The sequence below is a fragment of the Massilia sp. genome, assembly GCF_032106685.1.
GTDB lineage: Bacteria > Pseudomonadota > Gammaproteobacteria > Burkholderiales > Burkholderiaceae_D > Telluria.
On the sequence record NZ_DAMCPG010000009.1, the window covers coordinates 1 to 57,671 of the forward strand.

General features: G+C 64.1%; 49 protein-coding genes and 1 pseudogene (1 of these 50 running past the window's edge). 39 read left to right on the forward strand and 11 right to left on the reverse strand.

The features are described 5' to 3' along the window. The 13 genes and pseudogenes from RT688_RS07495 to RT688_RS07555 all read left to right on the forward strand — a co-directional run. A pseudogene (locus RT688_RS07495) lies at window positions 1–288 on the forward strand (ABC transporter permease); the annotation flags it as partial. Further along, window positions 285–950 carry an ABC transporter ATP-binding protein gene (locus tag RT688_RS07500; RefSeq protein WP_313704222.1) on the forward strand — a complete coding sequence of 222 codons (666 nt, stop codon included), beginning with the start codon at window positions 285–287 and terminating at the stop codon, window positions 948–950. The pseudogene RT688_RS07495 and the gene RT688_RS07500, both read left to right, overlap by 4 nt. Continuing rightward, window positions 947–2,116 carry a chain-length determining protein gene (locus tag RT688_RS07505; protein ID WP_313704223.1) on the forward strand — a complete coding sequence of 390 codons (1,170 nt, stop codon included), beginning with the start codon at window positions 947–949 and terminating at the stop codon, window positions 2,114–2,116. The genes RT688_RS07500 and RT688_RS07505 overlap by 4 nt, the downstream gene beginning before the upstream one ends. A 3-nt stretch (window positions 2,117–2,119) precedes the next feature. Beyond that, on the forward strand, window positions 2,120–3,841 hold the full coding sequence (locus RT688_RS07510; RefSeq protein WP_313704224.1) for a polysaccharide biosynthesis/export family protein: 1,722 nt from the start codon (window positions 2,120–2,122) through the stop codon (window positions 3,839–3,841). 317 nt (window positions 3,842–4,158) lie between these two features. Beyond that, window positions 4,159–5,295, forward strand: a complete 1,137-nt coding sequence (wecB, locus tag RT688_RS07515; RefSeq protein WP_409521892.1) for a non-hydrolyzing UDP-N-acetylglucosamine 2-epimerase — start codon at window positions 4,159–4,161, stop codon at window positions 5,293–5,295. Beyond that, window positions 5,285–6,565 (forward strand): UDP-N-acetyl-D-mannosamine dehydrogenase, encoded by a 1,281-nt coding sequence (wecC, locus tag RT688_RS07520; protein ID WP_313704226.1) that lies wholly within the window; start codon window positions 5,285–5,287, stop codon window positions 6,563–6,565. Before wecB ends, wecC begins: the two co-directional genes overlap by 11 nt. Before the next feature lie 97 nt (window positions 6,566–6,662). Then, entirely contained in the window at window positions 6,663–12,653 is a 5,991-nt protein-coding gene (locus tag RT688_RS07525; RefSeq protein WP_313704227.1) for an FkbM family methyltransferase, read from the forward strand. Beyond that, window positions 12,650–13,597: a hypothetical protein gene (locus RT688_RS07530; RefSeq protein WP_313704228.1), complete on the forward strand. Its 948-nt coding sequence runs from the start codon at window positions 12,650–12,652 to the stop codon at window positions 13,595–13,597. Before RT688_RS07525 ends, RT688_RS07530 begins: the two co-directional genes overlap by 4 nt. 12 nt (window positions 13,598–13,609) lie before the next feature. Continuing rightward, the gene (locus RT688_RS07535; protein ID WP_313704229.1) at window positions 13,610–14,656 is read left to right on the forward strand and encodes a DUF6270 domain-containing protein; all 1,047 of its coding nucleotides are present in this window, start codon (window positions 13,610–13,612) and stop codon (window positions 14,654–14,656) included. Beyond that, window positions 14,646–16,493 (forward strand): hypothetical protein, encoded by a 1,848-nt coding sequence (locus RT688_RS07540; RefSeq protein ID WP_313704230.1) that lies wholly within the window; start codon window positions 14,646–14,648, stop codon window positions 16,491–16,493. The genes RT688_RS07535 and RT688_RS07540 overlap by 11 nt, the downstream gene beginning before the upstream one ends. A gap of 4 nt (window positions 16,494–16,497) precedes the next feature. Continuing rightward, complete coding sequence (locus RT688_RS07545; RefSeq protein WP_313704231.1) at window positions 16,498–17,532, forward strand: glycosyltransferase; 1,035 nt, start codon at window positions 16,498–16,500, stop codon at window positions 17,530–17,532. Further along, on the forward strand, window positions 17,529–19,631 hold the full coding sequence (locus RT688_RS07550) for a capsular polysaccharide biosynthesis protein (RefSeq protein WP_313704232.1): 2,103 nt from the start codon (window positions 17,529–17,531) through the stop codon (window positions 19,629–19,631). Before RT688_RS07545 ends, RT688_RS07550 begins: the two co-directional genes overlap by 4 nt. A 196-nt stretch (window positions 19,632–19,827) precedes the next feature. Continuing rightward, window positions 19,828–21,180: a capsular biosynthesis protein gene (locus RT688_RS07555; protein ID WP_313704233.1), complete on the forward strand. Its 1,353-nt coding sequence runs from the start codon at window positions 19,828–19,830 to the stop codon at window positions 21,178–21,180. A 32-nt stretch (window positions 21,181–21,212) separates the two neighbouring features. Here RT688_RS07555 and RT688_RS07560 read toward each other — a convergent pair whose 3' ends face one another. Further along, entirely contained in the window at window positions 21,213–21,782 is a 570-nt protein-coding gene (locus RT688_RS07560; RefSeq protein WP_313704234.1) for a hypothetical protein, read from the reverse strand. 385 nt (window positions 21,783–22,167) lie between these two features. Here RT688_RS07560 and flhB point away from each other — a divergent pair, with 385 nt between their 5' ends. From flhB to RT688_RS07620, 12 genes are all read left to right on the forward strand, one after another. Then, entirely contained in the window at window positions 22,168–23,337 is a 1,170-nt protein-coding gene (gene flhB / locus RT688_RS07565) for a flagellar biosynthesis protein FlhB (RefSeq protein WP_313704235.1), read from the forward strand. 44 nt (window positions 23,338–23,381) lie between these two features. Beyond that, window positions 23,382–25,490, forward strand: coding sequence for a flagellar biosynthesis protein FlhA (gene flhA, locus RT688_RS07570; RefSeq protein WP_313704236.1), 2,109 nt, complete (start codon window positions 23,382–23,384; stop codon window positions 25,488–25,490). Between the two features lie 180 nt (window positions 25,491–25,670). After that, window positions 25,671–26,717: a dTDP-glucose 4,6-dehydratase gene (rfbB, locus tag RT688_RS07575; protein ID WP_313704238.1), complete on the forward strand. Its 1,047-nt coding sequence runs from the start codon at window positions 25,671–25,673 to the stop codon at window positions 26,715–26,717. Window positions 26,718–26,728: 11 nt separating this feature from the next. Further along, on the forward strand, window positions 26,729–27,628 hold the full coding sequence (rfbD, locus tag RT688_RS07580) for a dTDP-4-dehydrorhamnose reductase (RefSeq protein ID WP_313704239.1): 900 nt from the start codon (window positions 26,729–26,731) through the stop codon (window positions 27,626–27,628). After that, the gene (gene rfbA / locus RT688_RS07585) at window positions 27,619–28,494 is read left to right on the forward strand and encodes a glucose-1-phosphate thymidylyltransferase RfbA (protein WP_313704240.1); all 876 of its coding nucleotides are present in this window, start codon (window positions 27,619–27,621) and stop codon (window positions 28,492–28,494) included. The genes rfbD and rfbA overlap by 10 nt, the downstream gene beginning before the upstream one ends. A 6-nt stretch (window positions 28,495–28,500) precedes the next feature. Then, entirely contained in the window at window positions 28,501–29,052 is a 552-nt protein-coding gene (rfbC, locus tag RT688_RS07590) for a dTDP-4-dehydrorhamnose 3,5-epimerase (protein WP_313704241.1), read from the forward strand. A 203-nt stretch (window positions 29,053–29,255) separates the two neighbouring features. Continuing rightward, a complete protein-coding gene (flhF, locus tag RT688_RS07595) occupies window positions 29,256–30,671 on the forward strand; it encodes a flagellar biosynthesis protein FlhF (protein ID WP_313704242.1) in 1,416 nt (471 codons plus the stop codon). After that, on the forward strand, window positions 30,664–31,539 hold the full coding sequence (locus RT688_RS07600) for an antiactivator of flagellar biosynthesis FleN protein (RefSeq protein ID WP_313704243.1): 876 nt from the start codon (window positions 30,664–30,666) through the stop codon (window positions 31,537–31,539). The genes flhF and RT688_RS07600 overlap by 8 nt, the downstream gene beginning before the upstream one ends. A 15-nt stretch (window positions 31,540–31,554) precedes the next feature. Continuing rightward, on the forward strand, window positions 31,555–32,283 hold the full coding sequence (locus tag RT688_RS07605; RefSeq protein ID WP_313704244.1) for an RNA polymerase sigma factor FliA: 729 nt from the start codon (window positions 31,555–31,557) through the stop codon (window positions 32,281–32,283). Next, on the forward strand, window positions 32,265–33,008 hold the full coding sequence (locus RT688_RS07610) for a flagellar motor protein (protein ID WP_313704245.1): 744 nt from the start codon (window positions 32,265–32,267) through the stop codon (window positions 33,006–33,008). Before RT688_RS07605 ends, RT688_RS07610 begins: the two co-directional genes overlap by 19 nt. A 1-nt stretch (window position 33,009) precedes the next feature. Next, the gene (gene motD / locus RT688_RS07615; protein WP_313704246.1) at window positions 33,010–33,744 is read left to right on the forward strand and encodes a flagellar motor protein MotD; all 735 of its coding nucleotides are present in this window, start codon (window positions 33,010–33,012) and stop codon (window positions 33,742–33,744) included. A gap of 223 nt (window positions 33,745–33,967) precedes the next feature. Next, complete coding sequence (locus RT688_RS07620; protein WP_313704247.1) at window positions 33,968–34,462, forward strand: hypothetical protein; 495 nt, start codon at window positions 33,968–33,970, stop codon at window positions 34,460–34,462. A gap of 9 nt (window positions 34,463–34,471) precedes the next feature. Here RT688_RS07620 and RT688_RS07625 read toward each other — a convergent pair whose 3' ends face one another. Together RT688_RS07625 and RT688_RS07630 are read right to left on the reverse strand one after the other, a co-directional pair. Beyond that, a complete protein-coding gene (locus RT688_RS07625; RefSeq protein WP_313704248.1) occupies window positions 34,472–35,578 on the reverse strand; it encodes a M35 family metallo-endopeptidase in 1,107 nt (368 codons plus the stop codon). A gap of 231 nt (window positions 35,579–35,809) precedes the next feature. Beyond that, window positions 35,810–36,868: a M35 family metallo-endopeptidase gene (locus RT688_RS07630; RefSeq protein WP_313704249.1), complete on the reverse strand. Its 1,059-nt coding sequence runs from the start codon at window positions 36,866–36,868 to the stop codon at window positions 35,810–35,812. Window positions 36,869–37,188: 320 nt separating this feature from the next. On the opposite strand from RT688_RS07630, the gene RT688_RS07635 reads away from it, so the two are divergent. Continuing rightward, window positions 37,189–38,508: a YhjD/YihY/BrkB family envelope integrity protein gene (locus tag RT688_RS07635; RefSeq protein ID WP_313704250.1), complete on the forward strand. Its 1,320-nt coding sequence runs from the start codon at window positions 37,189–37,191 to the stop codon at window positions 38,506–38,508. Between the two features lie 243 nt (window positions 38,509–38,751). Here RT688_RS07635 and RT688_RS07640 read toward each other — a convergent pair whose 3' ends face one another. The 6 genes from RT688_RS07640 to flgA all read right to left on the reverse strand — a co-directional run bounded on the left by RT688_RS07640 (window position 38,752) and on the right by flgA (window position 43,896). After that, entirely contained in the window at window positions 38,752–40,128 is a 1,377-nt protein-coding gene (locus tag RT688_RS07640) for a Dyp-type peroxidase (RefSeq protein WP_312548590.1), read from the reverse strand. 1 nt (window position 40,129) lies between these two features. Beyond that, window positions 40,130–40,828 carry a hypothetical protein gene (locus RT688_RS07645; protein ID WP_313704251.1) on the reverse strand — a complete coding sequence of 233 codons (699 nt, stop codon included), beginning with the start codon at window positions 40,826–40,828 and terminating at the stop codon, window positions 40,130–40,132. Between the two features lie 12 nt (window positions 40,829–40,840). Beyond that, window positions 40,841–41,932 (reverse strand): catalase family protein, encoded by a 1,092-nt coding sequence (locus tag RT688_RS07650; RefSeq protein WP_313704252.1) that lies wholly within the window; start codon window positions 41,930–41,932, stop codon window positions 40,841–40,843. Between the two features lie 352 nt (window positions 41,933–42,284). Further along, the gene (locus RT688_RS07655; protein ID WP_313704253.1) at window positions 42,285–42,752 is read right to left on the reverse strand and encodes a flagellar protein FlgN; all 468 of its coding nucleotides are present in this window, start codon (window positions 42,750–42,752) and stop codon (window positions 42,285–42,287) included. 6 nt (window positions 42,753–42,758) lie between these two features. Continuing rightward, the gene (gene flgM, locus RT688_RS07660) at window positions 42,759–43,067 is read right to left on the reverse strand and encodes a flagellar biosynthesis anti-sigma factor FlgM (protein ID WP_312548595.1); all 309 of its coding nucleotides are present in this window, start codon (window positions 43,065–43,067) and stop codon (window positions 42,759–42,761) included. 103 nt (window positions 43,068–43,170) lie between these two features. Further along, window positions 43,171–43,896 carry a flagellar basal body P-ring formation chaperone FlgA gene (flgA, locus tag RT688_RS07665; protein WP_313704254.1) on the reverse strand — a complete coding sequence of 242 codons (726 nt, stop codon included), beginning with the start codon at window positions 43,894–43,896 and terminating at the stop codon, window positions 43,171–43,173. 129 nt (window positions 43,897–44,025) lie between these two features. Here flgA and flgB point away from each other — a divergent pair, with 129 nt between their 5' ends. From flgB to flgL, 11 genes are all read left to right on the forward strand, one after another. Further along, the gene (gene flgB / locus RT688_RS07670; RefSeq protein WP_312548598.1) at window positions 44,026–44,445 is read left to right on the forward strand and encodes a flagellar basal body rod protein FlgB; all 420 of its coding nucleotides are present in this window, start codon (window positions 44,026–44,028) and stop codon (window positions 44,443–44,445) included. Window positions 44,446–44,465: 20 nt separating this feature from the next. Then, window positions 44,466–44,867 carry a flagellar basal body rod protein FlgC gene (gene flgC, locus RT688_RS07675; RefSeq protein ID WP_312548599.1) on the forward strand — a complete coding sequence of 134 codons (402 nt, stop codon included), beginning with the start codon at window positions 44,466–44,468 and terminating at the stop codon, window positions 44,865–44,867. 18 nt (window positions 44,868–44,885) lie between these two features. Beyond that, window positions 44,886–45,578 carry a flagellar hook assembly protein FlgD gene (locus RT688_RS07680; RefSeq protein ID WP_313704255.1) on the forward strand — a complete coding sequence of 231 codons (693 nt, stop codon included), beginning with the start codon at window positions 44,886–44,888 and terminating at the stop codon, window positions 45,576–45,578. Window positions 45,579–45,615: 37 nt separating this feature from the next. Continuing rightward, entirely contained in the window at window positions 45,616–47,151 is a 1,536-nt protein-coding gene (locus RT688_RS07685) for a flagellar hook protein FlgE (RefSeq protein WP_313704256.1), read from the forward strand. A gap of 165 nt (window positions 47,152–47,316) precedes the next feature. Next, window positions 47,317–48,057 (forward strand): flagellar basal-body rod protein FlgF, encoded by a 741-nt coding sequence (flgF, locus tag RT688_RS07690; RefSeq protein ID WP_313704257.1) that lies wholly within the window; start codon window positions 47,317–47,319, stop codon window positions 48,055–48,057. A gap of 73 nt (window positions 48,058–48,130) precedes the next feature. After that, window positions 48,131–48,913: a flagellar basal-body rod protein FlgG gene (gene flgG / locus RT688_RS07695; protein ID WP_313704258.1), complete on the forward strand. Its 783-nt coding sequence runs from the start codon at window positions 48,131–48,133 to the stop codon at window positions 48,911–48,913. 30 nt (window positions 48,914–48,943) lie between these two features. After that, window positions 48,944–49,591, forward strand: coding sequence for a flagellar basal body L-ring protein FlgH (locus RT688_RS07700; protein WP_313704259.1), 648 nt, complete (start codon window positions 48,944–48,946; stop codon window positions 49,589–49,591). Window positions 49,592–49,607: 16 nt separating this feature from the next. Further along, complete coding sequence (locus RT688_RS07705) at window positions 49,608–50,720, forward strand: flagellar basal body P-ring protein FlgI (RefSeq protein ID WP_313704260.1); 1,113 nt, start codon at window positions 49,608–49,610, stop codon at window positions 50,718–50,720. 10 nt (window positions 50,721–50,730) lie between these two features. After that, window positions 50,731–51,669: a flagellar assembly peptidoglycan hydrolase FlgJ gene (gene flgJ / locus RT688_RS07710; protein WP_313704261.1), complete on the forward strand. Its 939-nt coding sequence runs from the start codon at window positions 50,731–50,733 to the stop codon at window positions 51,667–51,669. 63 nt (window positions 51,670–51,732) lie between these two features. Next, on the forward strand, window positions 51,733–53,688 hold the full coding sequence (gene flgK / locus RT688_RS07715) for a flagellar hook-associated protein FlgK (protein WP_313704262.1): 1,956 nt from the start codon (window positions 51,733–51,735) through the stop codon (window positions 53,686–53,688). Window positions 53,689–53,714: 26 nt separating this feature from the next. Continuing rightward, window positions 53,715–54,938 (forward strand): flagellar hook-associated protein FlgL, encoded by a 1,224-nt coding sequence (flgL, locus tag RT688_RS07720; RefSeq protein WP_313704263.1) that lies wholly within the window; start codon window positions 53,715–53,717, stop codon window positions 54,936–54,938. A 131-nt stretch (window positions 54,939–55,069) separates the two neighbouring features. On the opposite strand, the gene RT688_RS07725 is transcribed toward flgL, so the two are convergent. Next, complete coding sequence (locus RT688_RS07725; RefSeq protein ID WP_313704264.1) at window positions 55,070–55,537, reverse strand: GNAT family N-acetyltransferase; 468 nt, start codon at window positions 55,535–55,537, stop codon at window positions 55,070–55,072. Window positions 55,538–55,543: 6 nt separating this feature from the next. Here RT688_RS07725 and RT688_RS07730 point away from each other — a divergent pair, with 6 nt between their 5' ends. After that, entirely contained in the window at window positions 55,544–55,699 is a 156-nt protein-coding gene (locus tag RT688_RS07730) for a hypothetical protein (protein WP_313704265.1), read from the forward strand. Between the two features lie 12 nt (window positions 55,700–55,711). Here RT688_RS07730 and RT688_RS07735 read toward each other — a convergent pair whose 3' ends face one another. Next, window positions 55,712–56,485 (reverse strand): helix-turn-helix transcriptional regulator, encoded by a 774-nt coding sequence (locus RT688_RS07735; protein ID WP_313704266.1) that lies wholly within the window; start codon window positions 56,483–56,485, stop codon window positions 55,712–55,714. Window positions 56,486–56,628: 143 nt separating this feature from the next. On the opposite strand from RT688_RS07735, the gene RT688_RS07740 reads away from it, so the two are divergent. Then, on the forward strand, window positions 56,629–57,671 hold the 5' portion of the coding sequence (locus RT688_RS07740; protein WP_313704267.1) for an MFS transporter. The gene runs 187 nt beyond the window's last position; 1,043 of the gene's 1,230 nt are visible here — the first part of the coding sequence; its start codon is at window positions 56,629–56,631; its stop codon lies beyond the right edge, outside the window.

Here is a 57,671-nt window from a genome sequence, read left to right on the forward strand (position 1 = left end):
GTCGAGTTGATTCCGGAATTTGCCAAGATCATCAACATCGTGATGCTGCCCGCTCATTTCCTGTCGGGCGTCATGGTGCAGATCGGAGCGATTCCCGAGCCTTATCGCAGCTATCTGGCGCTCAACCCGCTGGTCCATGGCCTGGAAACCGCGCGCGTCTCGTTTGCGCCGTATTACCACACGCTTACCGGTCTGAGCCTGGCCTATCTTTATCTATGGGCGCTGCTGCTGATCTTCCTGGGCCTGGCATTGCAGTTGCGCTTTGCCGAAAGGGTGGTGCGCCAATGATCGTCGTCGAGGATGTCCACAAGCGTTACCGCACCGAGCACGGCCCGGGCAAATGGGTGTTGAGCGGCGTGTCGTTCACGATTCCGAAGAACGTCAACGTCGGCCTGGTCGGACGCAACGGCGCCGGCAAGTCGACCCTGTTGCGGCTGATCGGCGGCATCGACACGCCGAACCGTGGACGCATCGAGCGCCAGTGCCGCGTATCCTGGCCGATGGGTTTCGGCGGCGGCCTGCAGGGTTCGCTCACCGGGCGCCAGAACGCCAAGTTCGTCTGCCGCATCCTCGGACACGAGCACGACATGGCCGAGCGCATCGCCTTCATGCAGGATTTCGCTGAAATCGGCGCCTCGTTCGACGAACCGGTCAAGACCTATTCGTCGGGCATGAAGTCGCGCCTGCAGTTCGCGATGTCGCTGGCTTTCGATTTCGACGTGTACATCTCCGACGAAGTGACCTCGACGGGTGACGCAGCCTTCCGCAGCAAGGCCAACAAGGCGTTCAGGGATCTGACGGACCGCGCCGGCCTGATCATGGTGTCGCACAGCGACAGTACGCTGCGCGAGTTCTGCAGTGCCGGCATCTGGCTGCACGAGGGACAGGCTCACTGGTTCGACGATATCGAAGATGCGTTGAAACACTATATGGAAAGTATTGCTGTATGAATGACCGTACCAACGAAGAGGCGCTGACTGTTGCGGCACCTGCGCGGCACAGCCGCGCCAGACTGCCTGCGCGCCTGATGGGACGCTTGCGCCGCGTTGGCGTGCTCGGCATCGCCGGCGCTGCATGTGCAGTGTCGGTTCTCTACTGGAGTGTGATTGCCTCCGACCGCTACGTATCGCAGGCCAATGTGATTGTCCAACGCACGGACCTGGCCAGCGGCCAGCCGACGGACCTCGGCTCGCTGCTGGGCGGGACGGGCGGCAGCCGTAACGACGAACTCCTACTGCGCAACTACCTGCTGTCGATGGACATGCTCAGGAAGCTCGACAAGCAGCTCAACCTGCGTGCGCACTACAGCGACCGCGCGCGCGACCCGCTCTCGCGCATGTGGTCGAAAGACGCGCCGGACGAGTCGTTCCTGCAGTATTACCTGTCGCGCGTGAGCGTGGAACTCGACGAATACTCGGGCGTTCTGGTGATTAAGGCGCAGGGCTTCGACGCCCGCACCGCGCAGGCCATCACGGCGCTGCTGGTGCGCGAAGGCGAGCACGCGATGAACGAGATGGCCCACCAGCTGGCGCGCGAACAGGTCGCTTTCGTCGAGAAGCAGGTCGCGCAGAACGCCGAACGCTTCCAGCAGACGCGCCAGGCAGTCGTCCGCTTCCAGAACGCGCATGGTCTGGTGTCGCCGCAAAGCCGCGCCGAGCAGCTCAACGGCGTGGTCGAGCGCCTGAACGCCCAGCGCACCGAACTGCAGACCAGGCGCACCGCGCTGCTCGGCTACCTCGAGCCGCGCGCAGCCGGCGTGGTCGAGATCGACCTGCAGATCGAGGCCATCGACAAGCAGCTGGCCCAGGAACAGGCGCGCCTGACCTCGGCCAACGGCAAGGCCCTCAACAGCACGGTCGAGGAATACCAGCGTCTCGAAATGGAAGCCGGCTTTGCCAACGACGTCTACAAGACCGCCCTGGTAGCGCTGGAAAAGGGCAGGGTGGAAGCAACCCGCAACCTGAAGAAGGTGTCGGTGGTGCAGAGCCCGACCCTGCCGCAGCATGCGCTCGAACCGCGTCGCGGCTACAACATCATCGTCTCGGTGCTCGTCACCCTGCTGGTAGCCGGTGTCGTCCACCTGCTCGCGGCAATCATCCGTGACCACAAGGATTAAGCAATGCTTCGTTTTGTTTCTCGTATTTCCGCCGGCGCGCTGTTGGCCGTCAGCCTGGCCGCCAGCGCCGCCCAGACCGCTGCGGTGACCGGTTCCTCGCCATCCGTGCTCGACGCCATCGGGACCACCACGGCGACCGCGGCCCAGCTGCAGGCCGCCGCCCAGGCCCAGCAGGCCGCGGCCATGCCGGCCGAGGTGCCCATGCAGGCGCCGCAGCGCTACGACTACAGCGCCAACCGCGCCACCGACGTGTTCGGCGCCTCGCTGTTCTCGGGCAGCTTCGCCGCCGGCGGCGCGACCCAGTTCAACCCCGACTACATGGTCGCGGTGGGCGACCGCATCCAGATCCGCCTGTGGGGCGGCTACACCTTCGACGGCATCCTGACCGTCGACCCGCAGGGCAACCTGTTCGTCCCGCAGCTCGGCCCGGTCAAGCTGCTCGGCGTACGCAACCGCGACCTCCAGCGCACGCTGGAGACGGCGATGCGCCAGGTGTTCCGCGCCAACGTCAACGGCTACGCCAGCCTGGCCGCGGCCCAGCCGGTGCGCATCTACGTCGGCGGCTTCGTCAACCGTCCGGGCATGTACAACGGCACCAGCATGGACAGCCTGCTCAACTACCTGGACCAGGCCGGCGGCATCGACGTCGACCGCGGCAGCTTCCTGGACGTGCAGGTCAAGCGCGGCCAGCAGGTGCGCGCCACCGTCAACCTGTACGACTTCCTGTTGCAGGGCAGCATCCCGCAGATCCAGCTGAGCGACGGCGACGTGATCTTCATCGCGCCGCGCCAGAACACGGTGCGCGTGACGGGCCTGGCGGCCAATGCCAAGCGCTTCGAGTTCGCCGGCGCCGACCTGTCGATCGCCGCGCTGGCGCAGCTCGCCAAGCCGGCCGCCAGCGCCACCCACGTGCGCGTGGTGCGCAATACCGGCACCGTGCGCAACACCGACTACTACCCCTTGAGCGCGGCGCGCGAGGTGCGCGTGGGGAACGGCGACGACGTCGAGTTCACGGCCGACAAGAAGCCCGGCACCATCACCGTCCGTGTCGAGGGCGAGCACCAGGGCCAGCAGGAGTTCGTGCTGCCCTACGGCTCGCGCATCGGCGCGCTGCTGGGCCAGGTGCGCATGACGCCGCTGTCGGACGCCGCCAGCATCCAGCTCTACCGCGTCAGCGTGCGCGAGCGCCAGCGCGCCATGCTGCAAACCTCGATGCGCAGCCTCGAGTCGGCGGTGCTGACCGCGCGCAGCGGCACCAGCGATGAAGCGGTGCTGCGCAAGCAGGAGTCGGACCTGATCCTGCAATGGGTCGAGCGCGCCAAGAAGGTCGAGCCGAGCGGCCAGGTGCAGATCGCCTCGAGCGCCACGCGCGACGAACTGCTGCTGGAAAACGGCGACGTGCTGCGCATCCCGACCCGCGACGGCCTGGTGCTGGTGAGCGGCGAGGTGCTGTTCCCGAACGCGGTGGCCTTCGACAACGGGCTGAAGGTCGGCGACTACATCGCCCGCGCCGGCGGCTATACCCAGAACGCGGACAACTCGCGCGTGGTGATCGCGCACCGCGACGGCAGCTTCGAGGAAGGCAACCCGGGCACGCGCCTGCGCGCCGGCGACGAAGTGCTGGTGCTGCCGAAGGTCGACGTTAAGTCGCGCCAGATCTTCAAGGACATGACGCAGATTATTTACCAGATCGCCATCGCGGCGAAGGTGGTGCTGGGCCTGTAAGGCGGGCGGCAGCCGGCGCCACGGGTGCGCTTTTCGCCGCGCGGCGCCTGGCGTCGCGCGACAGCAGGCTGCCGGGCAGCCGCGGCACGGCCCGGGTCGTGGCCGCGCAGCATGCCGCCGGCTCACGGCTCTTGTCCGATACAACGTCAGAACACCGTCCCCTCCGATGCCGCCCGGCGGTATCGCATCGACCAGTGAATTGCCGGGCTGGCCGCAGGGATAGAGATGAAACGCAGCAGTACGCGGTTCAGCAGCTCCGGCACCAGTCGCTTCCACGCCAACGTGGCAGCGACGATCGACAATGAAGAAGAATGAAGATGAAAATATTGACTGTTTTTGGTACACGCCCCGAAGCCATCAAGATGGCTCCGCTGGTCAAGCTGCTCGCACGGCAGCCCGATTTCGAGTCCCGCGTCTGCGTCACGGCGCAGCATCGGCAGATGCTCGACCAGGTCCTCGAATTGTTCGAGATTCGTCCGGATTACGACCTCGACATCATGAAGCCGGGCCAGACGCTCGCGGGCATCACGACTGAAATCCTAACTCGACTTGACCCGGTATTGGCCGAGTTTCAACCAGACCTGGTGCTCGTGCATGGCGATACCTCGACTACGTTCTGCGCTTCGATGGCTGCTTTTTATCGCCGAATCCGCATCGGCCATGTGGAAGCGGGCCTGCGCACCGGCAACCTGCAGTCGCCCTGGCCGGAAGAGGCCAACCGCAAACTCACCGGCGCACTGGCCAACCTGCACTTCGCGCCAACCGAGCAATCGAAGCGGAACCTGCTCGACGAGGGGACCCGGGAAAGCATCGTCCATGTGACCGGTAACACGGTCATCGATGCGCTGTTGTGGGTACAAAGCAAACTCGAGCAGGATACTGTCCTGTCCGGCTCGCTGCAGCAGCGTTTTTCCTTCCTGCGTGCCGGTCACCGCATGGTGCTCATCACCGGCCACCGGCGCGAAAACTTCGGCGACGGCTTCGAGCGGATCTGCGCCGCCATCCGCACCCTCGCCATGCAGTATCCGGATGTCGATTTCGTCTATCCGGTGCACCTCAATCCGAATGTCGCCGAGCCGGTGCGTCGCATCCTTAACGGGTTCGACAACGTGCACCTGATCGACCCACAGGATTACCTGCCCTTCGTGTACTTGATGACGCGTGCCTACATCATCCTGACCGATTCGGGCGGTATCCAGGAAGAAGCGCCGTCGCTGGGCAAGCCCGTGTTGGTGATGCGCGACACCACCGAACGCCCCGAAGCTGTCGCAGCCGGCACGGTACGCCTCGTCGGTACGAATGCAAACAAGATCGTCGACGGTGTAGCGACCTTGCTAGAGAGCGAAGAGATATACAAGAGCATGAGCATTGCCCATAACCCATACGGAGACGGCACCGCCTGCGCACGTATTGTGAAAGCTATCCACAATGAAGGAACCTCGAATGCAGCATAAGTTCACCACTGTCTCGGTCATTGGCCTCGGGTACATTGGCTTGCCGACCGCGGCCATGTTCGCATCGCGCAAGATCAACGTCATCGGTGTCGATGTCAACCAGCGCGCCGTCGAGATCATCAACGACGGCAAGATCCATATCGTCGAGCCGGAACTCGACATGCTGGTGCATGCCGCGGTGACCGAAGGCTATTTGCGCGCCACGACGACGCCGGAGCCGGCCGAGGCCTTCCTGATCGCGGTGCCGACGCCGTTCCAGGGCGACCATGCCCCCGATCTCTCCTATGTTCGTGCGGCGGCCGAGTCCGTTGCCAAGGTGCTCAAGCGTGGCGACATCGTGATCCTGGAATCCACGTCGCCGGTCGGCACGACCGAAATGATGACGCAATGGCTGGCGGCCGCGCGACCGGAACTGCGCTTCCCTTCGCCCGACAGCGACGGCGCCGATATCGATGTGCATGTGGCCTACTGCCCGGAACGCGTGCTGCCTGGCCGTGTCGTCATCGAACTGGTCGATAACGACCGTATCATCGGCGGCATCACCGAGCAGTGCGCCAAGCGCGCTGCCGACATCTACCGCGTGTTCGTGCAGGGTGAATTGCTGTTCACCAATGCGCGTACCGCGGAGATGGCCAAGCTGACCGAAAATGCATTCCGCGACGTGAATATCGCCTTCGCGAACGAACTGTCTCTCATCAGCGACAAGCTCGGCATCGACGTGCGCGAGCTGATCGGCTTGGCGAACCACCATCCGCGCGTTAACATCCTGCAGCCCGGCTGCGGCGTCGGCGGTCATTGCATCGCGGTCGATCCGTGGTTCATCGTCGACAAGACGCCCGACGAGGCCCGCCTGATCCGTACCGCGCGCGAGGTCAACGACGGCAAGCCTGCCTGGGTGGTCGGGAAGATCGCCGCCGCGGTCGATGCCTGCCGCGCACACGACGGCAAGACCGGCAGCGTCAAGGTCGCCGTGCTTGGCCTGGCATTCAAGCCCGACATCGACGACCTGCGCGAGAGCCCGGCGCTGCACATCGCCGCCGACGTCGCGCGCATGAGCGGCGTGCAGTTGATGGTGGTCGAGCCGAATGTCGAGGCGCTGCCGGGCGTGTTGTCCGAACAGGCGCTGGTCACGCTCGAGCAGGCCCTGGCCGAGGCCGACGTGGTTGCGGTCCTCGTGAAGCATCGCCAGTTCGTTCAGGCAAGCGCGCAACTGGCCGCGCATCCCCGGATGGTCGATGCCGTCGGTGTCGGCGCCAGCCGTCATGCCTGAGGCATGACGGGACGAGATCGTCTGCGACATTTATCAACCTGAATAGCGGCCGTCGAGGCCGCTAACGAATCCGCGGCCAGCCGCAAGAACTATGAATATGCACGAAACCAGCGCCGTCGACGGCGCAGCGAACAAGATTGTCGAGGTCTCGGGAGGCGGCAAGACCTACCGCATGGTGCTGCCTCATGCCGATCGCGACTATATCCAGCGCAAGGTCGCCACCGAGCAGGTCCCGTACGAGCTGGACATGTTGCTTGACATGAAAGAGCGGCTGGGCGAGGGCGATATCGTGCTCGATGCCGGCGCCAACGTCGGCAACCATACGCTGTTCCTGGCTGCGGTCGCGAACTGCCAGGTCGTGGCATTCGAACCGAACACGGAGCTGGCTTCGGCCGTGCGCGAAAGCGCGCAACTGAATGGGCTGGAAAGTCGTGTCGATATTCGTACCGTCGGCTTGGGACGCCAGCACGGATTCGGCCATTTTGCCAGCAGCATTCCCGACAACCTGGGCGCGCAGAGCATCGTTGCCGACGGCGGACCGCTGGAAATCCAAGCCATCGACAGCCTCGCGCTTCCTGGCCCGGTGAAGGCCATCAAGATCGACGTCGAAGGCATGGAGATCGACGTCCTTGCCGGCGCCGCGGCGCTGGTGGAGCGCGACCGCCCCATTCTCTACGTGGAATGCAGCACCGATACCCACTTCCGCCAGATCCACAACTGGATGACGGCGCGAAATTACGGCTACTGGGATACGTTCAACGCCACGCCGACGCATCTGTTCTTGCCGAACGAACAGACGACGGTCGACCAGCGCCTGTCGCGCCTGCAACTGAAGGCAAACCGGGACATTTATCTGACGTCGCAGCAGTTGCTGCAGGCACGCCAGCAGCTCGATGCGGCCAACCTGAAATACCGCGGGTCGACGGAACAGGTCGCCAACCTGAAAGTCCAGCTGGCAAAAGAAGAAAGAGCGCGCCACGATGCCGAGGCCGCACGCGCCGAAGTGCTGCAACAGCTCGAGGCGACGCGCGAACGCCTCGAGAACGAGCGCGACACGCTGCAGAACGACATCAAGCGCCTTGGCGCCGCCGGCGATACGCATCTGCAGGCAAGGCACGAGGCAGAGATGCAGCTGGCCCGCCTCGAGACCTCGCTGCAAACCGTGAATCGCGCGCATGCCGACATGGCGAAGGAGCGCCAGCTCCTGCAGGATGAGGTGCAGCGCCTTGGAAAATCCGGCGAAGACGCAGCCACATCGTTGCGTGCGCTGACCCAGGCGAATACCCAGCTGATTGCCGAGCGACAGCGTCTTGACGGCGAAATCCAGCGTCTGAGCAAGTTCGGTGAAGACGTGGCCGCAACATTGCAGGTAGTAAATAACACGAACGCAAAGCTGCTCGCCGATCGCCAGGACGTCGAAGCTGAAGTCCAGCGCCTGAACAAAGTGAGCGCGGAAGCGAATGCGTCCTTGCAGGCGGTGAGCGAGACCAATGCCCGGCTGCTCGCGGAGCGCCAGGAGATCAACGGCGAGATCCAGCGGCTGAAGAAATTCGGCGAGGAATTGACTGCATCGTTGCAGACGGTGACCGATACCAACGCCCAGTTGCTGACCGAGCGCCAGGAGATCGACAACGAAGTAAAGCGTCTGAACAAATTTGCCGAAGAGATGGCGGCATCCCTGAAGGCAGTCGCCGATACCAATGCCCAACTGCTCGCCGAACGCAGGAACCTGGAAAGCGAAGTACAGCGCTTGAGCAAGCTCGGTGACGAACTGACTGCGTCGTTGCAGACGGTGTCCGACAGCAACGCGCAGTTGCTCGCCGAGCGCCGGGATGTCGAAGACGAAGTGAAGCGCCTGAACAAGTTTGCAGAAGAGATGGCGGCATCGCTGAAAGCGGTTGCCGACACCAATGCCGGGTTGCTCGCGGAACGCAAGAACCTGGAAGACCACGTGGCGCGCTTGAGCAAGCTCGGCGAGGAAGACGCCGCGCGCCTGCGGGAGACTGAACAACGTCTTTCCACCATCGAGGCGGAACTGGGCGCCACCGCCGAGGCACTCGCCGCCAGCGACCGTCAGCGCATCGAAGCGCGCTCCCAGGTCAGTGCGCTGGAGCAGCGCGTGCTGCAGGAGGAGCACGCCGCCAGCGCCGCCCAGCGCTTGTGGGCCGACGCGATGGATGACGTCAATCGCCTGCAGCGCGAGCTCGACGCACTGCGCGAGACCCATGCCGCGGCAACCGCGAAGATGGGGGCGCTCGACGACCTGGCGCGCCAGTCGACGCAGACGCGCGAGCGCGTCGAGAAGGAATTGGCGGCAGCGCGGGCGGAGCTGGAAGAAACCCGCCGCAGCCTGACCAATGCCAACATGAAGTACCGTGAAAGCTCGGCTGCCGCGCGCGACCGGCAACACGACATCAACCGCCTGAAGATCGAGCTCGGCGCCAGCCGCCGGGCGGAAGGGGAGGCTGTCCGTACCGCCGCCGCTGCGCGCAAGCAGGCATTGCAGGCGGAGCAGCAGGTGCAGAAGACCCGCGCAACCTTGTCGTTCCGGCTCGGTTACATCCTGATCCACAGCTTCAAGTCCTTCCGCGGCGTGATGGGCCTGCCGGGCGAGCTGCTCGCGTGGCGCAAGGAAGTGGTACAGCGCCGCAAGCAAAAGGGCGAGCGCGAGCAAAAGCTGCGGACGGTCGCCCAGGCCGGCGCCCGTGGCGAGCCGCTGCGCCCGGCCGCGCCCGTCGTCGCGGCGCCGGCGGCCAGCGCGACGCCGGTCATCGCGCGGATGCCAGGCACCGCGCCGGTACAGCCGGCCCCGGCCGCCACCGCGCCCGCGGCGGCGCCTGCCCCTGTGGTCCAGCCTGCCATCGCGGCGATGGAACAGCCGCAAACCCTGCCGATGGACCTGCGCCGCCTGAAAGTCGCGGCCATCATGGACGAGTTCACGTTCGGCTCCTATCGCGCCGAATGCAACCTGCAGCAACTCACGCCGGCCGATTGGCAGGCCGAGCTGGAACAGTTCGCCCCGGAACTGCTCTTCATCGAGTCGGCCTGGCGCGGCAAGGACGAGCTGTGGGGCAGCAAGGTCGGGCACAACAGCCAGGAACTGCAAGGCATCGTCGCCTGGTGCCGCGCCCGCAAGGTGCCGACGGTGTTCTGGAACAAGGAGGACCCGGTGCACTTCGAGACCTTCCTGAGCACCGCGTCGATGTTCGATTTCGTGTTCACCACCGACATCGACTGCATCCACCGCTACAAGGCGGCGCTCGGCCACGACCGCGTGTACCTATTGCCGTTCGCCTGCCAGCCGGCCAACAACCATCCGATCGAAACCTACGAGCGCAAGGACGCGTTCTGCTTCGCGGGCGCCTACTATGCCCGCTATCCCGAGCGTACGCGCGACCTGGGCAATTTCGTCAGCCAGTTGCCGAGCTTCCGCCCGCTGGAGATCTATGACCGCAATTTCGGCAAGGACGATCCGAACTATCAGTTCCCGCCGGAATACCAGCCTTACATCGTCGGCACGCTCCCCTTCGACCAGATCGACAAGGCCTACAAGGGTTACCGCTATGCGATCAACCTGAACTCGATCAAGCAGTCGCAATCGATGTTCGCGCGCCGCGTGTTCGAGCTGCTGGCATCGAACACGATCACGGTCAGTAACTATTCACGTGGCGTGCGGCTGATGTTCGGCGACCTCGTCGTCACCACCGACAGCGGCGAAGAGATGGTCCGCCACCTGCGCGAGGTGGCAGACGACCAGGTGCGTGGTTCGAAGCTGCGCCTGGCCGCCTTGCGCAAGGTCTTGCAGGAGCATACCTATCAGCAGCGCTTGGCATATGTCTTCTCGAAGGTTAGTGGCCAAACGCCGACCGATTCGCTGCCTGCGATTGCGATGCTTGCCGCTGCCGCCAATCGGGACGAGCTCGACGTGGTGCTGGGGCACTTCCGGCGTCAACGGTATGCCCGCCGAACCTTGCACGTGGTGCTGGACCGTGGTTTCGTTCCGGATGCGACCGCGATTAAGGACGACGGGGTTTATCTGCATCCAAGCGAAAAAGTGTCGAGCATTGGCGTACTTGTCGAAAGGGCGGATTTCTTGGCAGGCATCAGCGCACGCGATTATTATGGTCCGAATTATCTGACCGATATAGCGCTAGGTACCCTGTATAGCGAAGCCGACGTGATCGGTAAAGGTGCATATTACCTGCTGCGCAACGGTCAAATTATTCTTGAAAATGGTGACCGTGCTTATCACCCGGCTGCCCGTCTCGCTGCCCGATGCGCTGCGATCCGTGTTTCGAAGCTGGCCTCGAATAACGCAGCAGAATGGCTTGCGGCCCTGCCTTATACCGAGCTGGAGAGCAGCAATGGTCTGGCGATCGACGAGTTTAACTATTGTCGCGAAGCCAATGCAGAGAACGCCGGGTTGGGCAATCTGGTGCAGGAAGCCGTGGACGATCTACAAAACCTGAACACCGGTATTGGGATCGAAGAATTGCTCACCCGTGCCGAAGCTATTCCTCCTGCTGCCGAGCAAGGCACTAGCGCCAGAATGCTCAGTGGCGCCGAAATGGCGACGCTGTTCGGAAAGCGGCCAAGTGCAGCTCTTAACATGCAGCCGGAGGGGCACTCCTGGCGTGTCGAATCTTCGCTGCCAGATGGCAAGCACGAATACCTCTACGCGACCAAGGATGTTTCAATTGACGAGCTTGGCTGGAATGAGCGGTTAGCGCGCTTCTATTTCGAAACTACTCCAGGCTTGAATTTACAGTTGGTGCTCTACTTTATTGATGCGCAAAAACAGAAGATTTCTCACGTCATCAAGAACGTCAATCGCAATCAGGAAGTAGAGTTGCCTCTTGGTACTGCAGCTGTTCGCTTTGCGCTGCGGGTGTATGCGGGCGGACAGGCCGACATCCAAGGACTGGTTTTGGATCATCGTGATCTACAACCTGCAGAGTTACTGGGGCAGGCCGACCGGCTGGTACTGACGAATCATTATCCTTCCTATGAAGACCTGTATCGCAATGGATTTGTTCACAGCCGGGTAATCGCCTACCGTGAGCGTGGGATCCGCTGTGACGTCTTCCGGCTGCGTCCTTCGGAGCCAGTGTCGTATCACGAATTCGAGAACGTCGACGTCACGACTGGTTCTGCCGAAGTACTGAACCAGATGCTTGCCAGCGGGCGTTACAAATCCGTGCTGGTGCATTTCCTCGACCCGGGGATGTGGGAAGTCTTGCAGCATCATATTGACCGCATTGACGTTACGGTCTGGGTCCATGGCGCAGAAATTCAGCCATGGCACCGCCGCGATTTTAGTTACTCCACCGAGGATGAACGCACGGTCGCAAAGATGAAGAGCGAAGCCCGAATGCTGTTCTGGCGTACTCTGTTGCGTAAAATTCCGGCGCGATTAAAGCTCGTGTTTGTCTCACGATATTTCGCGGAAGAGGTGATGGAAGATGTTGGCTTCCGTATTCCGGAGGCTCATTACACGATCATTCATAATCCGATTGATACCGACGTTTTCTGCTACGTTCCGAAGCCTCAAGAGCAGCGGCTGAAAGTACTGTCGATTCGTCCTTATGCATCGGCAAAGTATGCAAACGACCTGAGCGTTCGTGCAATCGAACTGCTGGCATCGAAGCCTTGGTTCTCCGATATGGAATTCCGGATGATCGGCGATGGACCACTTTTCGAACAGACGCTGGCACCATTGCGTCAGTACAGAAACGTCGTCATCGAGCAGCGCTTCTTGAAGCAGTCGGACATCGCAGCACTGCATAAAGAATACGGAATTTTCCTGTCGCCGACCCGAATGGATGCGCAAGGCGTCTCACGAGATGAAGCAATGGCTTCTGGCCTTGTGCCAGTGACTAACGCTGTGACAGCGATCCCGGAATTCGTTGACGACGAATGCGGCATCTTGGCGCCTGGCGACGATCCAGTAGCGATGGCTCAGGGTATCGCCGCGCTGGTCGAGAATCCTCAGCGTTTCAGCGCAATGTCGGCGGCTGCAGCGGCGCGTGTCGCACGACAAAGCGCCAAGAACGCGATCGTCGATGCCGAGATCAGAGCATTTGGATGAAGCAATATCGTGTCATGACCATGCTTGCGCTGGCTGCGATTTCTTTAAGCAGTATCGTAGCGGCCGCGCCAGCACTGCCTCAGGTTTTGTCGTTCTCTGCCGGCTATCAGCTTGGTGGAGAGCGGGCTCGAAACATCGTCGAACTAGGCGTTGTATACCGCTGTGACTCGCGTATATGCTTGGATACCCAACGCTTCGATAGTGCTCGGTTACTACCTCGCACCTTCACCTCGTATCGCCATCGTATGCGTGCTCCCTACGGGCGCCCGGGGTGCCAGGATGGACTGGTCGGGACGGTTGAGCCAGATCGCCGCGACCATGAGTTCGCTCGTCTTGTCGAGGAGGAAAACAGTTTTGTCGTCGCCACATCCACATTACGCTATCGCTGGGTTGTCGATCCTGCAGTTGACGGCGCGTATACCTTGACTTCGGTTGAGACGAAAAATGAGCAGGCACCGTTGCAGCAAGTTGTAGGGTTCGCTTTTCAGTCGACTCAATTCTTGAACGGCGATCTTAACCGCCTGCAGCTTGACGCGTTATATCGAGGTGAAATTCAGCACAAGACTGCGGATATGGGAGCAATGCAGCCTTGGAAACATGCTTCTTCCAGTATCGATTTTCGCGTTTACGAAGCTGCGGCCGGTGGCAAGTTGCTGTATCGCTCACTGCCTGGCGCTGATGCGGTCGTGAAGAAATACGCCAAGCCGATGTGGGTCCACAGTACTGTCGTTCTAGCTCGTTCCAACGAAACCATCGCGCCATTGGTGCAGGAATACGGACACGATTTCGACATGGATGGGTGCTTTGACGAACAGGGACACAATAAATTCATGCTGCCGGTCTCTGGCCCTGCCGGTCAGGTTGCCGCATTGGTCTATGTCGAATACACGTCCGACCTCAGGCGGGGCTTTCCCATGCTGTCGGTAGGGCGCTACTACAGGTGAGGTGGAGTGTCCATGCATAAGAGTTTGACCCCGCCGCGTCTCCTTGTAGTTGGGAGCTGTGTTTCGCGCGATATCCTGAATTTCCTTAAAAAAGACCAATTCACGCTTGCAGACTACTACGCACGCAGTTCGTTGGCAGCCTTGACTACGCTGCCAGCGGAGTTGGCAGCGTCACAGCTGGAGCGCATTGCCTCGCCGTTTCAGCGCAAGACGGTAGAGCGTGAGACGACAAAGGATTTGTATCGAAATAGTATCGGGCGCATCGAGGCGGACGCTGTATTGATCGATCTGATCGACGAGCGCTTCGATACCTACGAGGCGGCGCCTGGGGCCTTGATTACGGCCTCTGTCGAATTGCACGAAAGCGGTTTTTTCACAGACAAGGATCGTGACGGCGATCAGTGGGTGCGCTCGGGTAGCCAACGTCATCGCGAGCTGTGGCAACGTGGAGTCGAACGTCTGTTCGCCAAGCTGAAGGCATACGGCTTGGATCAGCGTGTGATCGTCAATAAAGTATTCTGGGCCGATCAATTTGAAGACGGCACTCCGCTACCAAACGATAATGTAAAAAAACGCCGGCTGGCTAATGAGCACCTAGCATGGATGTACAGCGAATTAGAGCGTTATGTGCCCGCCAAGCGTTGGCTTGTCGCGGATGCACAGAATCTTCGTGCTAGCAGTCAGCACCGTTGGGGAGTGGCCCCTTTCCATTATGGTGACGCTTATTACCAGCAGATGACGAGGCAGCTTGTTCCAATGCTTGAGGACATCCGACAAGATGGCGCATTGAGCGTGTTCCAGGAAAATGCCGTTCTAAAGATACGCATCGCGACGCCTCCGTCCTCTCGATTCCTGTTTGCATTCGGCGTTTCGAAGAACGGCCGGGTACTCCATACGCAACCATATTCGGCACGTCCCTGGGCGCATTTCGACGCCGCTGAGGCAGTGGCTGGCGCCACCATCTGGGTGCATATCCTGGACTTGGGATGTCGCTTAGGGGTTGATGGCGAGCCTGTTCGCACGACACGCGTGCTCACTTGTACTATCGATGACAACTGATCAGTTTCTCATGCAAATTCAGCAGATCGCCATTACCAAACGTCCCCTCTGGTTCGATGTTCCGGGGCAGCGGCTAGATCGGTTCGAACTCAACGCTTCGACACGATTCTGGCCGCTCGACATCCGAGGCGCAGCGCTATTGTTGTTGGACTTTGCTGAGCCTGTGGACGCCGCAGAGCTGGCCGCGCATCGGATTACCAGGTCAGGGGTCGGGTGCTACGTTTATCTGGAACCGAAAGTGTCAGGAGGCGACTTAAATCTGGCGATAACATTGCCGCCTGCCAGGTTGCGGCGCGTTGGACTGCGGCTATGGAGCAGTTCAACCCCGATTCAGCTCTCCAGGCTATCGATCAATGCGGAAGGCGGCGTGCTGGAGTCGGCGTATCAGGACGCACCACAGGAAGCTGGGACCGCCCGGCTCGCCAAAGGCAATGCCATCCTGGGTTTAAACCTGCTCAACGCCCGGCACGATTGCAGTGCCCTGTGCCAGGCAATTTGCCAACATTGGTTCGAGACGATGGATGACGTCCAGCGGCGGGGAGGCAAGGATGACTTTGGACGAACGAATTTCCCCATCTCTCTCGGCGGCCAGAACGTGCCCGCGACAATCTACCATGCGCAGCCCGCCATGCTGCGCATACCGGATTCACCCGCGACCTACCTGGCGCAGATCGGCGACAAGTCGCGCAACATGATCCGCAAGGCGCAGCGCGCCGGATACGTCCATCGCGACGTCGATCCGAACGACTACCTCGACGACATTCTTGCAATCCGGACCTCCGATCCGCTACGCCAGGGCAAGGAGATTCCCGACTATTTCAAGGTGCGTCCCACGAGTGCCTACGATCAGCCGTTCAACAGCAGCTGCGCCTACCACGGCGACGCGTTCTTTGGCGTTTTCAAGGAAGACCGGCTGGTGGCGTACGCCACGATTTTCTTCTATGGCGAACTGGGGCAGGTGAACCACATCCTCGGCCACAAGGACCACCTGAACGAAGGCGTCATGAACCTGCTGGTGTCGTCGATGGTCGCCAGCATCATCGCGAACCGTCCCTGGGTGCGGGCCATCAATTACCTGTATCGCGAGCATGACGTGCAGACCGGCATAGGCCTGTTCAAGAAGAGCATGGGCTTCCATCCGGAGAACGTGGTCGTGACACAGAGCGAATTCGACCTGCACGGGTATTTCGCCGCGCTGTCGGCGCCCGCGCCCGCGGCCGACACCGCGCCGCCCGCGCGCGCCGCAAAGAAATCCGCGAAAGGGGACGTGAACAAGGGCCTGAAGGCAGCGGCCGGCATGCAGCCGATCGTGCACCACGAGCCGGCTGCCAACGCGGCGGCGGCGCGCGAGCTGGCCATGCAAAAGATGATGCAGATCGCGCCCGATATCGCCCCGGTGCGCTACGCGGCTGGCGGCGCGGCGGTCCAGGCCGCCGACTTCGCGCCGGGGACGACCCACGCGGTCGTGTTCGAACAGATCCGCTTCGACGAATACCAGGATTTCCTGTCGACGAAGTTGAAGGCCATGCGTACAGTGGTGCCGCCAGGCAGCTTCGTGCTGTTCGATTTCAAGCGCGCCCCCGACACGAACTATGTGCCGCGCCGTACCGGCCTGGCGCGCTTCGTGCCGCCGTTGCTGCGTCCGCGCGCACCGGCGGCCAACGAACGCTTGATCCGCTATTTCCAGCAGCGTTTCAAATCCACCGAGGTGACGCTGGACGACCTGCGCTCGGGCTTCAAGGGCAGCGACTATGCCGTGGCCGGCCTGATCGACTATCACGCGGCGCCGTCTCCCCGCAGTTTCGACAGCCTCCTCATCCTGCACAAGATTCGATAACACGATGCTGAACTTACTTTCGCAAATCAAGCGCGCGCGCAGTCCACGCGACGGGCGGCTGCGCATTGCACTGGTAGCCGATGCGTTGACGCAGTCGAGTCTCGAAGCGGAATGCGACGTCCTGACGCTTACCCCGAACAATTACCGGCTGCTGCTCAGGCGCGGGCGCCCGGATTTTCTGCTGGTCGAGTCGGCATGGCAGGGGTTTGGCGAAAAATGGAAATACCGTATTGCCGCTTATCCGGATCATCCGGAACGGAACAACCGCGCATTGGCCGCCCTGGTGGCGCATGCGCGCGACCTCGGTATTCCGACTGTGTTCTGGAACAAGGAAGATGGCGTGCATTTCGAGCGCTTCATTGCCAGCGCTGTCCTGTTCGACCACATTTTCACGGTGGACGAGAATTGCATTCCGCGTTACCGGGCCGCGGCGCCCGCAGCGAGCGTCGATACCTTGCTGTTCGCGGTTCAGCCGGCGACGCACAGCTTCAGTGGATTCGACTTCAAGCATAACCAGAGCAATTTTGTCGGCAGTTACAGCCGCCATATCCACAACCGCCGGCGCGAGTGGCAGGACATGTTCTTCCTGGCCACGCTGACCCACGGGATGGGACTGACGGTGATCGACCGTAATTCGAGCCGGAAGGGCGGCCACTATCGCTACCCCGAACTGCACGGCCTGCGGGTGTTGCCGGCGGTGTCGCATGCGCAGACGGCGCAGATCTACAAGGACTACACGGTCTCGATCAACGTCAATACCGTCGAGGATTCCGCGACGATGTTCTCGCGCCGGCTGGTCGAGATCCTTGCCTGCGGCGGTATCGCCGTGACCAATCCCAGCCCGGCCGTCGAGCGCTACTTCAAGGATTACTGTCACGTGGTGCATGACGCGGAGGAAGCGGACCACCTGTTCCGGCGCCTGAAGAACGGCCCCGGCAGCGACGACCTGGAACGCGCCCGTGCCGGCGCCGAGTACGTGCTGCGCGAGCACACCTGGACCCATCGTCTCGGCGAAATCGCCGCGGTAGTCGGCCTGTGAAGCCTGGCATCGTTCGCGTACCGGTCTGGAACACCGGCATCTGGCGCCAGCCGCTGCTCTCGCGCCTGCTCGAGCGCCCGGTGCGCGCCGCCTTGCTGCCCCTGGCCGGCGCCACGCCCGGCGCCTGGGCAGGCTGGGGCGCCAAGCCCAGCGCCCGGCGCGCGCAGTGGTATGCCGCGCGCAGCGGCGCGTCGTGTTTGCGTCTCGAGGACGGCTTCCTGCGCTCCTACGGCACCGGGAAGCACAGTCCCGGCCTGTCCCTCGTCGTCGACGAGCAGGGCATTTACTACGACAGCACGCGCCCCTCGGCGCTGGAGTCGCTGCTCGCTTCGGACACCGACCTCTTGCAGGGAATCGCGGACGAGGTCGCGCGCGCCAGGTCGCTCGTGCTCGCGCACCGGCTGAGCAAGTACAACCATGCGCCCGAGCTCGATCCGTGCCTGCTGCGCGCGCAGGACCGCCAGCGCGTGCTGGTGATCGACCAGACCGCGGGCGACCTGAGCGTGGACCTGGGCGGCGCCGACGCCGCGACCTTCACGCGCATGCTGGCGGCGGCGCGTGCCGAGAACCCGGGGGCGACCGTGTACGTCAAGACGCATCCGGAAGTCAGCGCCGGCCACAAGGGGGGATACCTAACCCGGGTGGCCGACGATGAGCGTACCGTGGTGCTGCGCCAGCCGATCAATCCGCTGAGCCTGATCGAACGGATGGACCGCGTCTACGTCGTCACCTCGACCATGGGTTTCGAGGCCCTGTTGGCGGGCAAGCCGGTGAGCGTGTTCGGCATGCCCTGGTACGCCGGCTGGGGCGCGACCGACGATCGGCAAACCTGCAGCCGCAGGCTGCCGCTGGCCGGGCGGCGGCGTTCGGTGGACGAGCTGTTCGCCGCCGCTTATTTCCACTACACGCGCTACCTCGATCCGGTGACGCACCGGGGCGGCAGCATCTTCGACGTGATCGACTGGCTGGTGCGCCAGCGGGAGATGGCGGCCCGGCGGCCGGGGCGGGTGATCGGCGTCGGCTTCCGGCGCTGGAAAGCCGCCAATGTCAAGCCCTTGCTTGCGCTCGACAGCACCCGCACGCAGTTCGTGGCGACGGCCGCGGAGGCTGCCGGCCTGGCGCCGCAGCCGCGCGACAGCCTGGTCTTCTGGGGGCGCGACGCACCCGCCGGGCTGGCGCAGCTGGCGCAACGCAGCGGCGCCCGGCTGGTGCGCATGGAGGACGGGTTTGCCCGCTCCGTCGGCCTCGGTTCCGACCTGATCCGGCCGCTGTCGCTGGTGCTGGACGAGCGCGGCATCTATTTCGATCCGACCCAGGTCTCGGACCTGGAGCAGATCCTGGCCACGGCCGCCTTCGGCGAGGAAGAGCTGCGGCGGGCGGCGCAGGTCAGGACGTTCATCGTGCATCATGGCGTTACCAAGTACAACCTGGAGCCGCGCGAGCGCGCGCCCTGGACGAGTGCGGGACGGGAGGTCGTGCTGGTTCCCGGGCAGGTCGAAGACGACGCCTCGATCCGCTACGGCTGCGTGGACGTCAAGACCAACCTGGGCCTGCTCGAGGCCGCGCGGCGCGCCCATCCGGACGCGTTCATCGTCTACAAGCCGCACCCGGACGTCATGTCCGGCAATCGCGCCGGGAGCGTCGCGCTGGCGCAGGCCAGCCATTTCGCCGACCTGATCGAAACGCGCCTGTCGGTCGTCAGCTGCATCGACGCCTGCGATGTCGTGCACACCATGACCTCGCTCACCGGTTTCGATGCCTTATTGCGCGGCAAGCGTGTCGTCGTGTATGGCCAGCCCTTTTACGCAGGGTGGGGCCTGACCGAGGACGTGTTGACCGATGGCGTGGCGTTCGGCCGGCGGCAGCGGCGCCTAAGCCTCGACGAGCTGGTCGCGGGGACCTTGCTGCGCTACCCGCTCTACTGGGACTGGCAATTGAAGGGCTATGCCAGCTGCGAAGCGGTACTGCGCCAGCTGGTCGAGACACGTACGGCGCTCGAGCATTCCGGCGAACTCGAGAAGTTGCGTCTTGGGTGGCTGCGGCGGCAACGGCGCAAGCTGGCGATCCTTGCCCAGGCCATGCTGGCACAGCAGCGGTAAGGCGGCCGCCAGCCGTGCTGGCGCGGCATTCCGCAGGTTTGGCGCTCGCGCATCTACTGTTTCCCAGGGTAATCGCGATTTTTCTCAGGAAAACTGTCGCATTCAAGAAACATTGTTACAAATGTAGAGATTTCGGGAAAGTTTCTTGCCTATAATCAGGCCAAAAATTTCCTACAGTAACTTTCCCCGCTCTACGATGAACGCTCGCCTTGACGCTAGCCAACTGGCGCGATATCGGCAAGGTGATTTCACTTTGCCTGCTTTTTACCAACTGCTGCAGTGCCGCCGCGTGCTGATGTTGCAAGGGCCGATGGGGAATTTTTTCAATCGGGTAGCCGGCTGGCTCGATGAGCACGACATCGCGGTTCGCAAGATCAATTTTAATGGCGGCGACTGGCTGTTCCACCGTGGCCTGGACGCGACCGATTACACCGGAACGCTCGATGATTTTCCTGACTTCATCGAACAATTCCTCGTGACCCATCGTATCGACGGGATCGTCTGCTTTGGCGATTGCCGCCACTACCACGTCGCCGCCAAATGTGTTGCCGATGCGCTCGGCATTCCTTTCCTTGTCTTCGAGGAAGGGTACGTGCGGCCTGACTACATCACCCTCGAGTGCGGTGGGGTCAACGCCCAATCCCGGCTCTCGCGCAGTCCGATGTTCTATCGCGCATTGCCGGAGGTCGAGGTAACGCCTCCGAAGCCGGCCTACCCGAGTTTCCTGCGCGGGGCCATGTCCGCGATGTTCTATTACGCGGCGGGCCGCCTGTTGGCGGCGCGTTACCCACATTACCGTCATCACAAGAAATTCTCGATCCGCTACGAAGCGCGGACCTGGGTGCGCTCGTGGGTACGCAAACACATCAACCGCCGCCGCGACAAACCTGTCTTCGAGCAGCTTTTGCGGGAACACGACGGCAAGTATTTCGCCGTCGCCCTCCAGGTCTACAACGACAGCCAGGTCACCAGCCACAGCCCGTATAACGACGTACGCGATTTCATCCGCGAAGTGACGGCATCGTTTGCCGCGGGCGCGGACAGCCGGTATCACCTGGTGTTCAAGCACCATCCGATGGACCGCGGGCAGCGCGACTATCGCCGCCTGCTGGACAAGCTCAGCGCCGAGCACGGCCTTGCGGGCCGCGTGCATTACGTGCACGACGTGCACCTGCCGACGCTGCTGCGCCACGCGCGCGGCGTGGTGACGATCAACAGCACGGTCGGGCTGTCGACGCTCTATCACGACAAGCCGCTCAAGCTGATGGGACGGGCGCTCTACGACCTGCCGGGCCTGACCTACCAGGGCGCGCTCAACAGTTTCTGGAACGACGAGTGCAAGGTCGATCGGGGATTATGGCGGCGTTTCCGCTCTTACCTGATCAGCCAGACCCAGTTGAACGGCGCATTTTACGGACGCAACTTCCACACCTTGCTGGAAGAGGCCAACGCTGCCCGGGCACGCAAGCTGTCGAAGCCGCTCATCACCAGCCCGGCTGCGCGCGACCAGGAGCTGTTCGACTGGGACGAGGCACAGCCGAGCATGTGAACGCGGCCGAACGCCTGCGTGCATGAGACCTGCTACAGCGACATCTTCAGCATCAGCAGCACGATATTGCCCTTGCCCTTGCGCATCGACAGGTGGGGCACGTAGGTGGCCGTCAGCTGGGCCTTGTGGGTGCCGAAGGAGGCGACCGGCAGGACCGCGGGGAAGGGCCTGCCGTCGAACCAGTCGTGGCGCCGGATCAGGAGCGCGGTCAAGCCGGCGCTGACCTCGTATTTCGATACCACCGGAAACACCCACTGGTAGGCATAGCCCGCCATGTACTGCGGCCGCTCGTTCGAGTCGCGAATGCGGATGGCGTAGACCGATTCGTCGTTGCCGCGCTCGTTGCGGATACTGCGCCCGATGCCGCCGCCCCAGGTGTTCTCGTTCATCTTGTTCAATTGCTTCTGGGTATAGGTGTCGCGGTCGTGCCAGGCGTAGCCGGACAGGTAGACGTCCCAGCGCGCCCGGGTGGGCGAATCGCTGTCGATGATCATTGCGGAGCTGAACGGGTTCTCGGGTACGGCCAGTTCCTCGCCCGCCTGCGCCGCGCCGCTGAAGAGTGCGGCAACGCACAGAATAGATGTGACGCAGAAAAATTTCACATTTGAAACGATACCCATAGAGCCCCCGATGACAGTGGACGTGCATGAACCAGTTCCACGGCAAACTTGCCGCGTGTTTGCAAGACATCCCTGCCAGCATTTATTTCCCTTTGGAATCAAGGGGTAAGGTGTTGTTATGCTCTGCTGGACGGTTTTTATTGTAGAGCTAGTATGCGAAATGCGTAGCACAATTGCTAGCGTTTTTTACAACATCCGACGATGTTTGCTCTGCGTCAAAATTAACAATTTGAATGATTCCTTGTTGGAACTTTTTCGGCCCGACGGTGAATTGGCGGGACTTTTCCTCCTTGTTCTAGATATAGCCGTGCGGCAATAGCGGCGATAATCCAGGTTCGACATACGAGGGAACGGCAAGGGAACAGGCATGGCGGACAGCGACGCAGAAAAGACAGAAGACGCGTCACCCAAGAGACTCGAGAAGGCGCGCGAAGAAGGCGACGTTCCCCGGTCGCGCGAACTGGCGACCTTTGCCGTGCTGATGACGGCCGGCGCCGGCCTGTGGATCACCGGCGGCAGCCTGGTCGGCCGCCTGTCGAGCGCGCTCGAGTCCGGTCTCAGCCTGGATCGCGAGCAGATCTACAACCCGAGCGTCCTGCTCGAACGCATCGCGGCCGACGTCGGCGGCGTGCTGCTGGCCTGCCTGCCGCTGGCCTTCGCCATCATGCTGGTCGCGGTGGCCTCGCCGCTGCTGATCGGCGGCTTCAACTTCAGCACGAAAGCCTTCACGCCCAACTTCATGAAGCTCAACCCGATCAGCGGGCTGGGCAATATGTTCTCGACCAATTCCCTGGTCGAACTCCTGAAGGCCATCGCCAAGACCCTGCTGGTCGGCGCCGTGGCCTGGGTCGTCGTCATGAGCGAAATCGATGCCGTGCTCGGCCTGGCGGTGGAGCCGCTGGGCACCTCGACCGGCCACCTGGCCAGCCTGATGTGGCGCGCCTTCCTGTTCATCGTCGGTGCGCTGGGCGTGATCGCGGCGATCGACGGGCCTTACCAGATCTGGCATTACGCCAACAAGCACAAGATGACGCGCCAGGAAATGATCGAGGAAGCCAAGGAATCGGACGGCAATCCTCAGATTAAAGGGAAGATTCGCCAGATGCAGCGGCAAATGGCGCGCAACCGCATGATGCAGAATGTGCCCACTGCCGACGTCGTGGTGACCAACCCGACCCACTATGCGGTGGCGCTGAAGTACGCCGACGGCCAGGCCGGCGCGCCGCGCGTGGTCGCCAAGGGCGCCGACGAGGTGGCGGCCAAGATCCGCGAACTGGCCAGGGAAAACAAGGTCGCCATGCTCGAAGCCCCGGCCCTGGCCCGTGCGCTGTACAAGCACACCGAGATCGACGACGAGATTCCGGAAAAGCTGTACTCGGCCGTGGCCGAAGTGCTGGCCTACGTGTTCCAGCTGCGCAATTACAGCAAGGTCGGCGGCCACTACCCGGATCGCCCGACCAGGCTGCCCGTGCCGCCGGAGATGGACCCGCTGGACCCGGCATCGCAGCAAACCCAGCCGCCGCAGCAACCGCAATAACCGCAATAACCGCAATAAACAGATACCGATAACGGAGCAATTCGATGAATAGTGTGCGACTGCCCGCCTGGCTGAGCGGACTCGGCGCCCGGGGCAATGCCCTGGCCGCGCCGATCCTGATCATCCTGCTGCTGGCAATGATGATCCTGCCGCTGCCGGCATTCATTCTCGACCTGTTCTTCAGCTTCAACATCGCGCTGTCGGTGATCGTGCTGCTGACCGCGCTGTACACGGTCAAGCCGCTCGACTTCATGGCCTTTCCGGCGATCCTGCTGGTGTCGACCATGCTGCGCCTGTCGCTCAACGTCGCTTCCACCCGTATCGTCCTGACCGAAGGCCATACCGGCGGCGCCGCCGCCGGCAAGGTGATCGAAGCCTTCGGCCACTTCCTGATCGGCGGTAACTACACCGTCGGTATCGTGGTGTTCGTCATCCTCACCATCATCAACTTCACTGTCGTCACCAAGGGCGCCGGCCGTATCGCCGAAGTGGGCGCGCGCTTCGCCCTGGACGCGATGCCGGGCAAGCAGATGGCGATCGACGCCGACCTGAACGCCGGCATGATCGGCGAAGCCGAGGCGCGCAAGCGCCGCGCCGAAGTCGGCCAGGAAGCCGAGTTCTACGGCGCCATGGACGGTGCCTCGAAGTACGTCAAGGGCGACGCCGTGGCCGGCATCATGGTCACCCTGATCAACGTCATCGGCGGCCTGATCGTCGGCGTGGTCATGCACGACATGGCCGTCGGCGACGCCGCCAAGACCTACACCCTGCTGGCGATCGGCGACGGCCTGGTCGCGCAGATTCCTTCGCTGATCATCTCGATCGCGGCCGGCATGGTCGTCTCGCGCGTGGCCAACGACCAGGACATCGGCGGCCAGATGGTCGGCCAGCTGTTCGCCAAGCCCGAAGTGCTGTACATCACCGGCATCATCATCGGCGGCCTGGGCCTGATCCCGGGCATGCCGAACCTGGTCTTCCTGCTGCTGGCCGGCGCCCTCTGCGGCAGCGGTTATTTGCTGGCCAAGCGCGCCAAGGATGCGCCTCAGCGCGAAGCCGAAGCCGCGGCCGAAGAAGCGGCCGCCGGCGCCGCCAAGGCGGGCGCCGCCGAGACCGAGGAAGCGACCTGGCAGGACATCATGCCGGTCGACACCCTGGGCCTGGAAGTGGGCTACCGCCTGATCCCGCTGGTCGACAAGACCCAGGGCGGCGAGCTGCTCAAGCGCATCAAGGGCATCCGCAAGAAGTTCGCCCAGGAAGTCGGCTTCCTGGCGCCGCCGGTGCACATCCGCGACAACCTGGAACTGAAACCCTCGGCCTACCGCATCACCCTGAAGGGCGTGGAAGTCGGTACGGGCGAAGCGGTCAACGGCCAGTTCCTGGCGATCAACCCGGGCATGGCCAGCGGCACGCTGCCGGGCCAGCAGACGACCGACCCGGCCTTCGGCCTGCCGGCCGTGTGGATCGAGGCCAGCATGCGCGACGAGGCGCAGAACCTGGGCTATACCGTGGTCGACGCCGGCACCGTCGTCGCGACCCACCTGAACCACCTGATCACGACCCACGCGTCGGAACTGCTGGGCCGCATGGAAGTCCAGGCGCTGCTCGATCACCTGGGCAAGGAATCGCCGAAGCTGGTCGAGGACCTGGTGCCGAAGGTGGTCTCGCTGTCGACCCTGCAAAAGGTGCTGCAGAACCTGCTGCTCGAAGGCGTGCACATCCGCGACATGCGCACCATCATCGAGACCCTGTCGGAACACGCGCCGCAGACCCAGGACCCGAACGACCTGACCGCGCTGGTGCGCATTGCCCTGGGACGCGCGATCGTGCAGCAGCTGTTCCCGGGCACCAACGAACTGAGCGTGATGACCCTGGACAACCGCCTCGAGCGCCTGCTGATGCAGGCCCTGGGCGCCGGCGGCGACGGCACCGGCATCGAGCCCGGCCTGGCCGACACCATCGCCCAGCAGGCCCACCTGGCCTCGCAGCAGCAGGAGGCGATGGGCCACACGCCGGTGCTGCTGGTGCCGGGCCCGCTGCGCGTGCTGCTGTCGCGCTTCCTGCGCCGCGCGCTGCCGCAATTGAAGGTCTTGTCGCATTCGGAGATTCCGGAGACCAAGACGATTCGGGTGACCAGCCTGGTGGGGGCGCAGTAAGACGTGGATGCCCCATGGCGCCAGACCTGCTTTGCTTGTGCATAAGGTAAGCTCCCGGTAACATGCCGCCACGGTGCCGATAGCGGTGGGGTAGCTCGATGCATCCTTCCATTGACGCAGACTTTTGGCTGTCGCGACGGCAGGATGCGCTTTGCCTGGAGCAAAGAACGGGAGTAACGGATGATATTAGTGACGGGCGGGGCAGGATTCATCGGTGCGAATTTCGTGCTCGACTGGCTCTCGCACTCGGACGAATCCGTCTTGAATCTCGATAAACTGACCTATGCCGGCAACCTCGGCAACCTGCTAGCCTTGCGCGGCAGGCCCGAACACCTGTTCGTCCGGGGCGATATCGGCGACCGCGCGCTTGTTGCCAACCTGCTGAGGTCGCACCGGCCGCGTGCCATCGTTCATTTTGCCGCGGAAAGCCATGTCGACAGGAGCATCGACGGACCGGAAGACTTCATCCGGACCAATGTCCTCGGCACCTTCCAGCTGCTGGAAGCGGCGCGGGCATATCACGCGCAGCTGCCTGGCCAGGAGCGCGATGCCTTCCGCTTCCTCCATATCTCCACCGACGAAGTCTACGGCTCGCTGGAGGATGACGGCCCACCATTTCGGGAAACGGACCGTTACGCGCCCAACAGTCCCTATTCGGCGAGCAAGGCGGCAAGCGACCATCTGGTGCGCGCCTACCATGCCACGTATGGCTTGCCGGTCCTGACTACCAACTGCTCGAACAATTATGGCCCCTTCCAGTTTCCGGAAAAGCTGATTCCCTTGTGTATCGAGCGCGCCCTGGCGAACCAGCCGCTGCCGGTGTACGGGGATGGGCGGCAGGTGCGCGACTGGTTGTACGTGAAGGATCACTGCGCGGCGCTGCGCCAGGTGCTTGCCACCGGCAAGGTAGGCGAGGTCTACAATATAGGCGGCAACAGCGAGCGCACCAACATCGACGTCGTCCAGACGCTGTGCGGCATGCTCGACGCACTCCATCCGCGCGCCGACGGGAAGTCGTATGGCATGCAGGTCCGCTTCGTGGCGGACCGCCCCGGACACGACAGGCGCTATGCCATCGATGCCGACAAGCTGGCGCGCGCTACCGGATGGGAGCCGGCGGAGAACTTCGATACTGGTCTGCGTAAGACCGTGCAATGGTATCTGGACAACCGTGCCTGGGTGGGCAGCGTGGCCGACGGCAGCTACCGTCGGTTGCACCGTTTGTAGCGGGAAACGGCATGACGATCCTTCTCACCGGTCAGAACGGGCAGATCGGCTTTGAACTGCGGCGTGCACTGATGCCGCTTGGCGAGGTGGCGGCGCCTGGCCGGTCCACGCTCGACCTGGCGGATGAAGGCGCCTTGCGCGCACTGGTGCGCGAACTGCGTCCGGCCATCATCGTCAACGCCGCCGCGTACACGGCAGTCGACCAGGCGGAATCCGACCGCGCGGCGGCCTTTGCCATCAATGCCGGGGTCCCCCGCATCCTCGGTGAGGAGGCGGCGCGCCTGGGGGCGTTGGTCTTGCATTTTTCGACCGATTATGTGTTCAACGGCGAACAGGACAGACCGTACACCGAGCGCGACGTGCCGGATCCGCTCAATGTCTACGGGGCCGGTAAATTGCAGGGCGAGCAGGCCCTTGCCGGCTCCTGTGCGCGGCACCTGATCTTGCGCACCAGTTGGGTGCTGGGCGCGTACGGAAGCAATTTCGCCCGGACCGTGCTGGGCCTGGCGCGGGAGCGCGCCGCCTTCGGAGTGGTCGCCGACCAATACGGCGCGCCGACTTCCGCCGCGCTGCTGGCGGACATTTCCGCCCATCTGCTGCGCCAGTACCGTCGAGACCGCGGCATCGACTTCGGTACCTGGCACGTCGCCGCGGCCGGCACGACGACCTGGTACGACTACGCGCGTTTCGTGCTGGCCGAAGCCCAGGCCGCCGGGATTGCCCTGAAAGCGGGGCCGGATGCGGTGCGGGCGATCGGCACCGCCGACTACCCAACGGCGGCAAGACGGCCGCGCAGTTCGCGGCTCGACACGACACGCTTCCGCACGACATTCGGATTGCGATTGCCGCCATGGGAAGAGGGCGTCCGGCAGGTGCTGAAACAGATTTTCGAAGGTGAGCGATGGTCGTAAAACGCAAGGGGATGATCCTGGCTGGAGGGAGCGGCACGCGCTTGTATCCGATTACCCATGCGGTCAGCAAGCAACTGATGCCGGTGTATGACAAACCGATGATCTACTATCCGCTTAGCGTCCTGATGCTGAGCGGCATACGGGAGGTCCTGGTCATCACGACCCCGCATGATCTGCCGCTGTTCACGCACCTGCTGGGCGATGGCAGCCGCTGGGGCATGGATATCCGCTATGCCGAGCAGCCAAGTCCCGACGGCATTGCCCAGGCTTATCTTCTGGGCCGGACCTTCCTCGATGGGGCGCCGAGCGCTCTGGTGCTGGGGGACAATATTTTTTATGGCCACGATCTGGCCAAGCTGCTTGCCGCCGCCGATGCGCGAACCGACGCCGCGACCATCTTCGCGTGCCATGTCAGCCATCCCGAACGCTATGGCGTGATCGAATTCGATGACCAAAGGAAGGCCGTCAGCATCGAGGAAAAGCCCGCCCTGCCGAAATCGGGCTATGCCGTCACCGGGCTGTATTTCTACGATGGCCAGGCCTGCGATCTGGCGGCGCAGTTGCGTCCCTCGGCGCGCGGCGAACTCGAGATCACCGATCTGAACCGACGCTACCTCGAGCTGGGGCGGCTGGATGTCGAAATCATGGGACGCGGCTTTGCCTGGCTGGACACGGGGACCCACGACAGCCTGCTGGAGGCGGCAAGTTTCATCGCCACCTTGCAAAAGCGCCAGGGACTGCAAGTCGCGTGCCCCGAGGAGATTGCGTATCGCCAGGGCTGGATCGACGCCGCCGCACTCGCCGAACTCGCCGCGCCGCTGGCCATGAACGGTTATGGGCGTTACCTGCTCAGTCTTTTGAATTGATCGAACATGCGACTGGACGTTACCCCGACAGCCATTCCCGAGGTGCTGGTGCTGGTTCCACAAGTCTTCGAGGATGCGCGCGGCTCCTTTGTCGAAACCTTCAACGCGCGTGACTTTGCCGCGGCAACCGGCGTGGATGCCGCGTTTGTGCAGGACAATCACAGCCTGTCGCGGCGGGGCGTGCTGCGCGGTCTCCATTACCAGGTCAGGCATCCGCAAGGGAAACTGATCCGTGTTGTCGAGGGCAGTGTGTTCGATGTCGCAGTCGACCTGAGGCGGTCTTCGCCAACGTTCGGACGATGGGTGGGCGAGGTATTGAGCGCCGAAAACGGCCGCCAGATGTGGATTCCCCCTGGCTTCGCACACGGATTCGTCGTCCTGGGCGAACGCGCCCAGTGTCTTTATAAGACGACCGATTACTGGTATCCGGAATTCGAGCGCACCCTGCTGTGGAACGATCCGGCGATCGGTATCGATTGGCCGATCGCATTCGCACCTCAGCTGGCCAGCAAGGACGCGAATGGACAACCATTTGGTGCACTGGAAACGTTTGCCTGAGTACAGAACGTTGCATTTCCCTCCCGTTGGCCAGCCATGTGGCCGCTGGATTCCGGGACGCGGCAGGCCTCACCGGTGAGAATTAGCCCCATTTCCCCATCCTTTTCGGTAGATGGTTGCTTCACGGCATCGTCAATAATCTCTTCCGTAGTCAGGCGAGTCATGCCTGCAACGAACAGACCAGAAGCAGTGCGGAGAAAAAGATGAATGTGAAGAAATTTACAGCGGCAACTTCCCGTGAGGCCTTGCGCAAGGTGCGCGATGCGCTCGGGCCGGACGCCGTCATCCTCTCGAACCGGCCGGTCGACGGCGTGGTCGAGATCCTCGCGCTCGACAACGACGACGTCGCCTCGCTCGCTTCCCCGGCCGCCGAATCCGAGATGGCCGCGCCCCAGCCGCGCCTGGATCACCTGCATGCCTTCGAGCCGGAAGCCCCGGCTTTCGTGAACCGCCGCGCCGCAGCGCCAGCCGCCGCCCCGGCCCCGGAGCACGTCTTCGCCCCGCGCCGCGCCGCGCAGATGGAGCCCGAATTCGAAGCCGCCTTCAGCGCGCGCCGCCCGGCCGCGGCGCCCGCCGAGCCGGCCTTCGACATGGCCGCCATGACCCAGATGATGCAGGCCGCGATCGCCCAGGCGCGCGAATCGGCCGCCGCCGAGATGAACGGCATGATGAGCGAGATCCGCGCCATGCGCGGCATGATGGAAAGCCAGCTGGCCGAGCTGTCCTGGGGCAGCACCCAGCAGCGCGAGCCGCAGAAGGCCGTCGTGCTGCGCGAGATGCTGGCGGCCGGTTTCTCGGCCTCGCTGTCGCGCTACCTGATCGACAAGATGCCGGCCAACAAGGATGCCGCTGAGGCGATGCGCTGGATTAAGACCGTGCTGGCCCGTAACCTGACGACCATGGCGGACGAGGACGCGCTGTTCGACCGCGGCGGCGTGTTCGCCCTGGTCGGCCCGACCGGCGTCGGCAAGACCACCACCACCGCCAAGCTGGCGGCGCGCTGCGTGATGCGCCACGGCCCGGAGAAGCTCGCTTTGATCACCACCGACGCCTACCGTATCGGCGGCCACGAGCAGCTGCGCATCTACGGCAAGATCCTGGGCGTGATGGTGCACTCGGTGAAGGACGAAGCCGACCTGCGCATCGCCCTCAAAGAGCTCAAGAACAAGCACACCGTGCTGATCGACACCATCGGCATGTCGCAGCGCGACCAGATGGTGACCGAGCAGGTGGCGATGCTGGCCGGCGCCGGCGCGGATGTGAAGCGCCTGCTGTGCCTGAACGCGACCTCGACCAACGAGACCCTGAACGAAGTGGTGCGCGCCTACCAGGGCAGCGGCCTGCACGGCTGCATCATGACCAAGCTCGACGAAGCCGCCTCGATCGGCAACGTGCTCGACGTCGTGATCCGGCAGAAATTGAATCTTCATTACATCTCGAACGGCCAGCGCGTGCCGGAAGACCTGCACCTGGCCGACCGCGCCATGCTGGTCGACCGCGCCTTCCGCGGCCGCCGCGACGCCGGCAACCAGTTCGACGACGCCGATTTGCCGCTGGTGATGGCGCATACCGGCAACGTCGCCAACGACAGCAGCCTGCGCGGGGTGCGCCTTGGCTAGTTTCGACTTCGACCAGGCCGAAGGCCTGCGCCGGATGCTGGCCGGGCCGAAGCCGCGCGTGGTCACCTTCCTGTCGGCCACGCCGGGCGACGACAAGGCCGCGATGCTGGTCAACCTGGGCGCTTCGCTGGCCCAGGCCGGCAACGACGTGATGATCGTCGATGCCTGCCAACGCAGGGATGGCGCAACTCGCGGCGTCGCCCGCCACCTGGAGATGGAACGCCACGTCAGTTTGATGCAGGTGGCGCGCCAGGAGTGCGCGCTGAACCAGGTGATCCAGCAGGCGCCGCAGGGTTTTCAAGTGGCATTGCTGGCGCGCGACGGCGTCGTGCCGCGTACCGGCAGCGATGAACAACGCCGCCTGGCAAAGGCCTTCGAGGTCATGGTGAAAGGGCAGGGCGGCATCGTCATCGTTGATGGCGAACTGAACCGCGAAGGCGGCTTCGCCGTGCCGATGCTGGCCGACGCCGAAATCGTGGTGCAGGTCTCGAACAGCGCCACCTCGATCACCAACGCCTATGCGCTGATCAAGCGCCTGGCCCAGGAGTTCGGGCGCCGTCCGTTCGGCATCCTGGTCACCGGCGCCACCGAGGCGGAGGCGAAGTTGGTTTACGATAATATGGCATCGGCGGCAAGTCGTTACCTTGCAGTAACCTTGAGTTCCATGGGCTCGGTGCCGGCCGACGAATACCTGCACCGCGCAGCGCGCCTTGGGCGCACCGTGGTCGATGCCTTCCCGCTGGCCGGGGCGTCGGTGGCGTTTCGCCGGCTCGCCGGACGTTTCGCACTGCCGGGCATGACCCAACTGGGGCGCCACGGCGGCGGTGCTGGTTTTGACGCCCGTTTCAATGTACGCGTCGGCTCTTAAGAAAAAAGCACAAGCATGTATACCGTCAAAGGGAAAGCGGACAAGAACCATTTGCTCACCCAGCACCAGCCGCTGGTCAAGCGCCTGGCGCACCAGATGAAGGCCAAGCTGCCGCCGTCGGTCGAGGTGGACGACCTGATCCAGGCCGGCATGATGGGCCTCCTGGACGCCATCAACCGCTACGAGGACAACCACGGGGCCCAGTTCGAGACCTATGCCGTGCTGCGCATCCGCGGCGCGATGGTCGACGAATTGCGCGCCAACGACTGGATGCCGCGCAGCACCCGCCAGAACATGAAGAAAGTGGAGACCGCCATGACCGCGCTGCAGCAACGCCTGGGCCGCCCGCCGAGCGAATCGGAAGTCGCGAAAGCGCTCAACCTGCCGCTCGAGGATTACCAGGAGATGCTGTTCGAAGGCGGCGGCCACCAGCTGGTCTACTACGAGGACTTCCACGAGGACGACGGCAACGACAGCTTCCTCGACCGTTACGCGGTCGAGGATGCCGACCCGCTGCGCGCGCTGCTCGACACCGACTTCCGCTCGGCCGTGATCGAGGCGATCGACAACCTGCCGCCGCGCGAGAAGATCCTGATGGGCCTGTATTACGAGGAAGAACTGAACCTGAAGGAAATCGGCGCCGTCCTCGGCGTGTCCGAGTCGCGCGTGTCGCAGCTGCACACGCAAGCCGTGGCGCGCCTGCGTGCCTCGCTGCGGGAGAGACTGTGGACTTCGCCAGCCTGATCGGCCTGGCGCTGGCGCTGGCCGGCCTGTTCGTCGGGCACACGCTCGATGGCGGCCGCTTCGCTTCGCTGTTCCAGCCGGCCGCCTTCGCCATCGTCGTCGTCGGCACTTTCGGCGCGGTGCTGCTGCAGTCCGAAGCGCGCAGCTTCCGGCGCGGCATGCGCATGCTGCGCTGGGTGTTCTTCCCGCCGCGCAGCATGCGTCAGCCGCTGGCGCATGCCATCGCCCTGTGGAGCTTGAGCGCGCGGCGCGACGGCCTGCTCTCGCTCGAGCAGTACATGGGCACCAAGGACCTGTTCATCCAGAAGGGCCTGCGCCTGGTGGTGGACGGCATCCAGCCCGAGAAGCTGCGCAACCTGCTGGAAACCGAGATCAACGCCTTCGAATTCGCCGAGCGCCAGGCGGCGCGCATCTGGGAATCGGCCGCCGGCTACGCGCCGACCATCGGCATCCTGGGCGCGGTGCTGGGCCTGATCCACGTGATGGAAAACCTGTCCGATCCTTCCCGGCTCGGCTCGGGCATCGCGGTGGCCTTCGTCTCGACCGTGTACGGCGTCGGCCTGGCGAATTTGTTCTTCCTCCCGGTCGGCAACAAGCTGAAAGCCATCGTCGCCGACCAGGTGGCGCAGTACGAAATCCTCACCGAGGTCTTCCACGACCTGGCCAGCGGCAACCACACCCGCGTGGTGGAAGAGCGCGTGGCCAGCCTGCTGGCGAAGCGCTGACATGGCGCGCAAACGCTACGACGATGCGCAGCCCCATGGCGAGGACCGTGACCGCTGGCTGATCTCGTATGCCGACCTGATCACGCTGCTGTTCGCCTTTTTCGTGGTGATGTACGCGATCTCCATCGTCAACGAGGGCAAGTACAAGGTGCTGTCCGACGCCCTCGGCAGCGCCTTCGGCGGCAATCCGCAAACCCCGCAGGCCAGCAGCGCGATCGAGCCGCTGCCGCTCTCTGGCATCATCGCGCGCAAGCGCGCGGAAGCGGCCAGGCGCGACCGCGAACGCATGAACACCCTGGCGCGCGACCTGGGTGCCTCGCTGGCGCCGCTGGTCGAATCGGGCAAGGTGCGCGTGGTGCAGACCGCGCGCGGCGTCAGCGTCGAGATCAGCGAGAGCGTGCTGTTCGCGCAGGGCCAGGCGGCGCTGGGCGAAGAGTCGCGCGCGACGCTGGGCGTGGTCGCCGGCCTGCTGAAGGACGACCCGCATGCGATCGAGGTCGAGGGGCATACCGACAACGTGCCGATCGCGAACGGGCTGTTTCCGTCGAACTGGGAATTGTCCGCCGTGCGCGCCAGCAGCGTGGTGCGGCTGTTCATCGAGAACGGCATCGCGCCGGCGCGCCTGACGGCGGTGGGGCATGGCGAGAACCGGCCGGTGGCGTCGAACGATGACGAGGCGGGCAGGGCGCGTAATCGGCGGGTGGCGGTGACGATTTTGGCGGCGCTGCCGGAGTGAAAGAAAATTTCGCATTATCGACTTCGGTGAAATAATCTTTCATCAGCCGTTCCATATGGCGTGGGGTCGAGACCCCACCTTACGGGTAACAGGTTGCGTAGGGTGGGGTCTTGACCCCACGCGCTCTCACCATTCGATACCACGCGCGCTCAAAACTGCCCGGCCTCTTGGCATTTCCGCCTCCCGCCCGCACAATGGAATCACACAAGCATATGGAGCACCCATGCAACGCAGACCCTTCCTGCTCGCCACCGTGATGGCGGCCAGCCTCCTGCCCGCGCTCGCGGGCGCCTCCGCCGGAGACCCACAAGTGGCAGTCCGAAACAAGATCGAGGTCGAATCCGTGAACGGCCGCGCGCTGGTGCACCTGACGGTGTCCAACTACGGCAAGCAGACCATCTGGATTCCGCGCGAAATGGCGGAAGAAAAGGAATTGACCGGGCGCCGCTTCGACGTGCGCGCCTTCGACGGCCGGCCGCTGGCCTACACCGGCAAGATGGTGAAGCGCGCGGCGCTGACGGCGGCCGACTACGTGCCGGTCGCGCCGGGCAAGGAAGTCAAGAACACCATCGACATCACGCCCTCGTACGCCTTCGTGGCGGGCCGACACAGCTACCAGATCGGCTATGACGGCCCTTACCTGGCCGATGTGAAGCAGCTCGACAAGCCGTCGCAAAGCCCCGCGCGGCCGCTGACCTTCATCCACACCGGCAAGTAGCAGACCCGATCAATTCAACGCCGGGGTGTTCTCGGCGAAGTATTCATGCGAGTCGGCGTTGTCGACGGCCTTGGTCGGGTCGCTGATCGCCAGGCTGGCGGCGCCGCTCTGGCCATACACGTGGTCGTCGGTGCCGGCGACGACGTTGAAGTGGCTCATCTCGTGCACCAGGGTGCCGCCCTTCGAATCGGTGCCGGTCAACGGCGCCGACCAGAAGGCCTTGCAGACGTAGATGCGGTACGGCTGAGTCGGATACACGTAGGCGTAGTAGTTCTGGTTGCAGCCGCAATCGACCACCACGCTCTTGTTGTCGAACGCATCCTTGATCGCGTTGAAGTGCGAGCGGACGGTCGAGACCCGGGTCGAGGTCGCGGTGCCGAACCACTTGGTGTAGCGCGGACCCATCGTGGTCTTGGCCATGTAGGTGACCGAGCCGTTGCTCATGGTCTTGGCGGCCGAGATCGCCGAGGCAACCGTGCTCTGCTGCGAGGCGGTGCAGTTCGCATAGCTCAGCGCCATCGGGCTCACGGTGCCGTCGCCGCGCTTGAGCGCTTCCATGATCGGCGAACCCGAACCGCGCGGCAGGCGACCCTCGATGTACAGCGCAGCGGCATCCGACTGCAGTTCGCCGATCTCGGCGCCGCCGGCGGCCGCGCTGACGTCGCCACCGAGGCGGCCCTTGTTGCCCAGGAACAGATCCGGCGAAGCGGTGCGGTAGCGGATCGCGTAGTCGCCCGTCACGCTCATGTCGTACAGGGCCGACAGCTCGACTTTCACCGTATGCGAGGCGCCCGGCTTGAGCAGGTAGTAGTCGGCCGCGGTCGGCTTGGCGCGCTTGACCAGGGCCCCGGTGTAGATCACTTTCTGGCCGTCGCGGGTGATGTCGAACAGCGGCGCGCTCAGCCCCTCGAACGGGGTGCGCGACTTGAGCACGTACTGCGGGCTGTTCGAGGTGTTCGTGATCGTCACCTTGACCACCACGTCGTCGCTCGCGCCGAGCATGTTCTTTTCGGGCGTGACCGAGACCGTCACGCCGTTCGACCCCGCCTGCGCGCCAAAGGCAACGCCCAGTGCCGCGATACCGACTGCCGACTTCAGGATGCTGTTCCAGCTCATGTTTGCTCTCCGTATGTAAGTTGTCGTGGCCGCAAATGCAGCCTTGTTATTGACGAGTTCTCGCTGAAAGCTTGATCTCAATCTAACGAAAACTCACTTACATACTGAGCATTTCATGAGCCCGCAGCAATGCACATCGAATAGTGCGCAGCTTCTTTGCGCAAGACTAATAGATGTGCAAGTTTTTCAATATTTCGCTGGATTTTGCTGTTTAGCCGTGCTAGGCATCCTTCATTGCAAGGGCGGCGTGTTCTCCCCGAAATATTCGTGCGAGTCGGCATTGTTGATCGCTCGCTGCGGCGCGCTGCGCGCCAGCTCGGCCGCACCGCTCTGGCCATAGACGTGGTCGTCGGTGCCGGCCACCACGTCGAAATGGCTCATCTCGTGCAGCAGGGTGCCGCCCATCGAATCCGTGCCGGTCAGCGGCGCAGTCCAGAAGGCCTTGCAAACGTAGATGTTGTAGGGCTGTGCCGGGTAGACGTAGGCGAAATACGGCTCGTCGCAACCGCAATCGACCTTCACCGGCTTGGTCTCGAAGGCGTTCTTGATGGCCGTGAAATTGTTCGTGACCGTGGTCACGCGTGCCGCCTCGTGCGTGCCGAACCAGTTCACGTAGCGCGGGCCCTGCTGCTTGCGGCTGGTCAGGTATTCCACGCCATCGGCGGCCATCGCGGTGCCGGCCGAAAAGGCCTTCGTGATCGATTCCTGCTGGGCGTTCGAGCACTGGCTGAAGCTTAGACCGGCCGGACCGCTGGGGGCGGCCAGGGCAGGCGTCATTGGTGCCACTGCGCCGCGCGGCAGGCGCCCCTCGATCCAGATCGCCGCCTGGCTGGAGGCGAGGTCTCCGACCACGATGTCGGCCCCCGCCTTGGCGCTGGGCGCGGCATTGCTCGTGTGATAGCGCACCGAATAGGCGCCAGTGACCTGCATCTCGTACAGCTTCGACAGCTCGACGCGGGCGCTGCGCGATTCACCCGGCGCGAGCACGATGTAATCGGCTTCGGTCGGCGCCGCGCGCTTCACGTGGCGGCCGAGATAGCGCACCGATAGCCCGTCGCGCGTGATCTGGAACAGCGCGTGCTCGGCCGGCACGAAGGGCGTGCGCCACCTCAAGAGGCGCTGCGGTGTATTGCCGGTATTCGTCAGCGTCACGGTCACGTTGACGTCGTCGCCCTTGCCGAGCGCCGGCTGGTCGGGCGTGACGGTGACGGCGATCGCGCCGTCGGCGTGGGCGGGCAGGGCGCAGGCCAGCAGCAGGGCGGCAGCGGCATGAAGGGCAGGGCGTTGCATGGATTCCTCCGTCGAAAAATGACTCCAAGGAATACTGTGTGCCCGTTGCGAGCGACGGTGCTTGCGCTACGGCAAGCTTGTAGGGTGGGTTCTCGAACCCACGCGGTACGAAGCTCGCGTTGTCGCTCATTTGATCCGTATACCGCAATCAATTGAACGGTCTCCTGAATGGCATGTGCCGGATGCGCAATCCGCTATTGCCTCTGCAGACGGTGAGTCACCGTACTGACCCGTCCTCGCAAAAGGCTTAAGGTGGAAACCAGCCATTTCGCCGTCACGCCACGGCAGCCCGGCACGAATGCCGACCACATGAGGACAACATGAGCGCTACCGATCACGAAAAGCATGAAGCAGAAATCCGCGTGACTGCCGCCGAGCCGAGAGCGAATGCGCAGTTCGACGTACTCAAATCAAAGGCCTCGGATATGCTTTCCTCCCCGTATGTGCGTGGCGCCGCTGTGCTGGGCATCGCAGCGGCGGGCTATGCCCTCGTCAGGCGCAAGAAAACGCCTGTATTCAGTAGGCCCAGCAGGTCCAGCAGGGCAGCGGAACGCAGCGACGACACCGGCGATACCGTGAAGGCGGGTAGTTTTCTCGTACCGTTGGCAGCGTTTCTTGCCTCGGCAGTGAAGAATGCCAATGTCCCCGCACCCGCCCCGGTCCAGGAAGTAAAAGAATATGCCGTGACGCGTCCAGAGAACCGCACATCCGATGCAAAGGACGCGGATACAGCCACAAGCACGCCGCCGCATCCAAAGTTCGAGCAAACCTCGGCGAGCTGGGTCGGCAGGCAGTGGCAAATACTCCTGGCGGCAGCAAACGCATGGATCGATGATTACGCCCCGAGCATGGGGGCAGCGCTGTCGTACTACACACTGTTTTCCCTGGCGCCGCTGCTGGTCCTCGTCATCGCGATTGCCGGGATGGTATTTGGACAGGACGCCGCACAAGGCGCAATCATCGCGCAGCTTCAAGGCATCATGGGTCAGGAAGGAGCGACGGCCGTGCAGGGCTTGCTTCAAGCCGCGCGCGAACCGTCCACCGGAATCCTCGCCAGCATCGTTGGCGGTTTCCTTCTGCTGCTGGGCGCAACGGCCATTTTCGCCGAACTGCAAACCGATCTGGACCGCATCTGGCGCGTGCCGGCGAAAGAAAAACCTTCAGGCATTTGGGGTTGGGTGCGCAGCCGCATCTTATCCTTCGGCCTGGTTCTCGGATTCGCTTTCATGCTGATGGTTTCCCTTGTCGTCAGTGCTGCGCTCGCGGCGACGAGCGAATGGTTGGGCGGTGGAGAGGCAGCGGAAAGCGTGTTGGCGAGCGTACTGAATTTCACCGCGTCGTTTGCCCTCTTCACGGTCCTGTTTGCGATGATCTACAAGATCATGCCAACCGCGAAAATATCCTGGCACGATGTGTGGATGGGGGCCGCGGTCACAGCCTTGCTCTTCAACGTAGGTAAAACCTTGATCGGCTTGTACCTCGCGAAATCGAGCGTGGCCTCGGGCTTTGGCGCAGCCGGCTCCTTTGTGATTCTTGTCGCGTGGTTCTACTATTCCGCGCAGATTTTCCTGTTTGGTGCTGAATACACGTGGGTGTACGCAAACAGCAAAGGACGGAACGGCGGCGCCGGTCGCTCTTAGTCACGTGCTTACGGGACGAGTGGAATAGGTCCCGGAAACAACAACGGCCGCATCCGCGGCCGTCATCAAAAGAGAAGAAAGTAAAACTTTAGCCCAGCACAAACCGCCGCGACGCCCAATCGGAGCCGCTGAGTGCATCGCATTGAAAGGCAAGTATCAACGCCTGACCTGCTCGAATATCTCGTTCGATGTCACGGAAGCTGGATGTTGTTGGCTCTTGCCATCTCCAGCTCCATCGGACCGCTAGCCTGTCCAGCCGGCCTCGCCGATCCAGCGCAGGGCGCTCAGCGACGGCATGAACAGGTATTCGCCGCCCCTCAGGCGATTGAAGGTGGCGACGCCGTCCAGTCGGCGCCTCACCGGCGGCTGCGGCAGCGTGAAGCTGCCGGGCGTCTCGTGCAGGCCGACGACGGCGTCGCGCTCGGCACCAAGGTCGATGAAGTTGCCGCGGTTGATCCACTCCTGCTGGAGAAACTCGATGGTGTCGTAAGCGCGCGCGCTGATGAAGATGAAGAAGATGCCGCGGTCGCCATGCACATCGTCGGCCGCCGTCACGTCGCGGCGCCATTTGGGGCCGAAGGTCGAGGAGCGTCGAATGATGCGGTGGATGTTCACGTCGGTCAGGATCGTCAGCTTGCTGTCGCGCGGGTTCAGGCGCCGCATGTGGGACGCATGCGGGCATACGAAGCCGCGTGGGTCCTTCGAAAAATCGAAATCGTTGTTGCGAGTCGGGTCGGCGCCCAGGTCCGGATCGTCATGCTCGGGCGCGAGGATCAGCGGCGCGCCGCTGCGCCAGCGCCCGACCAGCTTGGCGGCCAGCAGCTCTTCCTCCTGCTCGCCGGAGGCATGGCTGCGCACGAAATCATTGAAGGCGCCGACCTGGCTGGCGTACTTGCGCAGCACCACGAAGGAGCCATTGCGCCCCAATTCAGGCGGATCGGGCATCGCCACCGGCGCCCCGCTCTCGCTGTCTTCGCCGAGGATGAATTCGCCGGCCGCGATCGCACGCTCCTGGCCCGGCACCGGATCGACGCCGCTGCCGGCGACTGCCGGCTGCGAAATCGAATCGCGGAAGCCGAAGGGGTTCTTGGCGTCGGCATCGGCGCCGAAGGCATGGGTGCCGACCAGGGTCACGCCGTGCGAGCGCGCCAGTTCGCCCATGGCCTTGGCGCGCGCGACGTCGAGCGCGGCCTCGTCGCGCGCATAGATCGTCAGCGCGAGGTGGCAGGCGCCGGGGCGAAAGGCCTCGTCCCAGTGTTCGGGCGCATTGCCGCCGATGTCGCGCAGTTGTTCGGCGCGTGCCGCCATGCCTTGCTGGAAGGGCAGGGGAAAACTCTTCAGCGAGGATTCCGGCAGCCCCAGCGCCTTCAGGCCCTGGAAACTGAGAGCTGCGCCAATCCAGGCTTCGCGGTCGTCGGTCCAGCCAGCCGCGGAGGGGATGTGGGCGGCCAGGCGGCGTACCAGGTCGCGTCCTCCCTCCGCCTCGTCGATATGCAGCATCGCGTGGATGCCGACATAGGGTTCGGGGCGCGAGCGCAGGATCAGGGCCTGGATGTCGTCCAGGGCCAGCGTGACCCGTTCGCGCCGGAAGCGCGCCTTCAGATCGGTGAGCAGGCTCATGTCAGTAATCCACCCCTTCCGGCTGCGAGATCGCGGCCGTGAGCGTATCGAGCGCCTTGCGCGTCGTCTCGTCCGCGGGCGGATGCGCGGCCATGGCATCGAAGAAGGCATCCAGCGCCTTTTCCATGCGCTGGTAGCGGCGGGTATCGACCACTGTCACCTGCGGATTGGCGACGAACCAGCCGGCGGCGTCGATCTGGTGCGAGGCAATGAAGTCCTTCACTTGCGGATTGGCGATGCCGGGCCAGCCTTCCACGTTCGCGAACAGCAGGTCCATCAGTTCCGGGATCTTGGTCGCGAAATCGTTGATGTAGCTGTCCCAGTCGCCGTCATAGGTGGTGGCGAACAGGATGCGGGTGTCGTTGTCGAAGAAGACGAAACGCATGTCGTGCAAGGTGGAGACGCGCTGGGCGCCGTCCATATTGCCGTTGGTGAGATCGAAAATGCGGCGCAGGCGGTCGGCGCCGCCCGGCTTGAGCTGCGCGATGGCGGTCAGCTCGGACACGTTGCCGGATTGCTTGCCGGCGCGCCCGGCCGATCTGGCGCTGCCCTTCAGGTCGGGATTGTGCTTTCGCACCATCGCTTCCAGCGCGATCTTCGCAAGATGCGGCGCGTCGTGCGCCACTGCGTCGATGCGGCGCCTGACTTCCTGCAGCCAGGTTTCGTCGTCCAGGCGCGGATCGGTGGTTTTCTCGGTCATGGTTCTGGCTCCTCAGTCGGGAATGTCGGAAGGCTGCGATGGCTCCGTGCGCGGTCGCGCGTTCATCGTGTGGCGATACGCGCTCGAACGCTCATAGGCTGCGCGCCGGATGCGCATGATGCCGCCCAGCGGCCGGTGCGCCTCGATGCCGTTCCATGGGTTGAAGGACAGGATGTCGTCGCCGTACACCTGGCGTCCTGGCGTGGCGCTGCGCTGCGCAGGGAAGCGCAGCGTGGCGATGGGGCGGTGCGGGGAACGCGCCTCGCTCCACGGTATGGCGGCGTCCTCGACCGGCATCGCCGCCAGGTCGACGCACAGCTGCGCCGACAGTTCATATTCCGCGCCCTGTTCGGCGAAGAAGGCGCTGACGGCGTCGCGCATGCAGGCGTCGTGCACCTCGCGCAGCGGCTGGCCGGCCAGCGCGCGTACCTCCGCGGACTTAGGCGCGAGCGCAAGCTTGGCGATGTAGTCGCCGAAGCGGATTGCCGCCTGCGTGTGGTAGGTCTCGCCGAGCGGATGGTGGTTGTCGCGCGCCAGGCCTTCGAGGGTGGCACCCGGCTCCAGGCCCAGTGCCTGCACCAGTTCCTTCGCGCCGCGCGCGGTGCCGGCGACCAGGCGCTGGAAGGTGTCCGGCGCATGCGCGTTCGCTTCGAGCAGCGCCAGCATCTGCTTGTACTTCGGGATGGTGCCGAAAGCGAGCACCGGGAAGTTCACCATCAGGAAGTCCTGGTTGGCGCCGGCAATGTCGGGCGACAGGCGTTCGCCGTCCACGCCCATCACCTTGAGCGCAAAGCCGCGCGGGGCGGGAATCTTGTCGGAGTGGATGTCGCCGGGCGCCGAGGACAGGCGCGCGACCACCTGGTAAGTGCGCGCCTCGGCAAAGATCCCCTGGCGCAGCTCGGGCGGCAAATCCGCATGGACCTCGAGCTCGCCCACCAGCAGGCCGTTCGACTTCGCATGGGCGTCGCGGATCCCGTGGCGGTGGCGCTCGAAGGCGCAGCGGTTGGTAGCCGCCATCCGTTCGACGATCTCTTCGGTCAGGCGCGCTTCGTCTTCAGCGACCGTTTCGACATCCGGGGTGTAGGGAAGGGAAAGCAAGATCATACCCTCCAAAAAAGTTGCTTTAAATGCATCATTGATGGGTATGTTAGGCGATAATTTGTTGCACCGCAACCGAGAGCACGCTCTAGCGTGCGGCTTGACGCTGCGGCCATCCGGGGCGTGCCCGGACCACCAACGCATCGGAGCTTGTGCGATGCGGGCAAGCCAAGCGGCGCCTGTCAGGCCGAACTGCACGCTCTCGTATCTGGAGCGTTGCCGGTTTAGAACGGTCCAGATGGGTCAGCTTTCGGCGCGAGGCGGCGCAATCGAGCGACGCCAGCTGGCCAGGTCTTGAGCGCACCCAGAAACAACAACGGCCGCATGCGGCCGTCATCAAAAGAGAAGGAAGTAAACCTCAGCCCAGCACGAACCGCCGCGAGGCCCCGGCGCCAAAGGTCTGCCCATTGGCTCCATACAAGGTCGAATCCGCGCCGCCGGTCGGCGTACGCAACGCCTGCAGCACCGTCTGGTTATGCGCCATCTGGCGATTGATCAGCATGCCATTCACCCGGTTCAGTTCCTTGGCCTCCGCCGTGCGCGCCAGCAGTTCGGACCAGGACGAGCGCATAGCCTCGTCGCCATGCGCCGCCAGCCAGGGTTCCATGCCGGCTTCCGCCGCTTGGAAACCCGCGCCGCCCAGGGCCGCGTGGCGCTGGCGCGAGAGTTGCGCCAGTTCCTGCACCAGCGCGACCTTGCGCGGCGTGACTTCTGCCAGTCCGTCCGCATCCGCCGCCACCAGCAGCTGCTGTTCCTGCTTCATCAGTTCCACCAGCGCGTCGATGCGCTGGCGTTCGGCGGGGAGGGTGGCGGTCGGACTGGTCATGGTGCTTTATCGGTTGCGTGAGTGGAGCAGGTCGCGCACGGTATCGAGCAAGCCGTCCGCGATCCTTTCGGAATTGACTTGGAACTGCCCATCGGCAATTGCCATCTTGATACGTTCAACTTTCTTGGCGTCGAACACTTCGTTCGCCTTGCCGGTGCCGCTCGTTGCCTGGGCTTGCGACGACAGGCGTACGCTGTCGGTCTGGGCCGGGGCGGCGGTGGCGGCAGCCTTTTCCGCCTGCTTCGCGTTGGCTGCCGTGGTCTGATTCTGTTGTTGCAGGCCTTGCGGGCCTTTGAGGGTATCGTTGATTTTCACAGCATCATCCTTCTCGGTTCGGAGCAGGAACTCCGGGATCTGCACTGTGTAACGGCCGACCAGGCCCAAACTTTAGCGCGGATCCGCAAACAGAGAGGTTTTTTTACAATGCCACTTCGACGATCCCGCCCATCCGTGCCGTGCCGCTGATGATGGCCCCGCGCGGGGTGCGTACCTGCACCACCTGGCCTTCGCCGGCGTTGCCGATCGCCTTGCCTTCGCCCGAGACCGAGAAGTTTTCTCCACGAGAAACGATACGCACCGCCTGGTTCTGCTGCACCACCGGTTTGCTCTTCAGCGAATCCAGGCGCAGCGGGGCGCCGGCCGGCAGCGAGACGATGGGCGTGCGGCCGATCGCCTGCGCCATGTCGGTGACGATCCCGTTCGGCATGGCGGCAATGTCGCCCTGCATCGTGGTCAATTGCCCGGCCTCGATGGCTTGGCCCTGGGCCAGCGGCACGGCGGCGGTCACGTAGTCGGCGATCACGCTCACCTGGGCCTGCAGGAAGATGCTCCATGCCGGGGCCGTGCAGCGCACGCCGACCGTGGTCTTGCCCCAGGGGCGGGCGCCCGGTTGCTGGAAGGCTTCCGGCGCCGGGCAGGCCGGCAGCGACAGGCGCGGGTCGACCGCGCCGATCTTGACGGTCACCTTGCCCGGCAGGCCGGCGCTTTGCGTCTGCAGATAGTGTTCGGCCACCTTGCGCAGCGCGGCGCCGTCCTGGCGCGCGCCTGGCGTCTGTGCCAGCGCCAGCGGCGCGGCCAGCAGCAGGAGGGTGAACAATCTCAAATTCTTGAACATGGCAAAAGAATGCTTTTCGATGGCTGCCATCTTAGGCGTCTTGATGCCGCAGTGAAACTTTGAATAGCCGGGGTTTGGGGCTCCTTATCCTTCGATTGGGTTGTGTTGCTCAAACGTATGATTCACGCTGTCCCAACCAGAAATCTGCCCGGAGGCGGCATGATCGGCAAACTCGACAACTACTTACGCTTCAACGAAACGGCGCTGTCCCTGCGGTCGCAGCGCCAGGAACTGTTGGCGTCCAACATCGCCAACGCCGACACCCCGAACTTCAAGGCGCGCGACATCGACTTCGCCAGCGCCATGCAGGGCGCCTTGTCGCGCGCGGCGAACCCCGGCAATCCACTGGCCGCCACCAATGCGCGCCACCAGCAGCCGGCCGCCGACGGCAAGGCGCTGCCCGACGGCACCCCGGTGCTCTACCGCGGCGTGGTGCAGGGGGCGGTCGACGGCAATACGGTCGACATGGACGTCGAGCGCAACCAGTTCGCCGACAATGCGCTGCGCTACGAAGCCGGCATCACGATGATCAACCACCAGATCCGCGGCCTGCTGGCAGCGATCCAGAACGGGCAATAAGCCTTCAGAGGTCAGCCATCATGTCGCTCTTTAATATCTTCAACGTCTCCGGCTCGGCCATGAGCGCCCAGGCCCAGCGCCTGAACACGGTCGCCAGCAATCTCGCCAACGCCGACAGCGCCACCTCGAGCACCGGCGAAGCCTACCGCGCCAAGCAGGTCGTGTTCGAGGCGGTGCCGATGGCCACCGGCGGCACCGGCGTCAAGGTGCGCGAAGTGGTCGAGGACCCGTCGCCCCTGAAGCAGGTCTACGATCCCAAGCATCCGATGGCCGACGAGAAGGGCTATGTCTCGATGCCGAACGTGAACGCGGTGGACGAGATGGTCAACATGCTGTCGGCCTCGCGCTCGTACCAGAACAACGTCGAAACCATGAACGCGGCGAAAAGCATGCTGCTGAAAACCCTGACCCTGGGTCAATAATCCTAACGAGCCACCGATATGTCCACCGTAAACAGCGCCGCGTCCGGCACTTCGATCAACGACCTGATGGCGACCATGAACGCCAAGAAGACCGAGAAGGATGGCGTCCAGGCCGACACCGACAAGTTCATGACCCTGCTCGTGACCCAGCTGAAGAACCAGGATCCGCTGAACCCGCTCGACAACGCCCAGGTGACCAGCCAGCTGGCCCAGCTCCAGACCGTGACCGGCGTGAACAAGCTCAACGAGACGCTCGAGACGCTGAAGTCGAGCTACCAGTCGAGCGAGGCGCTGGCGGCGACCAACCTGATCGGCCACGGCGTGCTGGTCGAAGGCAGCAACCTTACCCTGGTGAAAGGCCAGTCGGTGTTCGGCATCGACCTGGCGACCGCGGCCGACAACGTGCAGGTGATCGTGACCGATCCGAAGACCGGCAAGGACGTGGCCACGATCGAGATGGGCGCGATGGAAGCCGGCGCCACCCCGCTGGCCTGGGACGGCAGCTCGGATGCGGTCGACGCCGCCACCCTGGCCGACGGCGGCTACACCTTCCGCGTGGTCGCCACCCGCGGCGGCCAGCCGCTGACCGACGTCAAGGGCCTGAGCCTCGACAGCGTGGCCAGCGTCAGCACCAATTCCAAGGACGGGGTGAAGATCAACCTCGCCGGCAAGGGCGCCGTGACGCTCGACGATATCAAACAAGTCTTGTAAGCCAAGCCGCTTACCTTTCCCATTCAAGGAGAACCACATGTCTTTTCAACAAGGTCTGAGCGGCTTGAACGGTGCTGCGAAATCGCTGGATGTCATCGGCAATAACATCGCCAACGCCAGCACGGTCGGCTTCAAGGGCGCGCAGGCGCAGTTCGCCGACGTCTATGCCAGCTCGCTGAACGGCGCCGGCGGCATGACGGCCGGTATCGGCACCAAGGTGTCGCAGATTGCCCAGCAGTTCACCCAGGGCAATATCGAATCCTCGAACAACTCGCTCGACATCGCCATCAACGGCCAGGGTTTCTTCCGTACCGTGTCCTCGGGCATGGTGCAGTACACCCGCAACGGCCAGTTCTCGCTGGACAAGGAAGGCTACATGGTCAACGCGGCCGGCTCGAAGCTGACCGGCTACGGCGTGGGCGTCACCGGCCAGGTGCTGGCCGGCGCCCCGGTGCCGCTGCAGATCAACACCGCCAACCTGAAGCCGGTCTCGACGGCCAAGGTCGGCATCGAGATGAACCTCGACTCGCGCGCCGCGGCGCCGGCCGTGAACCCCTTCGACGCAGCCGACCCCAACACCTACAACAAGCAGACCCCGATCGACGTCTACGACACGCTGGGCAACCCGCACGTGCTGTCGACCTTCTACGTGAAGAACGGCTCGGGCACCTGGGACGTCTACGCGGCCAACGACGGCACCGAGATCACCAACCTGAAAGTGGCCCAGGCCGCCCAGGGCGACACCGCCGACTTCGCGGCCGTGAACGCGGCGCGCGCCGCCTGGGACGCGGCCACCAAGGCGATCCCGCCGGTGGCGGCAACGATTTCCGCCGCGCTGGCGAACTACGCCACCGAGGCGTCGCGGATGGTGTCCGCGGCGGCCGGCACGGCAGGCGCCGATGCCGCCGGCCAGGCCGCGATCGTCGCCGCCGGCGGCGACGCGGCGCGCATCGCCGGCGCTTCGCCGGACCAGGTCGACAAGGCCATCGCGGCCGCGGTCAAGGTCCCGGCGGTGCCGATCGGCACCCTGCGCTTCGACGAGAACGGCGCCTTGAACGCGGTCACCACCCCGAACGGCGGCAAGTTCAACATCGACCTGCCGATCTTCCCGTCCACCGGCTCCACCCCGATCCAGACGATGGAAATCGCCTACACCGGCACCACCCAGTATGGCACCTCGACCAGCGACAAGAAGCTGGTCCAGGACGGCTACACCGCCGGCAACCTGCAGCGTTTCTCGATCGGCGAAGAGGGCGTCATCCTCGGCCAGTACAGCAACGGCCAGAGCAAACCGCTGGGACAGGTGGTGCTGGCCAATTTCACCAATCCCAACGGCCTCGAGCCGCTCGGCAACAACGCCTGGGCCGAGTCGGCCGATTCGGGCACGCCGCTGGTCGGCGTGCCGGATTCGGGCAGCTTCGGCGTGCTGCAGTCGTCGGCGGTCGAGACCTCGAACGTCGACCTGACCGCCGAGCTGGTCAACATGATCACCGCGCAGCGCGTGTACCAGGCGAATGCGCAGACCATCAAGACCCAGGATTCGGTGTTGCAGACGCTGGTGAACATGCGCTAAGCGTGATTGGTTCGGCGCCGCGTTTGTTCAAGCGGTGAGACGGCGTGGGTACGAGTACCCACCCTACGAAAAACGGTTTGGTAGGGTGGGTACTTGTACCCACGCGGTATGCCGCCGCAGCACATCGAAACGCATCACCCGGCACGTACAACGAAGGAAACAACAATGGACCGCCTGATCTACACCGCCGCCTCCGGCACCAAGCACATCCTGGAACAGCAGGCGACGACCTCGAACAACCTGGCGAACCTGAACACGACGGGTTTCCGCGCCCAATTGGACACCTTCCGCGCCGTGCCGGTGCAAAGCGAAGGCTTGCCGACCCGGACCTTCGTGGTCAACAACACGGTCGGCGCCGATTTCTCGTCCGGCCCGCTGCAGATCACCGGCCGCGACCTCGACGTCGCGGTCAAGGGGCCGGGCTGGATCGCAGTCCAGAACCCGGACGGCACCGAAAGCTATACCCGCAACGGCGCCCTGCAGATGAGCCCGAACGGCGTGCTGACCACCACCGGCGGCCAGACCATCATGGGCGAGGGCGGTCCGATCACGATCCCGCCGGACGTCACGGTCACCGTCGGCGGCGACGGCACGATTTCCACGGTCTCGAACGCCGAGCGCCCGGCCGCGCCGGTCATCCTCGGCCGCCTGAAGCTGGTGAACCCGCCGACCCAGGACCTGGTGCGCGGCGACGACGGCCTGTTCCGCCTGAAGGATGGCGGCAGCGCCCAGGCCGACCCGTCGATCCGCGTCGCCGGCGGCGCGCTGGAGGGCAGCAACGTCAACGCCGTGGACGCCATGGTGACCATGATCGGGCTGGCGCGGTCGTTCGAAACGCAAATGAGCCTGATGAAGAACGCCGAGAATAACGCCGCGAAAGCCAGCCAACTCCTCGCTTTGAACTAAGTGTTTCTCCAGCATAATTCTATTATGCATGGCGGTCGGACCCTTCCGATCCCGCCGCCAAAAGGAGAAACCCATGATTCGTTCGCTGTTCATCGCCAAGACCGGCCTCGAGGCGCAGCAGACCAACCTCGACGTCATCACCAACAACCTCGCCAACGTCAGCACCAACGGCTTCAAGCGTTCGCGTGCGGTGTTCGAGGACCTGCTGTACCAGACCGTGCGCCAGCCTGGCGCCCAATCGTCCCAGCAAACCAACCTGCCTTCCGGCCTGCAGCTGGGCACCGGCGTGCGCGCCGTCTCGACCGAGCGCATCTTCACCCAGGGTAACCCGCAGGAAACGGGCAACTCGAAGGACGTGATGATCAACGGCACCGGTTTCTTCCCCGTGCTGCTGCCCGACGGCACCCAGGCGTATACCCGCGACGGCTCCTTCCAGGTCGATGCCAACGGCACCCTGGTCACCTCCAGCGGCTACCCGGTGCAGCCGCCGATCACGATTCCCGCGAATGCCGAGACGATCACCGTCGGCCGCGACGGCACCGTGTCGGTGAAAACGGCCGGCACCACCGCCACCACCCAGATCGGCAACCTGCAGCTGATGACCTTCGTGAACCCGGCCGGCCTGGAGTCGAAGGGCGAGAACCTGTACATGGAAACCACCGCCTCGGGCAACCCGAACGCGAACACCCCGGGCACCAACGGCGCCGGCGTGCTGATGCAGGGTTACGTCGAGACCTCGAACGTCAACGTGGTCGAGGAAATGGTCAACATGATCCAGACCCAGCGCGCCTACGAGATCAATTCGAAGGCGATCACGACTTCCGACCAGATGCTGCAGAAGCTGGCCCAGCTGTAATCGTTCGCCGTCATCGTTCACGTTCACACCATGACCAAACTCGCTTTCATCGCGGCCGCCGTGGTCCTCACCGGCTGCGCCACCACCCCGAGCTCGATCGTGCAGGAAACGCGCAGCGCGCGTCCGCCCCTGGCCGAGGTCGCGCCGCCGACCGACGGCGCGATCTACAACGCCGCGCGCTACCGCCCGATGTTCGAAGACCGCCGGGCGCGCCAGGTGGGCGACCTGTTGACCATCAATATCGTCGAGAAGACCTCGGCCAACAAGAGCGGCGCCAGCTCGGGCAACAAGTCGGGCAGCGCCAGTTTTGGTTTGCCGGGCCCGCTGCAGTCGCGCCTGGGCGCGAGCGTGGCCACCGAAGGCGGCATCAAGTTCGCCGACGGCGACAACCAGAGCGCCAGCAATGCCTTCACCGGCACCATCGGCGTCACCGTCACCGAGGTGCTCTCGAACGGCAACCTGATCGTCGCCGGCGAGAAGCAGGTCGCCATGAACAAGGGCATCGAGTTCATCCGCTTCTCGGGCATGGTCAGCCCCGACACCATCCAGACGGGCAATGTCGTCTCGTCGACCGTGGTGGCCGACGCGCGCGTCGAGTACCGCACCAACAGCCGCATCGACCGCGCCGAGGTGAACTCGATGATGTCGCGCTTCTTCCAGTCGCTGCTGCCGTTCTGATTTTTCCGGAGTGATGATGCGTTTTACCTTTCCGCTGCTGGCGCTCTGCGCCGCTCTCGCAAGCACGCTCGCCGCACCGATGGCCCAGGCCGAGCGCCTGAAGGACATGGCCAGCATCGCCGGCGTGCGCCAGAACCAGTTGTCGGGCTACGGCCTGGTGGTGGGCCTGGACGGCACCGGCGACCAGACCAGCCAGACCCCGTTCACCGTGCAGTCGATCATCGCCATGCTGCAGCAGAAGGGCGTGAACCTGCCGCCGACCGGCCAGCTGCAACTGAAGAACGTCGCGGCCGTGATGGTCACGACCTCGCTGCCGGCCTTTGCCCAGCCGGGCCAGACCATCGACATCACTGTCTCCTCGATCGGCAACGCGAAGAGCCTGCGCGGCGGCACCCTGCTCATGACGCCGCTGCACGGCGCGGACGGCCAGGTCTACGCCATGGCGCAAGGCAACGTGCTGGTGGGTGGCGTGGGCGCCTCCGCCGGCGGCGCCCAGGTGCAGGTGAACCACCTGTCGGTCGGCAAGATCTCGGCCGGCGCCACCGTCGAGCGCGCGGTGCCGTCGAACCTGGGCGAGAACAACCAGATCCGCCTGGAGCTGAACGACACCGACTTCGCCACCGCCAGCCGCGTGGTGAGCGCCGTGAACGACCAGTTCGGGGCCGGCACCGCCACCGCCCTCGACGGACGCGTGATCCGCGTGCGCACCCCGGCCTCGTCGGACGCGCGCGTGAGCTTCATCGGCCTGCTCGAGAACATCGACGTCAAGCCGGCCGCGGCCGCCGCCAAGGTGATCCTGAATGCGCGCACCGGCTCGGTGGTGATGAACCAGGCCGTCACGCTCGACACCTGCGCGATCTCGCACGGCAACCTGTCGGTGACGATCGGCGCCGACCAGAACGTCAGCCAGCCGGCGCCGGGCTCGCGTGGCCAGACCGTGGTCACGACCAGCCCGACCGTGGAAGTCAAGAAGGACCCGGGCAAGGTGCTGCTGGTGAAGGGCGGCGCCTCGCTGGCGGAAGTGGTGAAGGCCATGAATTCGATCGGCGCGACCCCGCAGGACCTGCTGGCCATCCTGCAGGCGCTGAAGGCCGCCGGTTCGCTGCGCGCCGAACTCGAGATCATCTGAGGACGCCCGCATGATTCCTTCCAAGCACGACCTGAGCAGCAAGTTCGCGCTCGACGTCCAGGACCTGGGCAAGCTGAAGCAGTCGGCCAAGGCCGGCTCGAACGACGCCATGCGCGGCGCCGCGACCCAGTTCGAGGCCCTCTTCATCAACCAGATGATGAAGACCATGCGCGAGGCCACGCCCCAGGAAGGCGTGATGGACAACCAGCAGACCAAGATGTTCACGTCCATGCTCGACCAGCAGCTGAGCCAGAACCTGGCCAAGCGCGGCATGGGCCTGGCCGACGTGCTGGTGCGCCAGCTGTCGGTGCAAAGCGACGCCAAGGCGCTGGCGATCGGCGCCGATGCCGGCACCTCGTCCGCCGTGGTCGGCAGGAACGGCGTGGCCGAGGCGCTCGACATCCCGGTCAAGGGCAAGCTCGGTCCGCTGAAGGAAGGCCTGGACGCCGGCCTGCAGACCCAGGGCATCAACGGCGCCGGACGGGTCCAGCCGGCCCACGTGCGCGCCTTCCAGGAAAAGCTCGGCGCCCACGCGGCCGCGGCGGAAGAGGTCACCGGCGTGCCGGCCAAGTTCATGCTGGGCCAGGCGGCGCTCGAAACCGGCTGGGGCCGGCGCATGATCCGCAATGCCGACGGCACGAACGCCAACAACCTGTTCGGCATCAAGGCCGGCCCGGGCTGGAAGGGCAAGGTCGCCACCGCCGTGACCACCGAATACATCAACGGCAAGCCGCACCAGAAGGTCGAGAAATTCCGCGCCTACGACAGCCCGGGCGACTCGTTCAAGGATTACGCGCGCATGCTGGCGAACAATCCACGCTACGAGAAGGTGCTCGACAGCGCCGGCGACGCCTCGGCCTTCGCGCACGGCCTGCAGCGCGCCGGCTATGCGACCGACCCGAACTACGGACACAAACTGTCAAAAATTATCAAGCACTCCCTTGCCTAAGCGGGCGGCATTCAAGTTTTGGCAAGATCTGCCGTAGAACATAACAACAGATAGAGAAACGACATGTCCGGAAACCTCCTCAGCATCGGCAAGACTGGCCTGTACGCGGCGCAGACGGCGCTGGCGACGACCGGCCACAACATCACCAACGCCAACGTGGACGGCTACAGCCGCCAGGGCGTGGTGCAGGCCACGTCGACGTCGATGGAGTTCGGCTACGGATTTGTCGGCACCGGCACCAAGATCGCCGAGATCAAGCGCTACAGCGACGAGTTCCTGAACAACCAGGTGCGTACCGCGACCGCCTCGAAGTCCTCGCTCGACGCCTACTACAACCAGATCAGCCAGATCGACAACCTGCTGGCCGACACCACCTCGGGCCTGTCTCCGGCGCTCCAGAACTTCTTCTCGGCGGTGCAGGAAGTGGCCGGCAACGGTGCATCAAGCCCCTCGCGCCAGGCCCTGCTGTCCGCGGCCGAGACCCTGTCCGGCAGCTTCCAGCAGATCGACGCGCGCCTGGAGGAAATCGATTCCGGCGTGAATACCGAGATCGAGACCAACGTCAACCTGATCAACGCCTACGCGCGCCAGATCTCGGAGCTGAATGCGAAGATCGGCTCCTACGGCTCGATCGAAGGGCGCCAGCCGAACGACCTGCTCGACCAGCGCGACCAGCTGGTGATGGAGCTGAACAAGCACGTCAAGGCGACCGTCACGGCCGGCAGCAACAATGCGCTGAACGTCTCGATCGGCACCGGCCAGCCGCTGGTCGTGGGCCAGCAATCGTTCCAGCTGGCGACGATGAAGTCGCCGACCGACCAGACCCGCCTGACGGTCGGCTATGCCACCGCCGACAAGGTGGTGGCGCTGCCGGAAAGCGCGCTCGCCGGCGGCGAACTGGGCGGCCTGCTCGAGTTCCGCACCAACACCCTGGACCGCGTCCAGAACCAGATCGGCCGCCTCGCGATCGGCCTGGCCTCGACCTTCAATGCCCAGCACAGGCTCGGCATCGACGCCACCGGCCAGCAGGGCAAGGATTTCTTCGTGCAGGCCCCGGCCTACGTCGCCGCGGCGGTGGACAACGCCATCACCAGCACCGCCAAGGTCGGCGCGGCCGTCCTTGATCCCACCAAGCTGACCGACAGCGACTACAAGATCGAGTCCGACGGCACCGACTTCTACATCACGCGCCTGTCCGACCGCCAGAAGACCAAGGTCGAACCCTACGACCCGGCCGGCACCACCTTCGAGAAGGATGGCGTCGCCTTCACGATCACCGGCAACGCCGCCGCCGGCGACAACTACCTGGTGCGCCCGACCGTCTATGGCGCATCGAGCATGGACGTGGCCCTGACCCACGTGAACCAGGTCGCCGCCGCCACGCCGATCGCGACCGCCGTCCCGAACGAGAACAAGGGCAGCGCCAAGCTGAGCGCCGGCACCGTGGACAGCAGCTTCTTCGGCACGCCGCCCAGCCTGCCGGTCACGCTGCGCTACGACAGCGCCGCCGGCAACCTCTCGGGCTTTCCGAGCGGCGCCACCGTGACGATGACGCTGAACGGCACGACCACCACCCATACCGGCGGCAGCGCGCCCTACAAGGCCAACGCCACCTACAGCTTCGGCGGCATGAGCGTGAGCACCAGCGGCGTGCCGCAGGATGGCGACCGCTTCACCATCAGCGCCAACACCGGCGCCAGCGCCGACACGCGCAACATGCACGCGCTTGCCTCGCTGCAGACCACCAACATTTTCGACGGCGGCAAGGCCACCTACCAGTCGGCCTTTGCCCAGACCGTCAGCACGGTCGGCAACAAGACGCGTGAAGTGCAGGTCAACCTCAACGCCAACGACGCCCTGCTCAAGCAGGTGCAGGGCGCCGCGCTCGACGTCTCGGGCGTCAACCTGGACGAGGAAGCGACCAACCTGCTGAAGTACCAGCAAGCCTACCAGGCGGCCGGCAAGGTGATGCAGATCGCCAGCAGCATCTTCGACACCCTGCTGTCGATCGGACGCTGATTCGGCAGCCAGCGGAGAATACAAACATGCGCATCAGTACCAGAAGCATCTTCGAGAACGCCACCACCCAGCTCAACACGCTGCAGTCGCAGATGGCGAAGACCCAGAACCAGCTGTCGACCAACCGGCGCATGCTGAGCGCCGCCGACGACCCGATCGCCTCGGCGCGCGCGCTGGAAGTGACGCAGTCGCAGTCGCTCAACACCCAGTACGCGACCAACCGCGCGAACGCCAACGATTCGCTGGCGCTGGTGGAAAGCGCGCTCAACGACGGCGCCGACCTGATCATGGACGTGCAGACCCTGGTGGTCCAGGCCGGCGGCGGCGCGCTGTCGAAGGAGCAGCGCCTGATGCTGGCGGCCGAGGTCGAAGGGCGCATGCAGGACCTGCTGGGCGTGGCGAACAGGGCCGACGGCAACGGCGGCTACCTGTTCTCGGGCTACAAGGGCAGCACCGTTCCTTTCATGCAGACCGACAGCGGCGCCATCTACCAGGGCGACCAGGGCCAGCGCATGCTGCAGGTCGGCCCCTCGCGCTCGATCGCGATCAGCGACTCGGGCAACACCATCTTCGAGAACAACCGCACCGGCAACGGCAGCACCCAGACCATCATGGTCGACGGCAACAAGGGCGGGGCGGTTGCCAACTCCGGCTCGGTGACCGACGCCAGCAAGCTGACCGGCCACAATTACACGCTGGAATTCAAGGTCAGCGGCAGCCCGGCCGTGACCACCTACAGCGTGACCGACGAGAGCACCACGCCGAAGAGCGTGGTGCTGGCCGACGAACCCTATGTCTCCGGCAAGCAGGTCGCCTTCGACGGCACCTCGTTCGCGATCAGCGGCGCCCCGGCCGACGGCGACAAGTTCGAGGTCAAGCCAAGCCAGCGCGAATCGATCTTCACCACCATGACCAACCTGGTCGCGGCCCTGCGCGCATCGGACGACGACAGCGCCAGCCTGGCCACGCTGAACAACAAGCTCGCGACCGCCAGCGAAGGCCTGAAGTCCTCGCTCGACAACATGTTGACCGTGCGCGCCTCGATCGGCTCGCGCATGAAGGAACTCGACTACCTGGACGACTCGGGCTCCGACCTGGGCCTGCAGTACTCGGGCACCCTGTCGCGGCTGCAGGACCTGGACATCGTGAAGGCGATCTCGCAGTACGCGACCCAGCAGACCACGCTGGAAGCGGCGCAGAAGTCGTTCAAGACGATGTCGGGGCTGTCGCTGTTCAACTACATCGGCTAAAAGGTTGCATGCCTGGCGTAGGGTGGGTTCTCGAACCCACCGTTGCGGCCGGTGCGTTATCGGGCCGCGGCTTTTTGCTGCGTCGACCGATCTGCCAGCGCATTGCAATGCGTGCCGGCTTGAACGCACTGTCAGGCCACGTCGCCTGGGTACCTCAGCGTAAGACGCAGCATGTCAAAGTGCTGTATCCCGTTCTCGAAGATTGGTTCGGGGTAGTGCTTGACGAAGAAGTCATGCTCGATGCTCGTCACCCGAAAACCATGCCTCTGGTAGAAGGCAAGCTGATAGCCAAACGCGCCAGTGCCTACCTCCATCCGTCTTGCGCCAGCGTTTCGAAAGAAGTCAACGACCCACCTCAGTAGTGCCGTGCCATGTCCGGCTTTCTGATGGGTTGCTTGTACTGCGATGCTCATCAGCTCGTATGCGCCTGCCCCTAACGGCTGGACGACACATGCGCCAACCACCGCCCCATTACTTGAAGCAACGAAGCATCGTGAACCGGACAGATAGGAACGAAGCTTTTCTTCCGAAGGATCGGCAAGCAGCAGGAGCTCCAGGGGAGCGTTCTGTTCAAGAACTTCTTGAATCAGCAGTGACATGGGGGGATGTTGCCTGACTTGTTATATCTCGCAAAATTGCAATCTAACACGGAGTCTTGCGATGCCAATGCGTATCCGGCTGCCGGTCTGTTCTATTCGCCGCTGGCCATGCTCGGCGTGTACCTGGCGCGCCGCCGCGCCAGGCGCGGCTTCGACGATTAACATCGCACCGGCCTACCGGTAAAAGCTCGACGGCGGTACCCCGAAGTGGCGCCGGAACATCGCGGCGAAGGCGCTCTGGCTCGCGTAGCCGCAATCGAAGGCGACGTCGATGCCTTTCCTGCCCTGGGCCAGCTGCTCGAGCGCCGACAGCAGCCTGGCCTGTTCGCGCCAGCGCGCGAAGGTCATGCCGGTCTCCTGCGAGAACAGGCGGTGCAGCGTGCGTTCTCCCATGCCGAGCGATGCGGCCCAGTCGCGCGCCTGCGCCGGGTTGCCGGGCTGGTCGATCAGGGACTGGCAGAGCGACTTCAGCCTGGCGTCGTACGGCATCGGCAGGTGCAGGGGGATCGCGCTCGAGACGCTCAGCTCGTCGAGCAGCAGGCCGACCAGGCGTTCTTCGCGCGGGCCCATGTCGCGGTCGAGCGGAATGCGCACCGCTTCCACCATCAGTTCGCGCAGCAGCGGCGAGACGTTGATGACGCAGGTCTGTGCCGGCAGGCCGGGCGCCGCCTGCGCGTCGATGTAGGCGGTGCGCATCTCGACGTCGCCCGACATGATGACGTTGTGGCGCAGGCCGGCCACGATCCACAGGGCGCGGCTCGGGGGCACGACCCAGGAGCCGGCTTCCGAATGCACGATCATGACGCCCTTGATCGCATACAGCAACTGGCCGCGCGGGTGGGAATGCCAGCCGGTCACCGTCCCGGCGGGCAGGGTGTTTTCCATGGCGACCAGCGGCCGCGGAAGGTCGTGGAAGTCCTGGTGCCGGTTCTTGACAGGTGTCGCCATGGCAGGAACTCTACACCTTTTGGCAGATGAGCGCGAGACGGCCTGACTTGGCACGCCTACACTGGCGGGCTGGCGCTGCCTGCGCGCAGCTTTCGTTTTCCTCGCAATATACGTACGCAATACGTACGCAACACCGTCGCCCCATGACCACCAGGACTTCCATCGACAGCCCGGCCGCCGCCGCTACCGTGACGCCGGCAGCCGGACAACCCAGCACCACCTTCTTTGCCGGCATCGTCGGAACGGCTGCCTTCGCGCACTTCCTGAACGACATGATCCAGGCCATGCTGCCCGCGATCTACCCGATGCTGAAAGGCCAGTTTGCGCTCAGCTTCGGCGAGATCGGGCTGATCGGGCTGACCTACCAGGTCACGGCCTCGCTGCTGCAGCCCTGGGTCGGCCTGTACACCGACAAGCACCCGAAACCCTACCTGCTGCCGGCGGGGATGATGGTGACCCTGCTCGGCATCGCCCTGCTGGCCCTTGCCGGGAGTTTCGAGATGCTGCTGCTGGCGTCGGCCGTCATCGGCGTCGGTTCCGCCACCTTCCACCCGGAAGCCTCGCGCGTGGCGCGCATGGCCTCGGGCGGGCGCTTCGGCACCGCGCAGTCGGCGTTCCAGGTCGGCGGCAATTCCGGCTCCGCGATCGGCCCGCTGCTGGCCGCCGCCATCGTGATCCCGCACGGCCAGCCGGCGATTGCCTGGTTCATGCTCGCGGCGCTGGTCGCCGTCGCCGTGCTGCTGCGCCTGACCGGCTGGACGCTGACGCACGGGCACGCCCAGCTGAAAGGCCTGGCGCGCAACCAGAAGGCGGGACTGGGCCGCGCCGAGGTGATCCGCGCGGTGGCGGTCATCTGCGTGCTGATGTTCGCGAAGTTCGTCTACATCGCCTCGTTCACGAATTACTTCACCTTCTACCTGATCCAGCGCTTCGCCCTGAGCGTCGAGCAGAGCCAGCTGTTCCTGTTCATGTTCCTGGCGTCGGTGGCGATCGGCACCTTCGCCGGGGGACCGGTGGGCGACCGCATCGGGCGCAAGGCCGTGATCTGGATTTCCTTCCTGGGCGTGGCGCCGTTCGCGCTGGCGCTGCCATACGCCAACCTGTTCTGGACCGCGGTCCTGGCCGGCATCGTCGGCCTGGTGATGTCCTCGGCCTTCTCGGCGCTGGTGGTCTATGCCCAGGAAGC

Excerpts from the sequence above, each read along its gene's own strand:
- flgL (WP_313704263.1), top strand. The coding sequence starts at position 53,715 with ATGCGCATCAGTACCAGAAGCATCTTCGAGAACGCCACCACCCAGCTC.
- RT688_RS07500 (WP_313704222.1), top strand. The coding sequence starts at position 285 with ATGATCGTCGTCGAGGATGTCCACAAGCGTTACCGCACCGAGCACGGC.
- RT688_RS07630 (WP_313704249.1), bottom strand. The coding sequence starts at position 36,868 with ATGCAACGCCCTGCCCTTCATGCCGCTGCCGCCCTGCTGCTGGCCTGC.
- flgK (WP_313704262.1), top strand. The coding sequence starts at position 51,733 with ATGTCCGGAAACCTCCTCAGCATCGGCAAGACTGGCCTGTACGCGGCG.
- RT688_RS07545 (WP_313704231.1), top strand. The coding sequence starts at position 16,498 with ATGCTGAACTTACTTTCGCAAATCAAGCGCGCGCGCAGTCCACGCGAC.
- rfbD (WP_313704239.1), top strand. The coding sequence starts at position 26,729 with ATGACGATCCTTCTCACCGGTCAGAACGGGCAGATCGGCTTTGAACTG.
- RT688_RS07620 (WP_313704247.1), top strand. The coding sequence starts at position 33,968 with ATGCAACGCAGACCCTTCCTGCTCGCCACCGTGATGGCGGCCAGCCTC.
- flgB (WP_312548598.1), top strand. The coding sequence starts at position 44,026 with ATGATCGGCAAACTCGACAACTACTTACGCTTCAACGAAACGGCGCTG.
- RT688_RS07535 (WP_313704229.1), top strand. The coding sequence starts at position 13,610 with ATGCATAAGAGTTTGACCCCGCCGCGTCTCCTTGTAGTTGGGAGCTGT.
- RT688_RS07530 (WP_313704228.1), top strand. The coding sequence starts at position 12,650 with ATGAAGCAATATCGTGTCATGACCATGCTTGCGCTGGCTGCGATTTCT.
- RT688_RS07555 (WP_313704233.1), top strand. The coding sequence starts at position 19,828 with ATGAACGCTCGCCTTGACGCTAGCCAACTGGCGCGATATCGGCAAGGT.
- RT688_RS07505 (WP_313704223.1), top strand. The coding sequence starts at position 947 with ATGAATGACCGTACCAACGAAGAGGCGCTGACTGTTGCGGCACCTGCG.
- flgG (WP_313704258.1), top strand. The coding sequence starts at position 48,131 with ATGATTCGTTCGCTGTTCATCGCCAAGACCGGCCTCGAGGCGCAGCAG.
- RT688_RS07725 (WP_313704264.1), bottom strand. The coding sequence starts at position 55,537 with ATGTCACTGCTGATTCAAGAAGTTCTTGAACAGAACGCTCCCCTGGAG.
- RT688_RS07525 (WP_313704227.1), top strand. The coding sequence starts at position 6,663 with ATGCACGAAACCAGCGCCGTCGACGGCGCAGCGAACAAGATTGTCGAG.
- rfbB (WP_313704238.1), top strand. The coding sequence starts at position 25,671 with ATGATATTAGTGACGGGCGGGGCAGGATTCATCGGTGCGAATTTCGTG.
- wecB (WP_409521892.1), top strand. The coding sequence starts at position 4,159 with ATGAAAATATTGACTGTTTTTGGTACACGCCCCGAAGCCATCAAGATG.
- rfbA (WP_313704240.1), top strand. The coding sequence starts at position 27,619 with ATGGTCGTAAAACGCAAGGGGATGATCCTGGCTGGAGGGAGCGGCACG.
- RT688_RS07685 (WP_313704256.1), top strand. The coding sequence starts at position 45,616 with ATGTCTTTTCAACAAGGTCTGAGCGGCTTGAACGGTGCTGCGAAATCG.
- RT688_RS07625 (WP_313704248.1), bottom strand. The coding sequence starts at position 35,578 with ATGAGCTGGAACAGCATCCTGAAGTCGGCAGTCGGTATCGCGGCACTG.
- flgC (WP_312548599.1), top strand. The coding sequence starts at position 44,466 with ATGTCGCTCTTTAATATCTTCAACGTCTCCGGCTCGGCCATGAGCGCC.
- flgF (WP_313704257.1), top strand. The coding sequence starts at position 47,317 with ATGGACCGCCTGATCTACACCGCCGCCTCCGGCACCAAGCACATCCTG.
- RT688_RS07640 (WP_312548590.1), bottom strand. The coding sequence starts at position 40,128 with ATGAGCCTGCTCACCGATCTGAAGGCGCGCTTCCGGCGCGAACGGGTC.
- RT688_RS07700 (WP_313704259.1), top strand. The coding sequence starts at position 48,944 with ATGACCAAACTCGCTTTCATCGCGGCCGCCGTGGTCCTCACCGGCTGC.
- motD (WP_313704246.1), top strand. The coding sequence starts at position 33,010 with ATGGCGCGCAAACGCTACGACGATGCGCAGCCCCATGGCGAGGACCGT.
- rfbC (WP_313704241.1), top strand. The coding sequence starts at position 28,501 with ATGCGACTGGACGTTACCCCGACAGCCATTCCCGAGGTGCTGGTGCTG.
- wecC (WP_313704226.1), top strand. The coding sequence starts at position 5,285 with ATGCAGCATAAGTTCACCACTGTCTCGGTCATTGGCCTCGGGTACATT.
- flgJ (WP_313704261.1), top strand. The coding sequence starts at position 50,731 with ATGATTCCTTCCAAGCACGACCTGAGCAGCAAGTTCGCGCTCGACGTC.
- RT688_RS07650 (WP_313704252.1), bottom strand. The coding sequence starts at position 41,932 with ATGATCTTGCTTTCCCTTCCCTACACCCCGGATGTCGAAACGGTCGCT.
- flhF (WP_313704242.1), top strand. The coding sequence starts at position 29,256 with ATGAATGTGAAGAAATTTACAGCGGCAACTTCCCGTGAGGCCTTGCGC.
- RT688_RS07655 (WP_313704253.1), bottom strand. The coding sequence starts at position 42,752 with ATGACCAGTCCGACCGCCACCCTCCCCGCCGAACGCCAGCGCATCGAC.
- RT688_RS07605 (WP_313704244.1), top strand. The coding sequence starts at position 31,555 with ATGTATACCGTCAAAGGGAAAGCGGACAAGAACCATTTGCTCACCCAG.
- flhA (WP_313704236.1), top strand. The coding sequence starts at position 23,382 with ATGAATAGTGTGCGACTGCCCGCCTGGCTGAGCGGACTCGGCGCCCGG.
- RT688_RS07680 (WP_313704255.1), top strand. The coding sequence starts at position 44,886 with ATGTCCACCGTAAACAGCGCCGCGTCCGGCACTTCGATCAACGACCTG.
- RT688_RS07540 (WP_313704230.1), top strand. The coding sequence starts at position 14,646 with ATGACAACTGATCAGTTTCTCATGCAAATTCAGCAGATCGCCATTACC.
- RT688_RS07645 (WP_313704251.1), bottom strand. The coding sequence starts at position 40,828 with ATGACCGAGAAAACCACCGATCCGCGCCTGGACGACGAAACCTGGCTG.
- flgA (WP_313704254.1), bottom strand. The coding sequence starts at position 43,896 with ATGGCAGCCATCGAAAAGCATTCTTTTGCCATGTTCAAGAATTTGAGA.
- flhB (WP_313704235.1), top strand. The coding sequence starts at position 22,168 with ATGGCGGACAGCGACGCAGAAAAGACAGAAGACGCGTCACCCAAGAGA.
- RT688_RS07735 (WP_313704266.1), bottom strand. The coding sequence starts at position 56,485 with ATGGCGACACCTGTCAAGAACCGGCACCAGGACTTCCACGACCTTCCG.
- RT688_RS07705 (WP_313704260.1), top strand. The coding sequence starts at position 49,608 with ATGCGTTTTACCTTTCCGCTGCTGGCGCTCTGCGCCGCTCTCGCAAGC.
- RT688_RS07730 (WP_313704265.1), top strand. The coding sequence starts at position 55,544 with ATGTTGCCTGACTTGTTATATCTCGCAAAATTGCAATCTAACACGGAG.
- RT688_RS07510 (WP_313704224.1), top strand. The coding sequence starts at position 2,120 with ATGCTTCGTTTTGTTTCTCGTATTTCCGCCGGCGCGCTGTTGGCCGTC.
- RT688_RS07635 (WP_313704250.1), top strand. The coding sequence starts at position 37,189 with ATGAGCGCTACCGATCACGAAAAGCATGAAGCAGAAATCCGCGTGACT.